Below are 56,968 nucleotides of genomic sequence, written 5' to 3'. Positions count from 1 at the left end.
TCGATCGCCGGGAGGTCGGCCGACTGCGCCTCGGTCGGCGGCATGAGGGTGACGTGGGTGGGAATGCCGAAGGCGGCAGGGTCCCCGAAGCTCGCGCGGCGGTCCTGGAGCAGGCTGCCGTAGGGCTCCGGGACCGCGATCGAAACGCCGAGCGTTACGGTCCCCACGTCGTTCTCCTCCACCGTCGATGGTCGATTTCCGGTCATGCCGCGTGGGCCGGGTTTCCGGCCCACGCGTTCGTCGCCGCAAGTGTGACCCCTGCGGCCATGATCTCGCCAGGGTCCTTGGACTCAGTGCTTCGCGGGCAGGAAGCCCATCCGGTCGTACGTCTGTGCCAGGGTCTCCGCGGCGACGGCCCTGGCCTTCTCCGCTCCCTTGGCCAGGATGGCATCCAGCGTCTCCGGGTCGTCCAGGTACTGCTGGGTGCGGGTCCGGAAAGGAGTGACGAATTCCACCATGGCCTCGGCCAGATCGGTCTTCAGCGCACCGTAGCCCTTGCCCTCGTAACTCCGCTCCAGGTCCTCGACGGGGCTGCCGGAGAGGGTGGAGAGGATCGTGAGCAGGTTGCTGACGCCCGGCTTCTTCTCGGCGTCGAAGCGGATCACCGTGTCGGTGTCGGTGACCGCGCTCTTCACCTTCTTCGCGGTGACCTTCGGGTCGTCGAGCAGGTTGATGAGGCCCTTCGGCGTGGAGGCCGACTTGCTCATCTTCACCGCCGGGTCCTGGAGGTCGTAGATCTTCGCCGTCTCCTTGAGGATGTACGGCGCGGGGACGGTGAACGTCTGTCCGTACCGGCCGTTGAACCGCTCGGCGAGGTCGCGGGTCAACTCGATGTGCTGGCGCTGGTCCTCGCCCACCGGGACCTGGTTCGCTTGGTAGAGCAGGATGTCCGCGACCTGGAGCACCGGGTAGGTGAAGAGGCCGACGGTGGCCCGGTCGGCCCCCTGCTTGGCGGACTTGTCCTTGAACTGCGTCATCCGGGAGGCCTCGCCGAAGCCGGTGAGGCAGTTCATCACCCAGCCGAGCTGGGCGTGCTCGGGCACATGGCTCTGGACGAAGAGCGTGCAGCGCTCGGGGTCCACACCGGCCGCCAGCAGCTGCGCCACGGCGAGCCGGGTGTTGGCCCGCAGCTCGGCGGGGTCCTGCGGGATGGTGATCGCATGCAGGTCCACGACCATGTAGAAGGCGTCGTGGCTCTCCTGCAGCGCCACCCACTGGCGCACCGCGCCCAGGTAGTTGCCGAGGTGGAACGAGCCCGCGGTGGGCTGGATCCCGGAGAGCACGCGCGGACGGGCGGCCGCACCGGTGCGGCCCGTCTGCGGCTGGTCGGTGGGGAGGTCAGAGGCCATGGCTCCATTGTCTCAGGTACGGGGGCGATCTCTGGCAGCCGGTGCGGGGCGGAGAGGGCGCGTACCCGCGGGAGCTCGGAGCACGGGAGCGCACGTCCGAGGAGAACCGCACATTTCGGCTGCCCGGCGTGCGACGGCGGGCGCGCCGGGCGATGGAGGTTTCCCGGCGCGGGTTCCGACCGACGATACAAAGTGGGCACCACCCCCGCCCACGCCGCACGACGAACGGAGATCCCGTGTCGATCACGGAAACTGCCATCGCCTCCGCCGAGGCGCACAGCGCGCACAACTACCACCCGTTGCCGGTCGTCGTGGCCTCGGCGGAGGGCGCCTGGATGACGGATGTCGAGGGCCGCCGGTACCTCGATCTGCTCGCCGGATACTCGGCACTCAATTTCGGCCATGGCAACCGTCGGCTCATCGACGCGGCCAAGGCCCAGCTGGATCGGGTGACGCTGACGTCCCGGGCCTTCCACCACGACCGGTTCGCCGACTTCTGTACGGAGTTGGCGGCACTGTGCGGCATGGAGACGGTGCTGCCGATGAACACCGGTGCGGAGGCCGTGGAGACCGCGGTGAAGACCGCCCGCAAGTGGGGCTACCGGGTCAAGGGCGTGCCGGACGGCATGGCGAAGATCATCGTGGCCTCGGACAACTTCCACGGCCGCACGACCACGATCGTCAGCTTCTCCACCGACCCGGAGGCGCGGGCCGACTTCGGCCCGTACACCCCCGGCTTCGAGATCGTCCCGTACGGGGACCTCACCGCGATGCGGGAGGCGATGACCGAGAACACCGTGGCGGTGCTGATCGAGCCGATCCAGGGCGAGGCCGGGGTGCTGGTGCCGCCGGCCGGCTATCTCCCCGGCGTACGGGAGCTGACCCGTGAGCGGAACGTGCTGTTCATCGCGGACGAGATCCAGTCGGGGCTGGGGCGTACCGGGAAGACGTTCGCGTTGGAGCACGAGGGCGTGGTGCCGGACGTGTACCTGCTGGGGAAGGCGCTCGGCGGCGGGGTGGTCCCGGTGTCGGCGGTCGTCTCGTCGGCGGACGTCCTCGGCGTGTTCCGGCCCGGCGAGCACGGCTCCACGTTCGGCGGGAACCCGCTGGCCTGCGCGGTGGCGCTGGAGGTGATCGCGATGCTGCGGACCGGCGAGTACCAGCAGCGGGCGGCGGAGCTGGGCGACCATCTGCACCGGGAGCTGGGCCTGTTGACGGGCGGCGGCGCGGTGGAGGCGGTGCGCGGCCGGGGTCTGTGGGCGGGCGTCGACGTCGCTCCGGCGCTGGGCACCGGCCGGGAGATCTCGGAGAGGCTGATGAAGCTGGGGGTGCTGGTGAAGGACACCCACGGCTCCACGATCCGGATCGCCCCGCCGCTGGTGATCAGCAAGGAGGACCTCGACTGGGGCCTGGACCGGCTGCGGGCGGCACTGAGCGCCTGAGGGAGCCGGGGGCAGGGCCGGGGCCCGGCCCCGGCTCTCAGAGGATGACGTGGGGCAGGAAGCGGGCGTACTCGTCCGTGACCGGCCCCGCCGACTCCCGGATGCCGAGCCCCGCCGCCTCGTCCTCGACGACCCACGCGCCGAGCACCACCCGGTTGCCGTCGAAGTCGGGCAGTGGGGCTGCCTCCTGGTAGCAGCACGGCTCGTCGCGCGTCACGGGCGGCGAGCCGGGGCCGTACAGCTCGACGCCGGCGCCCTCGCGGCCGAGCAGCGGCTTGGACACGTATCCGGCCCCGCCGGGACCGGCCAGCTCGCGCGGGCCGTCGAGGTAGGCGGGCAGCAGGTTGGGGTGGCCGGGGTACAGCTCCCAGAGGATCGCGAGCAGCGCCTTGTTGGAGAGGAGCATCTTCCAGGCGGGCTCGATCCAGCAGGTGGTGCCGGAGCCGCCGCCGTTGTCGAGGGTGTCCAGCACCTGCGGGCCGAAGCGGTCGGTGGCCAGCCACTCCCAGGGGTAGAGCTTGAAGCAGCTGCGGATGAACCGCAGCCGTTCGTCGACGAACCGGCCCGACAGGCGGTCCCAGCCGATCTCCTCGACGGACAGCGCCTCGGTGTCGAGTCCGGCCTGCCGGGCGGTCTCGCGCAGGTACGCGACCGTCATCAGGTCCTCGCCCAGCTCGTCGCCGTCGGAGTGGACGAAGTGCAGCGGCCCGGGCGGCAGCAGGGGCGCCTGCCGCTTCCAGGCGTCGACCAGCCGCTCGTGCAGGGAGTTCCACTGGTCGGCCCCGGGGAACCGGTCCTCCATCCAGAACCACTGCGCGCTCGCGGCCTCCACCAGCGAGGTCGGGGTGTCGGCGTTGTACTCCAGCATCCTCGCCGGGCCGTCCCCGTCGTAGCGCAGGTCGAACCGCCCGTACACGGAAGGTAGTTCGGCGCGGCGGCGCCAGGACTCGGCGACCAGCGCGGCGAGGCGGGGGTCGGTGATGCCGAGGTCGGCGAAGCGGCCCTGCTCGACGATGTGCGCGGCGGCGGCCAGGCACATCGTGTGCAGTTCCTCGACGATCTCCTCCAGCGCCTCGATCTCGGGCAGCGAGAAGACGTAGTAGGCGCTCTCGTCCCAGTACGGGCGCAGCGAACCGTCCGGGTAGCGGGTGAGCGGGTAGACGACCCCCTGCGCCTCGACGGTCTCCTGCCAGCCGGGGCGCGGCTCGATCGTGCAGCGTTCCACGACGGTCAGCCGCCGCCGGAGCCGGAGCAGCCGAAGCCGCCGCGGTCGACCGCCGACTTGTCGAAGCTGCCGCCCTGCACCTTGCCGCTGTCGCTCTTGCCGCCGTAGTAGTACGAACCGTTGCCGCCGCCGCGGCACTCGGAGCTCGGCAGGGTCCGCTGCGTCGTGCGGTCGGCGCAGCGCTTGTCCGGCTCCGAGCCGCAGGACGTGATCGTCAGGGCGAGCAGCCCCATACCGCCGAGCACGACCGTGCTCGACCTCAGCCTTCGTGTGGACATGTTCGGTTCTCCCCCGTAGTACGCGTTCGGATCCGGCGCCCCTTTTCCGCCACCGGACCTCTTGTCAGATTAGTGGGAGGGGGGTGCTGTTCGGAACCTGGCCCTCACGGGAGCACCCGGCACAGGGCGTCGAGCGCGCCCGCCCAGGCGCTCTCCGACGGCGAGCCGTAGCCGATCACCAGGGCGTCGCGGGCGGCCGGGGCGTCCGGATGCCGGTAGCGGGCGAGACCGTCCAGTGCCAGGCCCTGGAACGCCGCCGCCTGGATCACCGAACGCTCGGCGCCCGGCGGGAGTTCGAGAACCGCGTGCAGCCCGGCCGCGATGCCGCTGACCTCGATGCCCGGCGCGCGCTCCGCGAGCGCCGCGACGAGCTGGTCGCGGCGGCGGCGGTAGCGCATCCGCATGGAGCGCACATGCCGGTCGTACGCCCCCGAAGCGATGAACTCCGCGAGCGTCAGCTGGTCGGGCGAGCCGGACATCCAGTCGGAACCGCCCTTCGCCGCCACCACCTCCCCCACCAGGCCCCGGGGCAGCACCATCCAGCCGAGGCGCAGCCCCGGGGCCAGCGACTTGCTGGCGGTGCCGAGATGGACGACCCGCTCCGGGTCGAGGCCCTGGAGCGCCCCCACCGGCTGCCGGTCGTACCGGAACTCCCCGTCGTAGTCGTCCTCCAGGAGCAGCCCGCCGGTGGACCTGGCCCAGTCGACGGCGGCGGCGCGCCGGTCCGGGTGCAGCGGTACGCCGGTGGGGAACTGGTGCGCCGGGGTCAGCAGGACCGCGCCCGCGCCGCGCAGCGCGGTTGGCTCGCCGGTCCGGGACCCGTGCTCGTCCAGGGGCAGGCACGGGGTGCGCAGCCCGGCGTCGGTGAGGAGGTCCCTGTGGACGTCGAGGCCGTACGACTCGACGGCGACGTCCCGGACCCCGCGCCGCCGCAGCACCCGGCCCAGCAGCGTCAGCCCGTGCGCGAAGCCGGAGCAGATCACGATGCGCTCCGGGTCGGCGTGGACCCCGCGCGCCCGCGCCAGGTACTCGGCCAGCACGGTGCGCAGTTCGACGCGGCCGTGCGGATCGCCGTAGCCGAAGGCCTCGTCGGGCGCGGCGGTGAGCGCCTTGCGGGCGGCCTTGAGCCAGGCGGTGCGCGGAAAGGCGGAGAGATCCGGCGAGCCGGGCTTCAGGTTGTACCCGGCCCCGGGCCGCGTCGGCCGGGGCCGGGCCGCCACGGGGTCGTTCCGGCGCGGCGCGGACCGCTGGGCGACCCGGGTCCCCGAGCCCTGGCGGGCGGTGAGCCACCCCTCGGCGACCAGTTCGGCGTAGGCGTCGGCGACCGTGTTGCGGGCGACGCCCAGGTCGGCGGCGAGCACCCGGGAGGACGGCAGCCGGGTGCCGGGGGCCAGGCGACCGGTGCGCACCGCCTCCCGCAGCGCCTCCATCAGCCCGCTGCGGAGCCCCTGGCCGACCGGTTCCAGATGCAGGTCCGCGCCGAAAGTGGCCCAGGAATCCGTCATGCCAATGGACCATACCGGGGTGCCATCGGCGTCGTAGCGTCGTCCTCATGACCTCCACACACGAGCACCACCACGCCCCGGGCGACCTCTCCCCCGAGGAGCCGCCCCGGATCTCCGTCTCCCAGCTCCTCCCGGACGTCTACAAGGCGATGGTCCGGCTCGACATCGCCGCCCGCAAAGGCCTGGACCCCGTCCTGGTCGAGCTGGTGAAGATCCGGGCCTCGCAGCTCAACCACTGCGCGTTCTGCCTGGACATGCACAGCAAGGACGCGCTCGCGGCGGGCGAGTCGGTCGAGCGGATCGTCCAGCTCAGCGCCTGGGGGGAGTCGCGGCACTTCTACACCCCGAAGGAGCTGGCGGCGCTGGCCCTCACCGAGGCGGTCACCGTCCTGACCGACGGCTTCGTCCCGGACGAGGTGTACGAGGAGGCCGCCAAGCACTTCGAGGAGACCGAGCTGGCCCAGCTGATCGCCTCGATCAGCGTGATCAACGTCTGGAACCGCTTCGGCGTCACCGGCCGTCTGGGGCCCGGCCACTACACGCCCGGCGACCACAGCAGCTGACCAGGGGCTCCGCGGAGCATGCGTGAGCGCCCCCGGCAGCAGGTGCCGGGGGCGCTCGACGTGTCGCGCGGGTGCGGGTCTCAGATGAGGCCGAGCTCGCGGACCGCGTCGCGCTCCTCGGTGAGCTCCTTGACCGACGCGTCGATGCGCGCACGGGAGAACTCGTTGATGTCCAGACCCTGGACGATCTCGTACTTTCCGTCCTTCGTGGTGACCGGGAAGGAGGAGATGATGCCCTCGGGGACGCCGTAGGAGCCGTCCGACGGGATGCCCATTGAGGTCCAGTCGCCGGCGGCCGTGCCGTTGACCCAGGTGTGCACGTGGTCGATGGCGGCGTTGGCGGCCGAGGCGGCCGAGGACGCGCCACGGGCCTCGATGATCGCGGCGCCGCGCTTGGCGACGGTCGGGATGAAGGTGTCGGCCAGCCACGCCTCGTCGTTGACGGTCTCGGCGGCGTTCTTGCCGGCGATCTCCGCGTGGAAGATGTCCGGGTACTGGGTGGCCGAGTGGTTGCCCCAGATCGTCAGCTTCTTGATGTCGGAGACGGCGGCGCCGGTCTTGGCGGCCAGCTGCGAGATCGCGCGGTTGTGGTCCAGACGGGTCATCGCGGTGAAGCACTCCGCCGGTACGTCCGGGGCGGCGGCCTGCGCGATGAGCGCGTTGGTGTTGGCCGGGTTGCCGACGACGAGGACCTTGATGTCGTCCGCGGCGTTGTCGTTGATGGCCTTGCCCTGCGGCTTGAAGATGCCGCCGTTGGCGGCGAGCAGGTCACCGCGCTCCATGCCCTTGGTGCGCGGGCGGGCGCCGACGAGCAGGGCGACGTTCGCACCGGCGAAGCCGACGTTCGGGTCGTCGGTGATCTCGATGCCGCGCAGCAGCGGGAAGGCGCAGTCGTCGAGCTCCATCGCGGTGCCCTCGGCGGCCTTGAGGCCCTGGGGGATCTCCAGGAGGCGCAGGTTGACCGGCACGTCCGGGCCGAGCAGGTGGCCGGAGGCGATGCGGAAGAGCAGCGCGTAGCCGATCTGGCCGGCTGCGCCGGTCACGGTGACATTCACGGGAGTGCGGGTCATGGCGGTCTCCGTTTAGACAGCTGGCGGTGGGGGTCCCGGCCCCTGGTGCCGGACCCTGGTGCTGAACACCCTCCCCGCCCCGACGAATCTTGACGTGAAGAGATATCCAGCGGTCAGGCTATCGGACCCGGCCCGGCCCGGCCGCCCGCCCCCCTGTGGCACCGCACACAACCGGTCACGCATTGCGCCCGTGGGCCACGAGGCTCCTGGCTTCCGCCGCCCCGCGGGCCCGCCGTCACTCGCCCGGGTCGGTGCACCCCTTCGTGCCGGAGGTGAGCGTCGCGCAGGCCTTGGCGTCGGCCGCCTTCTTCACCGCGACCATCGGGGTGTACGCGTCGGAGTCCCCCATGACCTCGCTGTTCTGCGCCCCCTCGCCGACGGTGATCCGCACGGTGTCGCCGATGGCCGCCTCGGAGAGCCGGGCCCAGGAGGCGGAGCAGACCTCGCTGTAGCGGACCTCGATCTTGCTGCCGCCGACCACGGCGCCGGCCACCGTACGGGCGAACTCGCCGCCGCAGCCCATCGCCTCGGGGTCCTTCCCGGCGCACTCCGCGCCGCTGCACTCGACGCCCACGGGCAGCTCCGAGGCGGCCTCGGTGGGAGCCGCCGACGAGGTGGGGGTGGCCTTGGCCGCGTCGTCGCCCGGTGCGAGCAGCACCGCGCCGACCACGACGATCAGGGCGCCGACGGCCCCGACGGCGAGCATGGGGCCGTTCCTGCGACCGCCGGGGGCTTTGCCCGGCCGGGTCCCGCGCGCGTCCCGGCCGGAGCCAGAGCCGCGGCCGGTGCTCCCCGCCGTGTTCCGCTCCGGCCGCGGCCCGCCCTGGTTCGGCCGCGGCCGGTCCTGGTTCGGCCGCTGCCCGTCCTGGTTCGGCCCGCCGTCGTACGGTCGGTCCTGGTGGTGGGCGGGGGGCGGTGCGGTGCCGCGTTGGATGGGGACGAGGAGTTGGCGCGTGTCGTCGTCGCCGGGCTCGTGAGCCCCGCCGCCGTACGGGTCCTTGCCGTAGGCCTCGCGGGGCGGCGCGTCCGTGCCGGCCGGTGCCGCGGCGGCGGGAACCCGCGCGCCGACGCCGGACGCGCTGTGCCGGCCTCCGGCGGAGGACCGGCCGGACCGTGCGGCCGCCGGAGCGTCGGGAGCCGTCGTGCCGAGCTCGCCGAGCGCGGCACGGGCCTGCGTGATTTGGATGGCCTCCATCGTCATGTCGTGGCGCATCTCGGCCCGGCTCCAGGCCCGCTCCGCCAGCTCCCACATGGTCGTGAGGTGGTGCTGAGGGGTGCCCGTCACCTCGGCGAGGGCCACGACGGCTCCGCGCGGGGCGAGCAGCCGCCCGTTGAGATACCGCTCCCAGGACGTCTTGCTGTAACCCGTGCGGTCGGCCACGGCGTTGATGTTCAGCCCGCTGCGGTCGACGAGCTTTCGCAGCTGGCCGGCGAACTCCCTGATCTGCGGATCGAGCTCTTCGGGCAGTGCCTTCCAACGAGGCATCGCGTTCCCCCCTCTTGTCCCCCGGACGTCATTGCTGTGCCCCGCTACGGCCGGTCCCCCGGTCCGCGCGCCCCCGGCCCGTCCGCCGCCGCCCGGTCCGGACCGAACCGTCAGCTGGACTACCCACGAGGATGCGCGGAGCCAGGGTGTCAGTTCCTGACGAGGAGGCGCACGGAAGCGTTCGGGACGGGGTGCGTGTGTTCCCACGCACCCCGAAGTCCGCGCCGGCCACTGCTCCGCCTGCTCCGCGCCGCTCTGTGCGCCGTGCCAGTCTGCCATCGTTGCGCGGCGATCACACCGTGCCGGAATGGTCACTTCCGTGCCACAGGCCACAGTGAGCGCTTGTTCCGGTCCTCCTCGTCCATGACGCTGGAGTCGGGACGGGGCAAGGCCGCCCATCTCGCCGCATACCGGGGCTTCCTGCCCGGTTGCCCTGTTCCGCCGTGGTGTCCGTCCCTCCTCGGGGGTGGGGACGGGCACCACGGACCTGTTTCGGGACGGGGCGCCCGTCGGCGGAATCGGGACAGATGCCTGCAAAATCCTGTCGTCGGACTGCCGTTGTCGCCCGAAGAGCGACGGGCGACGGGCGACAACGGCAGTCGACGACAGGGCCTAGCGGATCGTGAAGCGGACCGCGTCCTCCAGGATCGGGACGTCGAGCCACGGATTGGGTTGTGCGACGAGCGCGAGCAGCACGATCAGCGTGCCCATCAGCCCGTACGTGACCAGGTCGGTGAAGCGGGAACGTACCGCCAGCATCCCGACCGAGGGCACCACCCAGCGCAGCACGGCACCGGCGATCAGCGCGCCGCCGATCAGGATCGTGCCGATGCGGAACGCCTGGTCGAACGGGTCGAGCACCACGATCAGCAGTCCGAGGCCCGCCGCGCAGAGCACGGTGAGCAGCGGCCACTGCCGGGCCGGGGCGGGCGCGTCGCCGGAGGCGGCCCTGCCGCCGCCCTCGGGCCGGGCCGTGTCCCGGGTGAACCGCGGGAACCGCCTCGACCGACGGGGGCGGCTGTCGGCCGCGTCGGCCCCGGCGGCCCCGCCCGGGGCCGTGTCCGTGTCCGGGGCCGTGTCCGTGTCCGTGTCCGTGTCCGTGTCCGTGGACTTGGCAGTGTCCGTGGACGCGGCAGTGTCCGGGCCCTGAGCCGTCGCGTTTGTGACGTCCGCGACCGGGCCCGGGGCCGGGCCCGGCCCGGTGGCCCTGGTGGACCCGGTCCGCTCTTCCCGCTCGTCCGGTTCGCGCGGCTCGTCCGCCGCCCGGCCGGCCGGGGCGGGGTCGGCCGGACTCGTACCAGCACCCATGGGGTTCCCTCCGGATCCGGCCGTCAGCCCGTTGCCGCGGCGTCGGCGGCCTCGGCGGCGGCCCGCTCGGCGGCCTCGACCACGTTGACCAGCAGCTGCGCGCGGGTCATCGGGCCGACGCCCCCGGGATTCGGGGCGACCCAGGCGGCCACCTCACGGACCCCCGGGTGCACATCGCCGACGATCTTGCCGTCCGCGTCCCGGCTGACGCCGACGTCGAGCACGGCCGCGCCCGGCTTCACGTCCTCCGGCTTGATCAGGTGCTGCACCCCCGCGGCGGCGACGATGATGTCGGCCTGCCGCAGGTGGGAGGAGAGGTCCCGGGTGCCGGTGTGGCACTGGGTCACCGTGGCGTTCTCCGACTTGCGGGTCAGCAGCAGCGGGATCGACCGGCCGATGGTGACACCGCGTCCGACGACCACGACGTGCGCCCCGTTGATCTCCACGCCGTGCGCGCGCAGCAGCTGGACGACGCCCTGCGGGGTGCAGGGCAGCGGGCCGGTCTCGTTGAGGACGAGGCGGCCGAGGCTCATCGGGTGCAGCCCGTCGGCGTCCTTCTCCGGGTCCATCAGTTCCAGGATCCGGTTGGTGTCGATGCCCTTGGGCAGCGGCAGCTGGACGATGTAACCGGTGCACTCGGGGTTGGCGTTGAGCTCCCGGACGACGTCCTCGATCTCCTCCTGCGTGGCGGTGTCGGGAAGTTCGCGCTGGATGGAGCCGATGCCGACCTGGGCGCAGTCACGGTGCTTGCCGTTGACGTACCACCGGCTGCCCGGGTCGTCCCCGACGAGCAGGGTTCCGAGGCCGGGAGTGATCCCCTGGGCCTTGAGGGCCGCCACACGGACGGTCAGATCGGATTTGATCGCGGCAGCGGTGGCCTTGCCATCGAGAATCTGGGCAGTCATGCGCCCATCCTCGCGGATGACCCCGCCCGCATACCAATTGCCGGTGCCGCCCCCGTACCGCACATTGCACTTGCACAACATCCGGGACTCCGGACTGGACAAACATATGTTCCGCTTATAACGATGAAGGTCGCGGTTGTACGGGGGGCGGGCCGCTGATCGATGTCCTTCCTCCGTGTGGCCATCTCGTCCCCACACGTCTGTTGAAGGAACACCCCTTATGAGCTTCGGCGACCCGAACAACCCGTACGGGCAGCAGCCCGGCCAGCCGCCCCAGGGCCCGCCGCAGGGACAGCCCGGTTACGGTTACCCGCAGCAGGCTCCGCAGGGTGTCCCGCCGCAGGGCTACGGCTACCCGCAGCAGCAGCCGGGGTACCCCCAGCAGCCCGGCTACCCGCAGCAGCCGGGCCAGCCCTACGGCGGCGGCTACCCGCAGCAGCCCGGCCAGGGCGGCATGCCGGAACTGGCCCACTGGGGGCTGCGGTTCGGCGGACTGATCGTCGACGGGCTCGTCATGATGGTCCCGTACATCCTGGTCATCATCGGCGGCGGAGTCGGCGACTCCTTCGGCATGATCCTCAGCGCCGTCGGCTTCATCGGCCTCCTCGCCGTGGCCATCTGGCAGCTGTACCAGGAGGGCACCACCGGCCAGACGATCGGCAAGAAGGCCGTGGGCATCCGCCTGCTGCGCGAGGCCGACGGCCGCCCGCTGGGCTTCGGCATGGCCTTCGTGCGCCGCCTGGCCCACTTCCTGGACAGCCTCGCCTGCTACATCGGCTGGCTGTGGCCGCTGTGGGACGCGAAGAAGCAGACGTTCGCGGACAAGGTCTGCTCGTCGGTGGTCGTCAAGGCCAACTGATCCACCTGGTCGGGTCGATCCGATCATCTGATCCAGCGCAGCACCTCGCACGTACGAAGGCCGCACCCGGTGAACGGGTGCGGCCTTCGCGCGTAGCCGGCCCGGGGCCGCTGCCCATCGACCCGGGTCGCGGTCAGTCGACCCGGGTCGCGGTCGGTCACCCCGGGTCGGGGTCAGTCCCCCCGGGTCGCGGTCGGTCACCCCGGGTCGCGGTCAGCCGCCCCGGACGCCCGGGATCTCCGCCGGCTCCGGTGACGTGCGCTCCATCACCACGAAGCTGCCGCCCCGGTGCTTGAGCCGGTAGGACGCCTCGGGGTGCAGCTGCTGGGCGTACGCCACCGGGTCCTGGATCGGACGGGACCAGCCGAAGTCCAGATTGATGGCGACGATGTCGGGTGCGGTGCCCGGGGCTCCGCCGACCCAGTAGACGGTGCGGTCCGAGGTGAGGTGGGCCATCAGCGTGATGTCCGTCTCGACCCGCGCCCCGGCCGGGATGGCGTCGAGCGCCGCCCGGGCCGCCTGGCTGCGGGCGTCGTCGGTGCGGTAGGTCTCCGGGCGCAGCAGGTCGCGCAGCGGCAGGTGCTGGGTCATCGCCACGGCGATCGCGGCGGCGACGGGCACGGCGACCTTCGCGTACGAGGCGAGCCAGGGCCGGTGCGAGTCGCGGCTGCGGCGGACGCCGTCGGCCAGTGCGAGGAAGAGCACCGGCATGAGGATCGCGCTGTAGTGCCAGACCATGCCCCAGTGGTTGCTGTCCTGCGAGAGCAGCCGCCAGCCGAGCGTGGGCACGATCAGCAGCGTCAGCGGTGAACGCAGCGCCATGAACGCGGTGATGCCGACCAGGAAGACCAGCATCTCGATCTTGACGGACGAGTTGAGGACGCCGAGGACGGAGTCCAGCATGGAGACGTCCTGCTCACCGTTCTTGTCGATCTTCTTCCAGTAGTCGTAGGTGCCCGCGCTGCTGGCCGCCGGGATGAGGACCATGAGCGTGACGACGAAGGCGGCGACCCCGAAGGCGGCGAGCAGCGCGCCCTGGAGGCGGCGGCCGTACACGAAGAGCAGGAAGCCGACGACCGCAACGGTGGCGCCCAGGTCCTCCTTGACCAGGACCAGGGGGAGCGACCACAGGAGCGCGGCCGTGTACCGCTTCAGAAGCAGGGCCCGGCAGACGAGGGCCAGCAGCGGTACGGCGAACGCGATCTCGTGGAAGTCGGCCTTCACCGCTTCCTGGATGCCCCAGGAAAGCCCGTACGCGACGGTGACGCAGAGCCCCGAGCGCCCGCCGAGGAGCTGCTGGGTGGTGCGGCCGACGATGACCGCTCCCAGCGCGAACAGCGCGGCCTGCGCGAACAGCAGGGACTCGGCCGACGGCCAGAGCCAGTACAGCGGGGCCAGCAGCGCCACGATCGGGGAGAAGTGGTCGCCGAGGATCAGATAGCCGGGACCCTTGATGTCGACGACCGGGGCGTCGAGTCCGGCGTACGCCCGGACCTCCTGCTCGAAGATCCCCAGGTCCCAGGAGGGCGAGCCGAAGCGGCTGTACTGGAAGTACGCGTAGAGGAAGTAGAGCGCGCACAGGATCGCGCCGGCGACGAGGTACGGGCGCAGGGGTACGCGTTCGGCGGCGGCGTCGCCGCCGCTCGTAAGCGGCGCGTCGTCGGCCGGACGGGCGTCCGGCCCCGGGCCCTGGGCGGGCAGGCGTCCCGGTCCCGACCGGTCCGTTCCACTCTTGTTCAGCTCAAGCACGGTGACTGCCCCCGCTAGGGATTTCCACGGCCGTTCATTAGAACAGAGCGGCCAGCCGATTCCGCACGACGGACCGGCCGAGGCCGCACCCGTGTCGGGGTGCGGCCTCGGGACGGGTCGGGTCGGGTCGGGCCGGATCGGCGAACCGGTGGAAGAGGTCCGGGTCCGTGGTCCGGGGCAGCGGTCCCGGCGAGGTGCCCGGGCCAGTGGTCCCGGCCACTTGTCCCTGTCAGTGGTCCCGGCCACTCGTCCCGGTCAGTGGAAGAAGTGGCGCGTGCCCGTGAAGTACATGGTCACGCCGGCCTTCTTCGCGGCCTCGATCACCAGCTCGTCGCGGACGGAACCGCCCGGCTGGGCGACGGCCTTGACGCCGGCGGCCGTGAGGATCTCCAGACCGTCGGGGAACGGGAAGAACGCGTCGGACGCGGCGTACGAACCGGCTGCCCGCTCCGCGCCCGCCCGCTCGACGGCGAGCTTCGCGGAGTCGACCCGGTTGACCTGGCCCATGCCGACGCCGACCGAGGCGCCGCCCTTGGCGAGGAGAATCGCGTTGGACTTGACGGCGCGGCTCGCCCTCCAGGCGAAGGCCAGCTCCTTCAGCTCGGCCTCGGAGAGCGCGTCGCCGGTGGCGAGCGTCCAGTTGGCCGGGTCGTCGCCGTCGGCCTGGAGGCGGTCGGCGACCTGGAGGAGCGCGCCGCCGTCGATGGCCTTGACCTCGAACGCCGCGGCCGGGGCCTCGGGGGCGAGCAGCACGCGGATGTTCTTCTTGCGGGCCAGCACCTCGACGGCGCCGTCCTCGTACGCCGGGGCGACGATGACCTCGGTGAAGATCTCCGCGACCTGCTCGGCCATCTCGACGGTCACGGGGCGGTTGACGGCGATGACGCCGCCGAACGCGGAGAGCGGGTCGCAGGCGTGCGCGTTGCGGTGCGCGGTCGCGACGTCGTCGGCGATGGCGATGCCGCACGGGTTGGCGTGCTTGATGATCGCGACGCACGGCTCGGCGTGGTCGTAGGCGGCTCGGCGGGCGGCGTCGGTGTCCGTGTAGTTGTTGTAGGACATCTCCTTGCCGTGCAGCTGCTCGGCCTCGGCGAGACCGCCGTCGCCGGAGGTGTAGAGCGCGGCGGGCTGGTGCGGGTTCTCGCCGTAGCGCAGGACGTTCTTGCGCGTGAAGGTGTCGCCGAGGAACTCGGGGAGGCCCGAGTCGCCGTCGGCGGCGTAGTCGGCCGCGAACCAGGAGGCGACAGCGACGTCGTAGGCGGCGGTGTGCTGGAAGGCCTCACCGGCCAGCCGCTTGCGGGCGGTGAGGTCGAAGCCGCCGGCCTTCACGGCCGCGAGGACGTCGGCGTACCGCGCGGGGCTGGTGACGACGGCGACGGAGGGGTGGTTCTTGGCGGCGGCGCGGACCATCGAGGGGCCGCCGATGTCGATCTGCTCGACGCACTCGTCGTCGGAGGCGCCCGAGGCGACGGTCTCCTTGAACGGGTAGAGGTTCACCACGACCAGGTCGAACGGCTCGACGCCGAGCTCGGCGAGCTGCTCGCGGTGGGAGTCGAGACGGAGGTCGGCGAGGATGCCGGCGTGGACGCGGGGGTGCAGCGTCTTGACCCGGCCGTCCAGGCACTCGGGGAAGCCGGTGAGCTCCTCGACCTTGGTGACCGGCACCCCGGCGGCGGCGATCCGCCCGGCGGTGGAGCCGGTGGAGACGAGCTCGACGCCCGCCTCGTGCAGACCGCGGGCGAGGTCTTCGAGCCCCGCCTTGTCGTAGACACTGACCAGAGCGCGGCGGATGGGCTTATTCACCGACATGACCGAGATGAACCTTTCGTCCCTCAATGCGATAGCCGTCACGGGCGATCCGCCCCACGGCCTCGACGAGCAGCGAGCGCTCGACTTCCTTGATGCGTTCGTGAAGGGCGGCTTCGCCCTCCGGGGTGTCCTCCTCGGTCACCTCGACCACGCCCTGCGCGATGATCGGACCGGTGTCGACGCCGTCGTCGACGAAGTGGACGGTGCAGCCCGTGACCTTGACGCCGTACGCGAGTGCGTCACGCACTCCGTGGGCGCCGGGGAAATTGGGCAGCAGGGCGGGGTGGGTGTTGACGGTCCGGCCGCCGAACTCGGCGAGGAACGCCGGACCGACGATCTTCATGAAACCGGCGGAGACGACGAGGTCCGGGCGGTGCGCGGCGACCTGCGCGGCGAGCGCCTCGTCCCAGTCGGCGCGGGTCGCGTGGTCCTTGACCTTGCACACGAACGTGGGGATTCCGGCCCGCTCCGCGCGCTCCACGCCACCGGTCCCGTCGCGGTCCGCGCCGACGGCGACGATCCGTGCCCCGTACGCCGCCGGGTCGTCGCCGATGGCGTCGAGCAGTGCCTGGAGATTCGTACCGGATCCGGAGACCAGCACGACCAGCCGGGCAGGAGAGGCGGAGGGGGGCGGGGAGGCCACGTCGGGGCCCTTTCTCACGTGATGACCGCAGGGTGACGCAGGTGCGGCATGCTCTTTGTAGGGTCGTACGAAAGTATCGCTTCGCCCGATACGGGGAACCCTACGAACGGGCCGACCGTCAGCAACGATACCGGCACACCCGACGGCCCCCACGGGACGGGGGCGTGACCGGGAGGTAGCGTCAGGGGACAGCGAGCCGTCCACCGGGCGGACGAACCGTCCTACGGGCGGACATGACGAGATGGGGAAGACGTTCACCACATGCCGGACCGACGCCGTCGCACCGCCTTCCGCTTCCCCCTGCCCGAGCGGTCCGCTCCCCTGATGCGGGAACGCCTGCCCTCTTCGCCGGACCCCTCGTCCCCGGACTCCCCGTCCCCGGGCTCCTCGTCCCCGGACCCTTCGTCTCAGGGGCCCTCCTCGTCCCCGGGTCACTCCTCGCCGGATTCCTCCTCGGGATCCGCACCGGCCTCCGGCACCGGCGCGAAGCCGCAGGAGGACAACCCGTTCGCCGCGCCGCCCGTGGACCGTCCGGACCAGCCGTGGCAGCCGCGCCGCCCCGCCGGGTCCGACGGGTCGAATGGGTCGAACGGTTCGGACGGGAACGGTGGGCCCGAGGGGGACGGCTCCGCCGGGGGTCGCCCGTCGTGGGGCAGCCAGTGGAGCAGCAAACAGCCCGGCCGGGGCAACGGCGGCTTCGGCGGCCGCCCCGGCGGGAACGGCTCCGGCGGCCCGGGAGGCAAGGGCGGATCCGAACGGGGCGGTCCGGGCGGGCTGCGCTGGGACCCCAAGGACCCCGCGCAGCGGCGCGCCCGCTACGCGGTGCTCGGCGGTATGTGGGCCTTCTTCTTCGCCCTCTTCGACCTCTCGGAGCTCGCCCTCCTCCTGGGCGCGCTCTCGACGTACTGGGCGATCAGCGCGCTCCGCACCCCGATGAAGAGCGCCTCCGCGACGGACCGCACGGCGGCGGACGGCACGGGAGCGGCCGGGACCGCAGCGGGGACCGGGACGAGGGCCACGGCGGGCGATGTCTCCGGAGCCTCGCGCACCGCGCCCGCGCCCGCCACGCCGCCGAACGTCAGCAGCAGGCAACAGACCACGGCGGCGGTGAGCGGACTGGTGACCGCCCTGCTGGCGCTGCTCATCGTGGCGACCACGTTCACCGTGCAGCTCGTCTACCGCGACTACTACACCTGCGTGAACGACGCCCTGACCAAGACGGGCGCGCTGTCCTGCAACGACCAGCTGCCGGAGCCGCTGGAGCCGTTCTTCGGCGTCAAGGAGTAGGCCCCGGGCGGTCCGCTTCCGGCGCGGGCCGGCCTGCGGCGAAACCGGCGGCATCAGCGGAATCGGCGGAATCGGCGGGGCCGGCCTGATCAGCGGGGTCGGCGGGACCAGCGGGAAAGTCGGCCATCAGGCCGCCGGACCCCCGCTTCAGGGAGGCCCAACGGGCCTCCCTGAAGTCTTTCTCGTGCTAGTCCTTCTCAGACCGGTCTTTCTCGCGCCGGTCCCTCTCGTGCCGGTCTTTCTCGCGCCGGTCTTTCTCGCGCCGGTCTTTCTCGTGCCGGTCCTTCTCGTGCCACGGGTCGGTCGGCAGGAAGTCGTACGGCTCGAACCCCGCCTCGCCCCTCCCCACCCCCGGCCCGGCCCCGCCGAGCAGAGCACCGGAGGCCGTTTCGGGGCCCGTCCCGGGGGCCGGAACGGCGGACGCGGCGGAACGGTCCTGCACAGCGCCCCCCGCCCTTCCCCGCCCGCGCCACGGTGCCCACCAGCGGCTCGGACACCCGACGGCTGCCTGCGCCCCGGTCCCCGTCTTCTCGTCGGGCGCCGTCGCATTCGCTGTCGCTGTCGCTTTCGTCGGTGTCGGTGTCGGCGTCGGCGCTGTCCCCGAGGGCTCGTCCGCTTCCGGTACGTCCCTGCGCCAGGCCCAGCCCGGGGTGCGCAGGCGCCACAGCCGCAGCAGCAGGACCGCAGGTACGCCGATGCCCGCCGTCCACGCCAGTGCCGCCGGCCCGGCCAGCCACCACACCGGGCCGAACTCCCTCAGCGCCTCGGTGCCGAGCGGTCCGCCGGCCACCGCCATGAGCAGCCCCGTCGCGGCACCGCAGGCCAGGGCGGCGAGCAGCGTCACCAGCACCGTCTCGCGCCGGCTCCACATCTGAGCGCGGGGCGCGTCGGCGGGCGCGGCCCTGCGGGCGGTGAACCAGGCGACCGCCAGCGCGGCCGCCACCGGCACCACCAGGGCCGCCCCGCTCAGCAGGGAACCCGGCCCCTGGTCCGGCACGGCCGCCAGCAGGGGGAAATGGGGCGCCACCGGAGTCCCGTCGAGGCCCAGCGGGGTGGCGGTGGCTCCCGTACCGAGCGAGAAGCCGGGCCCGAGCCCGTACGAAGCTCCCCACAGTGCGGCGTTCGGCACGAGCGAGGCGGCCAGCAGGAGCACGGCGAACCGCCCCGACCAGTCGCCCGCGAGCCCCAGGAACGCCTCCTGCGCCGCCCCCGCGTTCCGCCCGAGCGCCACCGCGACCAGCAGCGCACCACCCCCGAGCAGCACCGCCACGCCCACCGCCGCCGACCGGCACGCCGCCTCCGCCCGGTCCCGGAAGACTGTCCGCACGATCGCCTCCTGAAGCACCAGGGGAGACCAGGACGGCAGGGGCCCGAGTGGCCGGCCGGCCGCCGTCCACACCCCGGCCGCCACGGCACCGGCCACCACCAGCGCCACCGGGAACACCAGCGTGTCCGGGTCCGGGCGCAGCGAACCGCCCCGCGCACCGGCCGCCGCCCCCGCCACGACCAGCAGGTATCCCGCCGTCACCGCGCAGAACGCGCCCGCCTGCGAAGGCCTGGGCCGACCCTCCTCCGCCTCCGCCGCATCGCGCGCCGCGCGGTGCGCCAGCCAGATCGGTCCCACCACGAGCAGCAGCGGCACCAGGGAGACGGGGGCGGGAGCGCCGCTCAGGGTGTCGGGCCGCACGAGCCCCGCGCCGTGCGCGAGCAGCCAGACCCCGGCCGCCGCGCGCAGCGCACCGCCCGGCCCGCTGTCGGGATACGGGGAGCTGATCCACAACACCATGACCAGCACCGTCAGCGACCCGAGGCCGAGCCCGGCGGCGACGGCTCCCCGCACCAAAGCGGAGGCCAGGGCCAGGGTGCGGTTCCGGTCGACCGTCGCCTTCGGGCTGCGGTGCGTCATTTGGGTCACGCGGCCCATGCTGCCAACGACACGCGCTTATTCCGCGTAACACGCGAACAGCCGTTGTGTCGCCCAATATACGTTTATGTACTTTTTCACTCAGTGCGGCGCTGTCGGGGGTCGTCCATGACCCGGAGCGCGACCGACGAGGCCGCCGCACCGCAGCTGCCCTCCCCCAAGGAGCGCCGCAGACTGCGCGAGGCGAAATCGCTGAGCGAGGAGCAGGTAGCGGCGGCGGTCGGCGTCACGCGCGCCACCGTGCGCTCCTGGGAGACGGGCCGCACGAGCCCGCGCGGACGCAAGCGCGCGCTGTACGCGAAGCTCATCGCTCCCGAACCGGACGCACCCACCCCCGAACCGGCGGCTCCCACCCCCGAACCGGACGCACCCACTCCCGAACCGGCGGCTCCCACCTCCGGACCGGACGCACCCACCCCCGAACCGGCGGCTCCCACCTCCGGACCGGACGCGCCGACCACGACGCCACCAGGGGCTGTGCCTGTGGCCGCGGCAGCGCAGGAGCCCACACCCCAAGCCCCTCCCGAAGCCCCTCCGGAGGTACACGAGCCGGTGGTGGCGGCCACGGAGGCGAAGGCTGAGGGCGAGGCTGAGGGCGAGGGCGAGAGGGAGGGCGAGCGGGAGGGAGCGGAGGCGGTCGGCGAGCGGCGTCTCTCCCCCGGCGAGGCGTTCGACGAGCTGTACGCCCGGACCGCCCCCGGCCTCGTCCGGCAGGCCTATCTGCTGACCGGCCGCCGCGCCCTGGCCGCCGAGTCCGTCGAGCGTGCCTTCCAACTCGCCTGGCACCGCTGGCCGGAGGTGGCCGTCGACCGCGACCCGGCCGGCTGGGTGCGCGCGGCGGCGTACGAGTACGCGATGTCCCCCTGGCACCGGCTGCGCCGCGCGCACCGGCATCCCGACGCCGCGCCCACGGAACCGGGGAAGCAGGCGCTGTTCGACGCGCTGCTCGACCTGCCCCCGGCCTACCGGCGCACGCTCCTCCTGTACGACGGGGTCGGCCTGGACCTCCCGGAGACCGCGGCCGAGACGGAGGCCAGCACCCCGGCCGCGGCGGGCCGTCTGATGACCGCCCGCGCCGCCGTCGCCGAGCGACTCCCCGAACTCGCGGCCGTCGGCTCGCCCGCCGAGCAGTCGGCCCTGCTGCACGAACGGCTCGGCGGGCTCGCGCGCGCCGAGCACGTCCCCGTACCGCGGCCGGCCCGTGCCGTGCGCACCGGAAGCGAGGACAAGGCCAGGCTGTGGACCCGGGCCGCCATCGCGGGGGTCGCGCTGCTCATCGCCGTGACCGGACTGACCCTGCACACCGCGCCCACTCACTACGAGCCGCCGATCGCCCCCGCCGAGCGGGTCGGGGGCGTACCGCCGCGCGGTGGTCCACAGAAGCTCACCGCCCAGGATCTGAAGCTCCAGAAGTCGCTGCGCGAACAGCTGTCGCACGGTCCGGAGCGGCTGATTCCGCAGCTCCGGTGAGCTGTCACGCGGACTGAGCTGTCACGCGGACTGAGCCGTCACCCGGACGGCGGGCGCGTACGCGAACGGCGGGCGCGTACGAACGCCAGGCGCGTACGAACGCCAGGCGCGTACGCGTACGCGAACGGCCCGGGCCCGCACCCCCTGTGATGCAGGGAGTGCGGGCCCGGGCCGTTCGCAGCGTGTCTCCGCCGCCTGACCGACTGCGTCAGGCGCCGAGGATCTCGCGCGCCAGCTTGGCGGTCTCGGTCGGCGTCTTGCCGACCTTGACGCCGGCGGCCTCAAGGGCCTCCTTCTTCGCCTGGGCGGTGCCCGAGGAGCCGGAGACGATGGCGCCGGCGTGGCCCATGGTCTTGCCCTCCGGGGCGGTGAAGCCCGCGACGTAACCGACGACCGGCTTGGTGACGTTCTTCGCGATGAAGTCGGCGGCACGCTCCTCGGCGTCGCCGCCGATCTCGCCGATCATCACGATGAGGTCGGTCTCCGGGTCCGCCTCGAACGCCGCGAGGGCGTCGATGTGCGTGGTGCCGATGACCGGGTCGCCACCGATGCCGACGGCGGACGAGAAGCCGATGTCACGGAGCTCGTACATCATCTGGTAGGTCAGCGTGCCGGACTTCGACACGAGACCGATGCGGCCGGGCTTGGTGATGTCGCCCGGGATGATGCCGGCGTTGGACTGGCCGGGGGTGATGAGACCCGGGCAGTTCGGGCCGATGATCCGGGTCTTGTTGCCCTTCGCGCCGGCGTACGCCCAGAAGGCGGCCGAGTCGTGGACGGCGATGCCCTCGGTGATCACGACGGCGAGCGGGATCTCGGCGTCGATCGCCTCGACGACGGCGGCCTTGGAGAAGGCCGGCGGCACGAAGAGGACGGACACGTTCGCGCCGGTCTTCTCCATCGCCTCGGCGACGGAGCCGAAGACCGGTACCTCGGTGCCGTCGAAGTCGACGGAGGTGCCGGCCTTGCGCGGGTTCACGCCGCCGACGATGTTGGTGCCGTCGGCGAGCATGAGCTTGGTGTGCTTCATGCCCGTCGCGCCGGTCATCCCCTGGACGATGACCTTGCTGTCCTTGGTGAGGAAGATAGCCATGGTGGTCTGAGTCCCTCTTCCTTACTTCGCAGCCGCGGCGAGCTCGGCGGCCTTGTCGGCCGCGCCGTCCATGGTGTCCACACGCTGCACGAGCGGGTGGTTGGCGTCGGAAAGGATCTTGCGACCCAGCTCCGCGTTGTTGCCGTCGAGACGCACGACCAGCGGCTTCTCGACCTTCTCGCCCTTGGACTCGAGCAGCGCGAGCGCCTGCACGATGCCGTTGGCGACCTCGTCACAGGCGGTGATGCCACCGAAGACGTTGACGAAGACGGACTTGACGTCCGGGTCGCCGAGGATGATCTCCAGGCCGTTCGCCATGACCTCTGCGGAGGCGCCGCCACCGATGTCGAGGAAGTTGGCGGGCTTCACGTTGCCGTGGTTCTCACCGGCGTACGCGACGACGTCCAGGGTCGACATGACCAGACCGGCGCCGTTGCCGATGATGCCGACCTCGCCGTCGAGCTTGACGTAGTTGAGGTTCTTGGCCTTGGCGGCAGCCTCGAGCGGGTTGGCTGCGGCCTTGTCCTCGAGCGCCTCGTGATCCGGCTGACGGAAGTCGGCGTTCTCGTCGAGAGACACCTTGCCGTCCAGGGCCAGGATCCGGCCGTCCTTGGTCTTGACCAGCGGGTTGACCTCGACGAGGAGCGCGTCCTCGGCGACGAAGGTGTCCCACAGGGTCACCAGGGCCTCGGCGACACCCTCGGCCACGTCGGCCGGGAACTTCGCCAGGGCCACGATCTCGCGGGCCTTGACGATGTCGACCCCGTCGACGGCGTTGACGGGGACCTTCGCGAGGGCCTCGGGGGTCTTCTCCGCGACCTCCTCGATGTCCATGCCGCCCTGCACCGAGGCCATGGCCAGGAAGGTGCGGTTGGTGCGGTCGAGGAGGTACGAGACGTAGTACTCCGCCTCGATCTCCGGGGACAGCTCGGCGATCATCACCTTGTGGACCGTGTGGCCCTTGATGTCCATACCGAGAATGTCGGTCGCCCGGGCGACCGCCTCGTCGGGGTCGGCCGCCAGCTTGACGCCGCCGGCCTTGCCTCGGCCACCGACCTTCACCTGCGCCTTGACGACAGACTTGCCGCCCAGCTTCTCGGTCGCCTCGCGGGCTGCCTCAGGCGTGTCGATCACTTCACCGGCCAGCACCGGTACACCGTGCTTGGCGAAGAGGTCCCTCGCCTGGTACTCGAACAGGTCCACGCGCGTCCGTCCCTTTTAGTGGTATCGCGGTTCGTTCTTCTGCGTGGGCGTGCCGCGATGGGCAACGTGACTGCGCGGTCACAAGGAAGGCGTACACGGTGTCCGAGTACGCGGCATGTCCATCCGGCAGGTTATCCCCGCGCTCCGTGTGACCCTAAATCGCAGATCACACCTGAGCGGTGATAACGGTCACAGGGGGTGGCCCCTCCGGCTCCCGGGCGGGGTCGGCCGGGAGTCGGAAGAGGCTGGTCGGCACCGAAGTGCCCGGCCCGGGCCCCCTGGGCCGGGTACTCCGATGTGGTGATACCGCGCGGCTTCTCAGCCCGCGACGTTCGCCCTCGTCGGACATCTCAGGGCCGACTCCTCAGAGCCGACTCCTCCGAGAGGGCTTCTTGGCGAGGGTTTCTCGGAGAGAGCTTCTCGGAGAGGCTTCTCAGAGCGCGGGCAGCGCGTCCGTCGCGAAGGACGGGGCGACGGAGGTGACGCCCTGGACGTCGGCGCCCGCGTGATCGACGGCGGGACGGGCGTCCTCGCTGACCCTGTCCGCCAGACCGCCCGCGAACGGCCGGGCCTGCGCCCCGACGCCCTCGGCCAGCGGCTGCACCCGGGTGGTGACCCCCTGCGCGAACGGCGCGACCGCGTCACCGGTCAGCCCCTCGGCGAGCGGTGCCACCTCGGAGGCGACGCCCCCGGCGAACGGCAGGGCCGCACCCGTGGCACCGGCCGCCAGCGGCTGGACCTCGGTCGTGACGCCCTGCACGAAGGGTGCGGCGGCGTCGCCGACGACACCCTGGGCGAACGGCGCGACCTTGCCGACGACACCCTGGGCAAGCGTGCCGACGTCGCCGACCGCCTGCCCGACGACCGGGACCGCGACGCCGACCGCACCCGCGGCGAGCGGCGGCAGAACCGAGTCGGACGTCTGCCCGACCACGGGCCCCGCCTCGGCCAGCGCCTCCTGGACGGCGGCCGGCGCCTGGTTCTGCGCGTAGCCGGGGATCTGCTCGATCGGCCCGAAGAGGTAGTCGATCTCGTCGGCCGGCGCGGCGGGAAGCCGCTCGGCCCCGGGCACCTGCTGTACGTCGCCGAGCTCCGGGACCTGCGGCGCACGCACCTGTGACGGGAGGCCGTCCCGTACGTCGGCCGCACCGGCGGCCTTGCTCCCGGCCTCCGTCAGCGTGCCCTTGACTCCGTCGGGGCCGCCAAGGCCGTCGACGGCCCTTGCGTCCGTGAGGACCTTGGCGTCCTTGAGGACCTTGGTGTCGGTGACGTCCTCGACGATCTCCGTCGCGTCGGGGGCCTCGGCCGCCAGGTCCGGGGTGGAGAGCGGTACGGACACGGGCAGCTCGTCCGCGCTCGCCGCGGCGGTGCCGAGCGCCCACATACCGGTGGCGGTGGCGGCGACGGCTATGGATCGGCGCATGTTCTTGTGCATGGGTGTGTCAGATCCTTCGAAGATGTTCGGCGGTCCGGAGAACTCCGGACGCGGGCAGACCTGTTCCGCCCCCGCGCGGCAGGTCGAGGCGGGGAACGGCCTGCCCTAGCCGGGGAATTCGAGGATCTCGCCGGATCTGTCGGGTATCGGGGCGGCGGTCGCCGGGAGGCCCGCTCCCCGGACGGGCGCGGTGAACGGACCACTCGGGGCACGGACCGCGTGCGGGTCGCCGCCGCGCGGCCCCTGGCCGTCGGCCACCGCCGTACGCACGAGGTCGCCGCAGGGACCGAGCGGCGCACGGCCCGGAGCCGGCGTGGGCTCGGGGACCGGCGCACGCCCGCTGTCCGACGCTTCGGATACGTCCGGCACGGCCGGGGCGGAGCTCTGGTCGGCGATGCTCCGGACGTGGCCGGCCGCGGGCTCGGCAGAGGCGTCCGCCGCGGCGTCGGCGGGCGCCGCCGTGCCGCTCCCCGCCCCACGGTCGGTGTCCGGCGCGGAAGGTGACGGAGCACCGGGTATTTCGGGCCCACCACCGGGCACGGGGAGCACGGAGAAGAGCGGGGGAAGCCCCGGCAGGGGCGGCACCAACGGCCGCACCTCCCCGGCGATCCGGTCCACGGTGCCTACCGCGCCCACGACCACGGCGTCACGGAGGCGAGCGGGCGCACGGGCAGTGGAGGCCAGGGAGGCAGTGGCGCCAGGGGAAACGGTGGAGGCAAGGGCCTCGGCGCGGGCAAGGGTGCTGGCGGAGGCAAGGACGTCGGCGGAGGCCGCGGGTTCGGCGGCCGGTTCCCCGGCGGATTCCGCTACAGGTTCCGCAGGGGCCTTCTGTACGGTCCGCTTCTGTACGGTCCGCTGCTGTGCGGCCTGTTGCCGGGCGGCCCGCTCGACCGGCTTGATCAGCGTCCTGACCACCGGCTCGGCCGCCGGTTCGGCTGCCGTACGGGCTGCGGCCTCAGGGACTGCCCCCTCCAGCGCGGCGCCCGGCGCGGCGTCCGCCACGGAGGTGGTGAGCGGGCCCGGGCCCGGACGCTCCCGCGCTTCCGCGTGTCCGCCCGCGAGGAGACCCAGGGCCAGCAGCCCGCCGAGGAACAGCACCGCCTGTACCGCGCGACGCCCCGCCGTACCCCGCGCCGGGCGCGGATCGACGGCTGCGCGAGCAGCGGCGGTTGCGGTCACCTCGGTGGATCCTCTCTGGTGCACGGGTGGCGGAATGCGCCCCTCCGCGAATGACGGGTCGATGCTTGCACGAGCCCATGGGGGGCGCGCAAGTCCCCCGTTACTGTTGGGTCTCCTTGTCCGGTATGGGCAGTGGCCTCTTCTCGATCGCCGCCGCCATGACGTCCGGGAAGAGATCCGGCGTACAGGCGAACGCCGGTGCGCCCAGCGCCCCGAGGGCTGCCGCGTGCTCGTGGTCGTACGCGGGTGCGCCCTCGTCGGAGAGCGCGAGCAGCGTCACGAACTGCACGCCGGAAGCCTTCATCGCGGCGACCCGCTTGAGCATCTCGTCGCGTATGCCGCCCTCGTAGAGGTCGCTGACGAGGACGACGACGGTGTCCGAGGGGCGGGTGATCTTCGACTGGCAGTAGGCGAGCGCCCGGTTGATGTCGGTGCCGCCGCCGAGTTGGGTGCCGAAGAGGACGTCGACCGGGTCGTCGAGCCGGTCCGTGAGGTCGACGACCGCCGTGTCGAAGACGACGAGCCGGGTCGAGAGGGTGCGCATGGAGGCGAGCACCGCACCGAAGACCGAGGCGTAGACGACCGACGCGGCCATCGAGCCCGACTGGTCGATGCACAGGACGATGTCCTTCTTGGCGGACCGGGAGGCGCGCCCGTGGCCGATGAGGCGCTCGGGAACGATCGTGCCCGTCGGCGGCGCGCCGTCGGCCCCCGGGACGGGGAGGTAGTTCTTGAGGTTGGCCCGGATGGTGCGGTTCCAGTCGATGTCCCGGTGGCGGGGCCGGCTGATGCGCGCCGAGCGGTCCAGGGCGCCGGTCAGGGTGGCCCTGGTACGGCTCTCCAGACGCCTCTCCAGGTCCTCGACGACCTTGCGGACCACAGCGCGCGCGGTCTCCTTCGTCGTCTCGGGCATCGCCTTGTTGAGGGAGAGCAGGGTGCCGACGAGGTGGACGTCCGCCTCGACCGCCTCCAGCATCTCCGGTTCGAGGAGCAGGGCCGCCAGGCCGAGCCGGTCGATCGCGTCGCGCTGCATCACCTGGACCACGGAGCTGGGGAAATAGGTCCGGATGTCGCCGAGCCAGCGGGCGACGGAGGGCGCCGACGCGCCGAGACCCGCCGAACGGCCACCGGAGCCCCGGCCGCCGGGCCTCTTCCCCGCGCCCCCGCCGTACAGCGCCTCCAACGCACCGTCCATCGCGGCGTCCTGGCCGGTGAGGGTGCGCGCGGTGCCGTCGGCACTGTCCGCGCCGAGCACCATCCGCCAGCGCCGCAGCCGCTCGGCGTCGGGCACGGCCGGGGCGGGGGGCCATGCCGTCCCGGAGTCCTGCGCCGTCGTCCGTTCCATCGTCTCCCCCGTCAGGTCCGTCGGGTCCGTCTGGCCGTGGCCCCTCGTGCCCTGGTCCGTCGCGCCCTGGCCTGTCGTGCCCGGGTCTATCGCGCCGTGGCCTGTCATGCTCGGGCCCGTCGCGCCGTGGGCGATCGCGCCCGGGCCCGTCGCCCTGCGGTCGGTCGCGCCCGGGTCCGTCGTGGTCGTCGTCATCCCGCTGCCTCCTCGGGCTCCGGGGGGCGGCCGATCAGCAGGCGCAGCACCGGCTCCACCGCATCGGCCCTGGCCCGGTCGAGACCGGGTCCGAAGCCCCCGGGCGCCCGGGCGGCGTCGTCCCGGCGGGTGCCCTCGTGGACGGGCCCGCGCCGGACCAGCTCGCCCAGGGTGCGCCGTACGCCCGGGTCGTACGCGGAGAACGTGCGGCGCAGCAGCGGCAGCACGTCGGTGAACATCTCGGCGGGGACACCGGTCAGCCAGGCGTCGACGAGGCCGAGCAGCCGCTCGTCGTGGACCAGCAGCATGCCGCCGCCCGACGCTCCGCCGACGAACCCCTCGATCCACGCGGCGGCGTCGGCGGGCGGCGTTCCTGGCGAGAGCGCCAGGCCCATCAGCCGGGCCGCCTCGTCCTCGGCCAGCCGTCCCTCGTCCAGGAGCAGCCGGGTGGCCCGGCCCCGGATGACCCCGGCGACCGTGACCCGGGCCGCCAGCTTGCGCAGAACGGCGTCCCAGCGCTCGCGCAGTCCTTGGGCGGGGGCCGTTCCGGCGAGCAGGAGTCCGATCGCACCGTGCACGGCCTCCACCTGACGGCGCAGCGCCTCCGCCCCGTCGCCGTCGAGGCCGGTGCAGGCGGGCGGCAGACCGACGCAGATCCGCTCGGCGAGTCCGGCGGCGACCTCCGCGAGCGCCGCCGTGTCCGTGGAGCGCACGTCGCCGTACCGCAGGGAGCGTGCCAGGGCGGGCAGCGCGTCCGCGAGGTGGCCGACGTCCGCGTCGAGCGCGGCCCGGTCGGCGAGGGCCCGCATCACGACGGGCAGCGCGTCGGGCAGTCTGGCCAGGAGGCAGTGCTCGGCGAGTGCGGTGACGTCCGCCAGCGCGGCCGCCGCCACGGCCCCCGCCTCGGCCTTCGCGGTGGCGGCGGTGAGCACGGTGGTACCCCACACGCCCGCCTCGGCGACCCGGACGTGCAGTTCCGGTTCCCAGCTCAGCCGCCAGCTCTCCCGGAAGGTGCCGGTGCTGCCCCGGCCCTCGACCGGGTCGCCCCAGCCGACGTCGAGGAGGCGCAGCCGGTGCAGGAGGCGGCTACGGGCGGCGTCGGTCTCCTTGCGGAGGTCGAGGTCCAGCTCGCGTTCCGACGCCTCCGGCTTGAGCCGGAGGGTGCGCTGGCTGCGGGTCAGGTCCCGTTGCAGCGGGACGGCAGGGGCGGTATCCGGCACCTCGCCGAGGGTCTCGCCGACGATCAGCCGGTCCCGGACGAGGGCGAGCGGGACGTCGGAGCCCTCGCACATGACGGCCCGCACCGCGTCGGTCGTCTCGCCGAGGCCGGCCAGCGGGCGGCCCCGGAGGGCGGCGAGGGTCTCGGCGAGTCGGACGGCCTCGATGACATGGGCGGTGGAGACGAACCGGTCCTCCTCGCGCAGCAGTCCGGCGACCTTGGTCATCCATCGCTCGATCGGCCGGTCGGCGACGTCGAAGAGGTGCCCGTACCAGCCCGGCGAGTCGATTCCCGCCCCGTATCCGCTGTGCCGGGCGAGCCTGCGGTGGGTCCAGGGCACCCAGGTGAGGTCGGCCTTGACCTTCGGGAGGCCCTTGAGCAGGGCGCGGTCGGCGGCGAGGGTGGTCCGCGCGGCGAGGGCGGGAACGTGCCAGGCGCCGCAGACGACGGCGACGTCGTCCCCGAACTCCTTGCGCGCGGTACGCAACTGGATCCGCATGTACGCCTCGCGCACCGCGTCCCGGGGCTGCCCGCCGTCGCCGTACGCCTCGCGGAGAGCGCTCATGGCCTCCGCCAGGGCGACGAACGGGGCGAGCGCGTCGCCCCCGTCGCTCACCTCGTCCCCGGCGCTCTCGTGCACCGTGGCTCCGGGCGGACCGCCGGTGGGTGTCGCTCCGGTGCGTGTCGCTGCGATGGGCGTCGCTGCGCCGGGCGTCGCTCCGGTGGGTGAGCGGTGCTCGACGACGTCCTCCCACCAGCGTTCGGGATCGTCGTATCCGGCGGTCTCGGCGAGGACCCGGATCGGGTCGACGACCGGCTTGGCTTCTTCCTCGGCCCGCTCCCCCGCCGCCGACTCCTCGCTCCCGATGCCCGGCGCGGGTTCCTTGAGCGCGAGGGAGTGGGCGGCGGGGAGGTCGATGAAGCGGACCGGGACGTCGTGGTCGAGAGCCCAGCGGATGGCCACCCACTCGGGCGAGAACGCGGCCATCGGCCAGAAGGAGGCCCGCCCCGGGTCGTCCACGGCGTGCGCGAGCAACGCGACGGGGGGACGCATCCGCGGGTCGGCGGCGAGGGGCAGCAGCGCGTCGCCCTCGGGCGGCCCCTCGATGAGGACGGCGGCCGGACGGGTCGCCGCGAGCGCGGCGAGGACCGCGCGGGCCGACCCGGGGCCGTGATGCCGCACCCCCAGGAGCCAGGGCCCGGCGGCCACGCGGGGCCCCGGCCCGCCCGCAACGGTGGCGGCCGGGGCCCCGGTCACCGCTGCCGTCCCGGTCGTGGCTGCCGTCCCGGCCGTGGGGGGCGCTCCGGTCGCCGTCCCGTGGGGGCTCGTCATGCGGATACCTCGCGGCAGGCGCGGTAGAAGTCCTTCCAGCCGTCCCGCTCGCGGACCACGGTCTCCAGATACTCCTGCCACACCACCCGGTCCGCCGCCGGGTCCCGGACGACCGCGCCGAGGATGCCGGCCGCGACGTCGCCGGGACGCAGGACGCCGTCGCCGAAGTGGGCGGCGAGTGCGAGACCGTTGGTGACGACGGAGATCGCCTCCGCCGTGGAGAGCGTGCCGGAGGGGGACTTGAGCTTGGTGCGCCCGTCGGTGGTCACTCCGTCGCGCAGTTCGCGGAAGACCGTCACCACGCGGCGGATCTCGGTCAGCCCCTCCGGCGCCGCGGGCAGGTCGAGCGAGCGGCCGATCTGGTCGACGCGCCGGGACACGATGTCGACCTCGGCGTCCGGGGTGGCGGGCAGGGGCAGCACGACGGTGTTGAAACGTCGGCGCAGCGCGCTGGACAGCTCGTTGACGCCGCGGTCCCGGTCGTTGGCCGTGGCGATGAGGTTGAACCCACGGACGGCCTGGACCTCCTGCCCCAGCTCGGGGACGGGGAGCGTCTTCTCGGACAGGATCGTGATGAGCGAGTCCTGCACGTCGGCGGGGATGCGGGTCAGCTCCTCGACCCGGGCGGTCATGCCCTCGGACATCGCCCGCATCAGCGGACTGGGCACCAGGGCGTCGCGGCTGGGGCCGTGGGCGAGCAGTTGGGCGTAGTTCCATCCGTAGCGGACGGCTTCCTCGGGCGTACCCGCCGTGCCCTGCACGAGCAGGGTCGAGTCGCCGCTGACGGCGGCGGCGAGATGCTCGGACACCCAGGTCTTGGCCGTACCGGGGACGCCGAGCAGGAGCAGCGCACGGTCGGTGGCGAGCGTCGTCACGGCCACCTCGACCAGGCGGCGCGGGCCCACGTACTTCGGCGTGATCACCGTGCCGTCCGGCAGGGTCCCGCCCTGCAGATAGGTGGCGACGGCCCAGGGCGACAGCCGCCAACGGGCGGGCCTCGTGCGGTCGTCGGCGGCTGCGAGCGCCTTCAGCTCGTCGGCGAACGCGTCCTCGGCGTGCGGGCGGAGCACCTCGGCGCCCGCCTCCGGCTCGACGGCCGCGGTGGTTTCGGACACGGTCATGGATCCCCCTCCAGATCGTTCGACCTGATCTGGTTCCCACCGTGCACCATGCCACTGACAACGGGCCCTGACCGCAGGTCAGGACCCGTTGGGAGGTGCGCGGGACCAACCCCGCCGCCCCCGCCGGTCCCGCGCTCGACCAGTCACTCAGGCGCTCGACCGGCCAGCCGCTCGGCCAGTCAGCGGTCAGCCGGTCAGCCGGTCAGCCGGTCAGCCGGTCAGCCCACGATCGGGGACACGGCGACACAGCCACCCGCGGAGAGCATGCCCTCCCCCTTCGCCTCCTTGATGACCTTGCCCTTGTACGTGATGGTGCAGGTGATGTCGGCGCCGCCCGCGTCCAGGGCCATCGGCATGACGGCGGGCGGCATGATGCCGCGCAGCTCGACGGTCTTCTTCCACGGCAGGGTCGGCGAGGTGACGGTCTCCAGCTTCGGCTCCATGGCCTCCCCGCCGCCCCCGTGGTAGGTGATCTCGTCGACGCTCTTGCCGGTGACCTCGTACGTGACCTCGTACTTCTCGTCCACGGTCGTGTCGACCGCCTTGCCGACCGCCTCGTCCACCGACTCGGCCGAGCAGGCGCCGAGGCCGAGCACGAGACCGGCGATCGCGAGGGCGTGGGCAGCGGCGCGTACCGGGCGGGTGGTTCTTGCGGTACGTGCGGTGCGGATGGTGCGGTTCATTGCGGGATCCCCCCTGGATCGGACCGGGCACGGATTTTTCCGTACGCGGAGATCGCAGAGAAACGCAAGGGATGGGCAAAGTCAAATCCCGCTCGGATCGGCTGCTTCGCAGGTGGGAGGGGTTTGTCAGTGGTGCCCCCTACCGTCGGAGGCATGCTGCTATCTCACGGGGGAGAACCCTCGCCCACCGGTGGACCGGTGGCGCGCTGGTCGGTGGAACAGGTGCTGGCACTGGCTCCTGACGAAGCATCACGCAAGGCGAGCACGCGGCTCGGCGCGGCCGGCCCGTGGACGGCCACGGGCCGTGACGCGGCGGGCGCGGTGTGGGGCCTGTGCAAGGGGAGCGGGAGCACGCCGTACCGCACGGTGGTCGACACCACCGGCCCGGCCTACTCCTGCAGTTGCCCGAGCCGGAAGTTCCCGTGCAAGCACGCGCTGGGGCTGCTGCTGTTCCGGGCGTCCGACGACGCCGCGTTCCGGCCCGGTGAGCCGGCCGACTGGGCCGCGGCGTGGGTCGAGGCCCGGCGCGGACGCGCGGCGGAGAAGGGCGGGCCGGCCGCGGGCGGTGACGCGCGGGGCCACGCCGACCCCGTCGCCGCCAGGAAGCGGGCGGAGCGCCGTGCCGAGCGCGTCACGGACGGGGCCCAGGAGCTGGAACAGCGCCTGGCCGACCTGCTGCGCGGCGGACTCGCCGCGACCGACCGCTCGGGGTACGGCCTGTGGGAGGAGACCGCGGCCCGCATGGTCGACGCCCAGGCCCCGGGGCTCGCGGCCCGGGTGAGGGAGCTGGGCGCGATCACCGGGTCCGGTCCGGGCTGGCCGGTCCGCCTGCTGGAGGAGTGCGGCCTGCTCCATCTGCTGGACACCGCCTGGCTCGGCCGGGAGCGGCTGCCGGGCCCGCTGGCCGCGACCGTGCGGACGCGAGTGGGACTGCCCGTGTCCGTCGAGGGCGCCCCGGTCCGTGACCACTGGCAGGTCCTCGCGCAGTACGACACCCCGGACGGCAGGATCGTCGCCCGGCGGATCTGGCTGTACGGGCGGGAGTCGGGCCGTACGGCTCTGCTGCTCTCGTTCGGCGCAGCGGGCCGGCCCCCGGCTCAGGCGCTGCCGGTGGGCGCGACGGTCGACGCCGAGCTGACGCCGTACCCGGGCGGCGGGCAGCTCCGTGCGGAGCTGGGCGAGCAGTTCGGGGCTCTGGCCCCGGCCGGGCCCCCGCCGGGGGTCGCCGCGGCGGCCGCGCCGGCCGTCTACGGGGACGCCCTGCGGGAGGACCCCTGGCTGGACGCCTGGCCGGTCACCCTGCGCGATGTCATACCCGTGCCGGCCAAGGACGGCTGGCAGGTGGCGGACGCGGGCGCCGACTCCGCGCTGCCGATCGCCCCGGCCGCGCTGTCCCGGCCGGGGCTGTGGAAGCTCGTCGCCCTGTCCGGCGGTGGCCCGGTCACCGTGTTCGGCGAGATCGGCCACCGCGGCTTCGACCCGTTCGCGGCCTGGGACCCGGGCGAGGCTGAGGAGGACGGGCGCACCACGGGCGGCTCGATCGTCCAACTGGTCTGATCCGCGCGCCCGGGCGCCCCGGCTCGCAGCCCTTCCCCCGCCACCAGTCCGCCGCCCCAGTCCGACATCCGCGCATTTCTGCCGCTGGAGGGGAAAGATGCCTCGCTCGACCAGCCCCACCACCACTACCGCCACCACCGTTACCGCCGCCTCTGCCACCGATACGGCCGTTACCGCCGTCACCGCCGCCGCTTGCGCCTCCGTCGACTCCCTCCCCTGGGAGGAGCTCGTCACCTCGGCGCTCCTGGGCACCGACCGCCGCCCCCCGACACCACACGGCGGCCCCGCACCGGCCGATGCGCCCACCGCCCTGCTGGACGCCGCCGCACTGCACACCGTGCGGCAGCGGGCCGGGCTGCTGCCGGCCGTGGCGGAGAACCGGCCCGGGCCCGCCGCACCGGATCCCCGCCCGGCGCTCCCCGAGGCCGCCCGGCACCGGCTCGCCCACCTACTGGCCGACCGTGCCGCGCCGCCGGGCAGCGGTCGCCGCGGGTCCGCCCCCGACCTCACCGAGCTGATTCCGCAGTGGCTGGCCACCGCCAACCGGAAGGGTTTCCGCGCCCCGGCGGCCCTGTTGCCGCAGTTGCTGGACGCCGCCCGCGCGCGTACGGACCTGCGCCCGCAGGCGCTCGCGTTCGCCGGGCCGCGCGGCCTGTGGCTGGCCGCGCTGAATCCCGACTGGAAGTTCGCCCTGCGGGGCGCGGCGAGCGGTGCGCTCCACTATGACGTGACGGATCCGGAAGCGGTGGGCCGGCTGTGGGAGGAGGGGCTGTTCGCGGAGCGGGTCGCGCTGCTCGACGCCGTACGGGCGCAAGATCCGCCCGCGGCGCTCGCCCTGCTCGCCACCACCTGGCCGGCCGAACGGGCCGAGGACCGGCTGATGTTCCTGGACTCCCTGCGGTCCGGTCTCGGGGGCGACGACGAGCCGTTCCTGGAGCAGGCCCTCTCCGACCGCAGCCGCAATGTCCGCGCCACCGCCGCCGAACTGCTGTCCGCCCTGCCCGAGTCGGCGCTCGCCGGACGGATGGCGGCCCGCGCGATGTCCTGCGTGAACCCGGACCGTACCGGGGGCACCGCCTCCATAGCCGTGGAGGCGCCGCACGAGTGCGACGCGGCGATGCAGCGCGACGGCGTCGCCGCGGTCCCGCCGCCCGGTCGGGGCGAACGGTCCTGGTGGCTCGTCCAGTTGGTGGAGGCCACCCCGCTGGGCAGCTGGGAGGAGCGGTTCGGCGGACGTCCCGCCGAGGAGGTCGTGGCCCTGCCCGTCGCCGACGACTGGGCGGACGAGCTGCACGCCGCCTGGTGCCGGGCGGCCGTGCGGCAGCGCAATCCGCAGTGGGCCCGGGCTCTGCTCGGGCGCCCTCGGCGCCCCGGCGAGCGGCCCCGGGGCGGCCTCGATCGCCGAGCGCTCGAAGCTCCTCGCGATCCTGGAGCAGGCCGAACGCGCCTCCTGGGTCGCCGAGTTCATCGCCGCGCACGGCCTCTCGGAGGCGTTCCAGCTGCTCGGGGTGTGCACGGTCCCCTGGGCCGGGCCGCTCGGGCGCGCGGTGGTCGACGCTCTCGACATCGCGCGCGACGGCGGGAGCTACCCCTGGAGTTTCAGCGGAGTGATGGGCCTCGCGGAACGCTGTCTGGATCCGGCCGAGGCCGACCGGCTGGAGGTCCTGACGGCCGCACAGGACGAGCAGGAGGGGGCATCGCCGGGGGCGGGCGGATACTGGTCGGAAGCCTTCCAGCGCCTGGTCTCCACCCTGCGGCTGCGCGCCGCGATGGAGGCGGAGCTGATGTCGTGATGCGCGGGGGGAGCGGCGCGGATCTGCCTGCCGCCGCAAGGGAACGGAGCCGACCCGCCCACCGCCGTGACCAGCGACGACGAAGACGCGGGCACAGCGCGGGCGACCGCGAGCGCGCGAGCACGCACCCGGGCGGCGGGGACCGCGAGCACACACGCACGCCGGCGACCGCGACCGCGAGCGCACACGTCGGCGAGGGCGGCGGCGACGGCCCGGGACGGCGACGGAACCGCCGTCGCCCGCGCGGGCCCCGTATGCAGCGGGCCCGCTCCGGGGCCGGTGGTCAGGCCTGCGCGGCCTGGCGGACGTTGGCGTTGACCCACGTGACGATCTCGGTCGTCGTCGCCCCCGGGGTGAACAGCTCCGCGACGCCCAGCTCCTTCAGCGGCGCGATGTCGTCCTCCGGGATGATCCCGCCGCCGAACACCTTGATGTCCTCCGCCTCCCGGGCCTTCAGCAACTCGATCACCTTGGCGAACAGCGTGTTGTGCGCCCCGGAGAGGATCGAGAGGCCGATGGCGTCGGCGTCCTCCTGGATCGCCGTGTCGACGATCTGCTCGGGCGTCTGGTGGAGCCCGGTGTAGATCACCTCCATACCGGCGTCCCGCAACGCCCGCGCGATGACTTTGGCCCCGCGGTCGTGGCCGTCGAGTCCCGGCTTGGCCACCACCACACGGATCGGACCGGTCACACCCATCACTGCCTCCACCTGGTCTCCCGCGCCTGAAGGGCCGGGGATGTGAACGAACGTTATCCACAGCATCCCGCAAGGCGCCGTTTCGCGGCAGGCGGGGAGGGGGAAATCACATGTGGGACAAGTTCGCCGGGTGCCATCGACCCGTACGCGACCGATCGGACACCCCCTCGGGAGCCGCCACGAGGTTGTCGTACCACCGCGCCGCCAGCCGCACGGCACGGTGGTGCGGCCCACGTGGCCCGCAGGTCCGCGACCCTCGCGGAGACAGAGATACCCCGGAGACAGAGACACCCCATGAGGGCATACGGAGGACATACGGGGACGGGAGCCGTCTCTCCCCCGTACGCCAGTCCAGGAGGCCGGCCGTGAAGCTCCTCCCTCTCCTCCCCCTGCTGCCCCGCCTGCCGGGCCCCCGCCTGTCGTCCGCGCTCCTCGGCGCCACCGCTCTGGAGCTGGCCGTCCTCGCCGGGCACCTGATCGCCTACCCCTTCGGTCTCACCCCGGAGCGCCGCCGGTCCCCGCGCCCGCCGACCCGCCCCCTGAGCACCGGGGCCGACGGCCCGGACCACGGCGGGACCACCCCGCCCGAGGCCACCACCCCGCCCGAGGCCACCGCCCTGCCGGTCGCGGCCGCCGGAGCGCCGCCCGTCGTCCTGCTGCACGGCTTCATCGACAACCGCTCCGTGTTCGTCGTCCTGCGGCGCGCGCTGACCCGGCACGGCCACCGTCACCTGGAAGCCCTCAACTACTCGCCGCTGACGCGCGACATCCCCACCGCCGCCGAACTGCTCGGGCGGCACGTGGAGGACATCTGCGAGCGCACCGGGCACAGCCGGGTCGACGTCGTCGGGCACAGCCTCGGCGGCCTGATCGCCCGGTACTACGTACAGCGACTCGGCGGTGACCGGCGGGTGCGCACTCTGGTGACGCTCGGAACCCCGCACGGGGGCACCGCCGTCGCCCCGGGGGCGGGCGTTCACCCCATCGTGCGTCAGATGCGCGGCGGTTCCTCCGTGATCGAGGAGCTGCGCGCCCCCGCTCCCGGCTGCCGGACCCGGTTCGTGAGCTTCTGGAGCGAGTGGGACCAAGTGATGGTTCCGGTCGAGACGGCGTGCGTCGACCATCCCGATCTCGACGCGGTGAACGTACGCGTCACCGGCATCGGACACCTCGCACTGCCCGTGCACCCGACGGTGGCCGCCGCGATCCGGGAGGCTCTTGAGGCACCGGAGGCCGGAGAGGACACCGCCACCGCCACCGAATCCTCCGCCGGGACGACTTCCGCGGCCTGAAATAGAACATCAGTCGAACGTAGGGCCAAGGCTGCGCCTGCCGTCCACCGAAAGACGGCCGATTGCCCGTTTCCTACGAACGCAAAACCTGTCGAAGATTGTCGTCCTCACATACCGCCGGGTACAGTCGCGGCCACTGCTTCCCCCTGGGACTCCCCTGACCGGGAGCCAGAACAGTCCTGCTGCCGAGGCGAGAGAGAAGTTGGTGAACGACCAGCACCCCCACGCCGGGCATGTCGGGTACGACGACCGATCGACCGGCAGCTTCGCCACCGACCCGCTCTTCGGCTCCCTTTTGGGCGGCCACGACACCGGCTACGACGCGGGTCACCCCGCCGCCGGACACGGCGACACCACCTACGGCGTCGGCTACGACACGCCGTACGCGACCGGACAGCCGGACCACAGCGGCCAGTACGACTCCTCCGCGTGGAACACCGACACCGGCGCACAGCAGACACCCGCCTACGACGGTTACGCCGCCCAGGACCAGGCCCCGCAGCAGTGGGACGCCTCCGGGGCCTGGCAACAGGTCGCCGATCAGAACCTGACCGGCCAGTGGGCGGCGGCCGACACCGGCGCGTTCCCCACCACGGGCTTCCCGGCCGCCCCGTACGGCGCGGAGACCACGCACGCCACGGAGGCGTACGGCACCGGCGTGTACGGGACGGACGCCTACGACACCGGTACGTACCCGGCCGGTGCCGCGTACGGAGCCGACGCCTACGAGACCGGGTCGTACCCGACCGGCGCGTACGGCACGGCGGCCGTCGCCGCCGACACCGGGACGTACGCCACCACCGCCTTCACCACCGGCACGTTCGACGCGGGCACCCATGACACCGGTGCGCAGGGCACGGGCGCGCACGGCACGGGTGGTGCGCATGACACCGGGGCGTACGACTTCGGCGCCTACGAAACCGGCGCTTACGGCACCGTTTCCTACGGCACGGGTACGTACGACACGGGCGCCTACGACGCGACCGCGTGGAACTCCGGCGCCACGCCCGGGGACACCGCGTACGAACCCGAACAGACGTCGCACCCGCTGTACGAACAGCAGCCGGCCGACGCGACGGCGCCCGGGGCGGCGGCCGAACCGGACGGTACGGCCGAAGCGCCGGGGACCGGCCACCACTCCACCGCCGAGTTCGCCGCCCTCGCACCGGACGCCGTGCCGGAGCCGGCAGCCGGGGACGACTTCCCCGCCGCGCACTCCGTGAACCGCACCGCCGTCCGCCCCCCCGCCCCCCGCAACCGGGCCCGTCGGCGTACTCCCGCCAAGCGTTCCGCCCTGCTGACCATCGCGGTGCCCTCCGCCTGCGTGATGAGCGTCGCGGGCATCGCCGCCGCCTCGGTCGGCGGGATGCCCGGCGGCGAGGAGAAGCCGGAGGAGACGACCACCTCGCTGGCGGTGGCCGACCCCAGCACCGTCAAGCCGGTCGCCGCGAACAACCGGCTGGACAGCCAGCTGGAGCAGCTCTCCGAGGGCAGCGACGACTTCCGTGCGCGCGCGAGCCGCACCCAGGAGCGCATCGACCTGCGGGAGCGGCAGGCGGCGGAGAAGCAGAAGCGCGAGGAGGAGGCCGCACGCCGCGAGGCGCTGCGACCCAAGTTCGTCCTGCCGGTCAAGCAGCACGGGCTCAGCGCCTACTACGGCCAGGCGGGCGTCAACTGGATGTCCGTGCACTCGGGCATCGACTTCCCCGTCTCGTACGGCACTCCGGTGATGGCCGCGACCGACGGCACCGTACGCACCCAGCTGAACAGCGCCTACGGGGTCATGGCGATCGTGACCGCCGCCGACGGCACCGAGACCTGGTACTGCCACCTCAGCAGCACCAAGATCCGCTCCGGCCCGGTGAAGGCCGGCGACGTCATCGCGTACGCGGGGAACTCGGGCAACTCCACCGGTCCGCACCTGCACTTCGAGGTCCGGCCCGGCGGCGGCTCGGCCATCGACCCGCTGGCGTGGCTGCGCAGCAAGGGCATCGACCCGAGCTGAGAGACCATCACGAGCACGAACAGACGGAAGCGGGAGAGAGCGCCGAGGCGCTCTCTCCCGCTTCCGTCGGTCCGGCCCTGTCCCGGCCGTCTACAGCTTCTCGACCGGCGCGTACCGCAGCAGCAGCTTCTTCGGGCGTTCGTCGCCGAAGTCGACCGTCGCCTTGGCCTGGTCGCCGAAGCCCTCGACGGCCGTCACCGTGCCGAGCCCGAACTGGTCGTGCGTGACCCGGTCCCCGGCCACCAGGGTGACCGTCGGCTTCTCCGCGCCGCCGCGCCGGGTCGCGAAACCCGAGGGTCCGGAGCGGGAGCGGGAGGAGGACAGTGAGGACGTGATGCCGGAGGTGGGCCCCGCGGGGGCGGCCATCGGGCCCTTGCGGCGCCAGTCCAGGTGCGCGTCCGGGATCTCCTCCAGGAATCGCGAGGGCGGGTTGTACGAGGGCTGGCCCCAGGCGCTGCGCATCGCGGCGCGGGTCAGGTAGAGCCGTTCGCGGGCGCGGGTGATGCCGACGTACGCGAGGCGCCGCTCCTCCTCCAGCTCCTTGGTCTGGCCGAGGGCCCGCATGTGCGGGAAGACGCCGTCCTCCATGCCGGTGAGGAAGACGACCGGGAACTCCAGCCCCTTCGCCGTGTGCAGGGTCATCAGCGTGATGACGCCGGAGCCGTCCTCGTCCTCGTCGGGGATCTGGTCGGAGTCGGCGACGAGCGCGACCTTCTCCAGGAACTCCGCGAGGGTGCCCGCGCCTTCCTCGTCGCCGCGCTCCTGCTCGAATTCGAGGGCGACGGCGGCGAGTTCCTGGAGGTTCTCGATGCGGGTCTCGTCCTGCGGGTCGGTGGAGGCCTGGAGCTCGGCGAGATAGCCCGTGCGCTCCAGGACGGCTTCCAGCACGACGGCGGGGCCGGCGCCGGATTCGACGATCGTGCGCAGCTCCTCCATCAGCGTGTTGAAGCGCTTGACGGCGTTGGACGAGCGGGCGGCCATGCCGTACGCCTCGTCGACACGGCGCAGTGCCTGCGGGAAGGAGATCTTCTCGCGCATCGACAGGGCGTCGATCATCGCTTCGGCGCGGTCGCCGATGCCGCGCTTGGGGACGTTGAGGATGCGGCGCAGCGGGACGGTGTCCTCGGGGTTGGCGAGGACCCGGAGGTAGGCCAGGACGTCCCGGACCTCCTTGCGCTCGTAGAAGCGCACACCTCCGACGACCTTGTAGGGCAGGCCGACGCGGATGAAGATCTCTTCGAAGACACGGGACTGGGCGTTGGTCCGGTAGAAGACGGCGACGTCGCCCGCCTTGGCGTCTCCCGCGTCGGTGAGCCGGTCGATCTCGTCGGCGACGAACTGCGCCTCGTCGTGCTCGGTGTCGGCGACGTAGCCGGTGATGCGGGCGCCGCTGCCGGCGTTGGTCCAGAGGTTCTTGGGGCGGCGGCTCTCGTTGCGCTCGATCACGGCGTTGGCGGCGGAGAGGATCGTCTGCGTGGAGCGGTAGTTCTGCTCCAGCAGGATCGTCGTCGCGCTCGGGTAGTCCTCCTCGAACTGGAGGATGTTGCGGATGGTCGCACCCCGGAAGGCGTAGATCGACTGGTCCGCGTCGCCCACCACGCACAGCTCGGCGGGTGCGTCGGCCTCCCCGGCCGGGCCGACCAGCTCCCGTACCAGCGTGTACTGGGCGTGGTTGGTGTCCTGGTACTCGTCGACGAGGACGTGGCGGAAGCGGCGGCGGTAGTGCTCGGCCACGTCCGGGAAGGCCTGGAGGAGGTGGACCGTCGTCATGATGATGTCGTCGAAGTCCAGGGCGTTGGCCTCGCGCAGGCGGGCCTGGTAGAGCGCGTACGCCTGGGCCAGGGTCTTCTCGAAGCCGTCCGTCGCCTGCCCGGCGAAGGTCTCCTCGTCGATGAGCTCGTTCTTGAGGTTGGAGACCTTGGCGGTGAAGGACTTCGGCGGGAACTGCTTCGGGTCCAGGTCGAGGTCGCGGCAGACCAGGGCCATCAGGCGCTTGGAGTCGGCGGCGTCGTAGATCGAGAACGACGAGGTGAAGCCGAGCTTCTTCGACTCGCGGCGCAGGATGCGGACGCACGCGCTGTGGAAGGTCATGACCCACATGGCGTTGGCGCGGGGGCCGACGAGCTGCTCGACGCGCTCCTTCATCTCGCCCGCGGCCTTGTTGGTGAAGGTGATCGCGAGGATCTGCCCGGGGTGCGTCCCGCGCTCGGCCAGCAGGTGGGCGATGCGGTGGGTGAGGACGCGGGTCTTGCCGGAGCCGGCTCCGGCGACGATGAGCAGCGGGGACCCGGCGTGCACGACGGCGGCGCGCTGCTCGGTGTTCAGCCCGTCGAGCAGGGAGGCGGAGTCGATCACCGGGCGCGCGTGACCGTCCCGGTAGTACCCGTCCCGGGGCGGCGGGGGCGCGTCGTAGACGCCCCCGAAGAGTCCCTCCGGCACCGCTTCGGGTGCGTGGTCCTCGGGGGGCGGCGGGGGGCCGTCCTCCACGGGCTGGAGGCCGGTCAGGAAACTGTCGTCAAAGAGGCTGCTCATCGCCTCCCGAGTCTAGGCGGCCGGACTGACAACGTTCCGCAGAAGCAGGGAAAGGCCGCTCGCACCACGCCCCCGCCCGTACGCACGGAGACCGGACGTCGACGTTCCGTGAAGGAGCGCCCCGGTCGGAGGGGTGCCCAGCCCCCGATCCGGAAAGGTCACGAAAATGTATCGGGCATATCGCTCATCGTCCTTCCCAGTGGCGGGGCCGGTTGGCTAGCGTGCTCGGTCAGGTGGCCCGTACCTCCCTGAGGCGAACCACGCCTGACGGGCGCCTCTGCCGAATCCGTCCTGCCGGCCCGGCAGCTCGGAACCGGGGACCCACACGCGACACCGGGGTGAATCGGTCCGTGCCCTCGCAGCCGGACCGTAGGACAGCCTTCCGTTCCGTCCGAACCCGACAGCTAACCCGGTAGGCGGTCCACGGAAGGAGATGCCGGTCTTGGCATCGCATCGCAAGCCGCGCACGAAGGTGCGCACCACCACCCCCGCCGTCGGACTGACGACGGCCGCGCTGGCCTCCGTGACGCTGCTCTCCACGCAGAGCGCCACGGCCGTGCCGGCGGAGCCGAAGCCCGCCATCGAGGAAGTGCAGAAGAAGGTCGACGCCCTGTACCGGCAGGCGGGCGCCGCGACCCAGGAGTACAACCGGGCCAAGGCCGCCTCCGCGTCCCAGCGGACGAAGGTCGACACGCTGCTCTCCGACGTGGCGAAGCGGGCCGAGAAGATCAACGAGGCGCGCCGGGCGCTGGGCTCCTACGCGGCGGCCCAGTACCGCGACGGGGGCATCGCGCCCGCGGCGACGTTCTTCCTGGCGGACAACCCGCAGGGGTACTTCGACCAGAGCCGGCTGATGGACCGGGCGACGGAGCGGCAGCAGAAGGCCGTCGACGAGGTCCGTACGCAGCAGGCCTCGGCGGCGAAGAAGCGCGCCGAGGCGGTGAAGAGCCTGGAGACCCTCACCGAGTCGCAGGCCACGCTCGCCTCCAGCAAGAAGGACGTGCAGACCAAACTCACCGAGGCCCGGGGCCTGCTGTCGAGGCTGACCGCCGAGGAGAAGGCGCGGCTGGCGGAGCTGGAGCGCAGGCAGGAGGCCGAGGCGAAGGAGAAGGCGGCGAAGCTGGCCGCCCGGCAGGCCGCGGAGGCGAAGGAGAAGGCCGAGGCCGAGGAGAAGGCCCGCGAGGAGGCGGCGAAGGAGTCCGGCGGCGGTTCGGGCACGGGCTCCGGTTCCGGTACGGGAACGGGAACGGGAACGGGAACGGATCCGGGCTCCGGCACCGGCACCGGTACGGACAGTGGTTACGCCGCCAAGGCGGAGAAGGTCCTGGCCTTCGCCCGCGCCCAGATCGGGAAGCCGTACGTGTGGGGCGCGTCGGGCCCCTCCAGTTACGACTGCTCGGGGCTGACGCAGGCGGCGTGGCGGGAGGCGGGGGTGACCCTGCCCCGGACGACCTGGGACCAGGTGGAGGTCGGGACGCGGGTCGCCACGTCCGATCTGACCCCCGGAGACCTGGTCTTCTTCTACGACGACATCAGCCACGTCGGCATCTACAAGGGCGACGGGATGATGATCCACGCCCCGAAGCCGGGTGCGAACGTGCGCGAGGAGTCGATCTACTCCATGCCGATCTACGGAAGCGTGCGCCCGGCGTAGTGCGTGTTCGGGGGCGGCTTCTCAGCGACCGCCCCCGAACGCCTCAGGTCCAGACCGTGGCGATGAAGATGTTGACGGCCGTCAGTCCGCCGACCGCGGCGAACGCGCCCTTGTCCACCGTCTCGTCGTCCCGCTTGACGTAGACGAGGGCGAGGATCACGACCAGCAGCGCGAGCTTGATGCCGATCTTGACGTTGTTCACGGCCTGGTCGTCGGCCTGATTGAGCCCGACCAGGGCGATGCCGGTGACGAGCATGGTCAGCGCGCCGTGCAGCATGGCGGGGGTGAAGCGGGCGGTGCCCGCTCCCATGGCCTTCATCTGCGTCAGGAAGCCGCCCAGCAGGGAGGCGATGCCGATGATGTGCAGGGCGACGAAGACATTGATGAGTACGTCCATGGCTCCGGAGCCTAGCCAGGGCCAGGGATATGCCTTGCAGTGAGGCACACCTTCCTTGCGCGCTTCCTCCGCTATTGAACGCATTGCCCCGATATATGGGCGCATCGGTGATCAACCAAGACCGCCGAAACGTCATATCAGGGCAATAGCGGTCACGGCGACTCTTTTCCCGGCCCTGGGATTAGCGTCCTTCACGGACCCGCCGGTATCCCCCGGCGGACAGCCGACAGGAAGGATGCCGCCCTCGTGGCAGCCCACCGCAGGTCAGCTCACCGAAAACCCAAGCAGCGCCCGCTCACCGGCTCTGCTGCCCGCACCGCCGCCACCCTGGCGCTCGCCGGGGCCGCCACCGCGGGATCGGTCACCGGGGCGGGCGCGGCCCCCGCCGAACCGGCCCCCACCGCCGCGCAGGTCAAGTCGAAGGTCGACCGGCTCTACCACGACGCCGAGGCCGCCACCGAGAAGTACAACGGGGCGAAGGAGGAGGCGGCCACCGCCACCCGCGCCGTCGACGCCCTGGCCGACGAGGCCGCCCGTCGCACCGCCCGGCTCAACGCCGCCCGGCACGCCCTCGGTTCGCTGGCCACCGCGCAGTACCGCAGCGGAACCCTGGACCCGGCCCTGCAACTGGCGCTCTCCTCCGACCCCGACACCTTTCTGCAACGCGCCTCCCACCTCGACCGGGCGGGCGACCGGCAGAGCGGCCTCCTGCGCGGCATCCAGCGACAGGTCTCCCGGATCACCCGCGTCAAGGCCCGCGCCGACCAGGAGACCGAACGCCTCGCCGCCCGCCGCGCCGAGCTGCGCGAACACCGCACCGCGATCCGCGCCAAGCTGGCCGACGCCCGCAGGCTGCTGGACACCCTGACCGCCGACGAGCGCGCCGCCTACGAGCGCGCCGCCGACGCCCGGGGCGCCGGCGGCCCGGCCCACGCCGACCGCTCGGCCGTCCGCGGCGGTCCGGTCGCGGCCCCCGGCTCCCGCGCCGCCCAGGCCATCGATTTCGCGTACGGCGCGATCGGCAAGCCGTACGTCTGGGGCGCGACGGGCCCGAACGCCTTCGACTGCTCGGGCCTGACCCAGGCGGCCTGGAAGGCGGCGGGCGTGAGCCTGCCGCGCACCACCTACACCCAGATCAACGCCGGACCCAGGGTCCCCCGCGCCGAACTGGCCCCCGGTGACCTGGTCTTCTTCTACTCCGGGATCAGCCATGTCGGCCTCTACATCGGCGGCGGCCAGATGATCCACGCCCCGCGCCCCGGAGCGCCGGTCCGCATCGCGCCCGTCGACCAGATGCCTTTCGCCGGAGCGACCCGGGTGGCATAGTCCGCCGCGCAGGTCCCGATCTCCCGGTGAAGGAATCCCCGTATGACGTCGATGGCGCACGCCGTCCAGGACTACGCCCGGGCGCTCGCGCTGCGCTCCCCGAACCACTACCGGGTGGGCCCGTTCACCGTCCGGCACAACCCGGGCTGGGAGCTGAAGTACGCCAACTACGCCATCCCCGACCGGGACGCGGAACCCACGGCGGACGAGGTGGCGGCCCTGGTCGACGCGTTCGGGAAGCACGAGCGGCTGCCCCGTCTGGAGTTCCTGCCCGCCTGGGCCCCGGCCGTCGAACCGGCCCTGCTGGCCGCCGGTTTCACCGTGGAGAACCGCGCCCCGCTGCTCGTCTGCGGTCGCGAGGACCTCCGGCCGCCGCAACCGGTCGACGGCCTCCGTATCGGCACACCGGTCACCGAGGCCGAGTTCACCGAGGCCGCCCGCGTCCAGCACCACGGCTTCGGCGGCGAGGGCGAGCCCGAGCCGGGAACGATCGACTGGCTGCGCACGGCGGCCACCGGCGACGGGGTCGCCGCACTGGCGGTCCTCGACGGCACCCCGGCCGGGGCCGGCGGCTGCTCGGCCGCGATCGACGGCCTGAGCGAGCTGGCCGGGCTCGCCGTCGCCGCCCGCCACCGCCGCCGGGGCGTGGGCGCCGCGCTCTCCGCCTGGCTGACGGAACGAGCCTTCGACCGGGGCTGCCGGATGGTCTGGCTGGAGCCGGGCGACCCCGACGTCGAGCGGGTCTACGCGGGCATCGGCTACCGCCGGATCGGCGAGAAGGTCAACATCTCGCTGGAGCCGGCCGACCGGTGAGCAGCGGTCTCAGACCAGCCGTCGAGCCGTCGCCCACCGGGTCAGCTCGTGCCGGTTGGAGAGCTGGAGCTTCCTGAGGACCGCCGAGACGTGCGACTCGACCGTCTTCACCGAGATGAACAGCTGCTTGGCGATCTCCTTGTAGGCGTAACCGCGGGCGATCAGCCGCAGCACCTCGCGCTCGCGCTGGGTGAGGCGGTCCAGGTCCTCGTCGACCGGCGGGGCGTCCGTGGAGGCGAAGGCGTCCAAGACGAAGCCGGCCAGACGCGGCGAGAAGACCGCGTCACCCTCCTGGACCCGGAAGACCGAGTTCACCAGGTCGGTGCCGGTGATCGTCTTGGTGACATAGCCGCGCGCACCGCCCCGGATGACGCCGATGACGTCCTCCGCGGCGTCCGAGACGGACAGCGCGAGGAAGCGGACCGGGTTCTCGGCCGTGCCCATCATGGGGGCGCAGCGGCGGAGCACCTCGACGCCGCCGCCACCCGGGAGGTGGACGTCGAGGAGGACGACCTCGGGGCGGGTCGCCGTGATGACGGTGACCGCCTGGTCGACGTCGGCGGCCTCGCCGACCACCTCGACGCCGGTCTCCTCGGTGCGGCCGATCTCGGCCTGCACCCCGGTGCGGAACATCCGGTGGTCGTCGACGAGCACGACCCGTACCCGTCGCTCCGGGCCCCCGGTGGCTTCGGTGTTCTCGGTCATTCGCTCGCCCTCTCCATCTCCAGCTCGACCTCGGTGCCCCCGCCGGGCACCGAACGCAGCCGGGCGCTGCCGCCGTTGCGCTGCATCCGGCCGATGATTGATTCTCGTACGCCCATCCTGTCCCCGGGAACCTCGTCGAGGTCGAACCCCGGGCCCCGGTCTCGTACGGAGACGAAGACCGTGCGGCCCTCTACCTCCGCGAAGACCTGGACGGCGCCGCCCTCGCCACCGTACTTGGCGGCGTTGACCATCGCCTCGCGCGCGGCCTGCATCTGTGCGGTCAGCCGGTCGTCGAGGGGGCAGTCGCCGACCACGACGACCTCCAGCGGGACGCCGTGCTTGTCCTCGACCTCGGCGGCGGCCCGTTTGACCGCCTCCGCCAGGGTCTCCGGCTCGTCGTCCTCGTCCTTGCCGGTGCCCTCGGGGTTGTAGAGCCAGTTGCGCAGCTCGCGTTCCTGGGCGCGGGCGAGGCGTCTGACCTCGCCGCCGTCGTCGGCGTTGCGCTGGATCAGGGTGAGGGTGTGCAGCACGGAGTCGTGGACGTGGGCGGCGACCTCGGCCCGCTCCTGGGCGCGGATGCGCATCAGGCGCTCCTCGGAGAGGTCCTGGGTCATCCGCACCAGGTAGGGGCCGGCGAGCAGGGCGATGCCGGTGAGCACGGCGATGGCCGCGGTGAGCACGTTGCCGAGCTGGGCGGCCGAGCCGCGCACCACCATGAACACGGCGAGCCCGAGGCCGACGAGGGCCACCCCGGCGAGGCCGCGGGCCACGTGCAGCAGCTTGCGGTTGCGGCCGGTCTCCATCCAGCGGGCGCGGCGGGCGTTGTCCGCCTGCCGCCAGACCAGGACGGAGCCCGCGCCGATCAGGAGGGTGGGCCAGATGTAGCGGCCGGCCTCGCTGCCCATGTCGGCGTTGACGACGAACGCGACGGCCCCGATGGTCAGGGCAACCAGCGCGAAGACCTGGCCCCTGTCCGGTTTACGGAGCTTGCGGCGGCCCTCCGCCGACGTCTCGAACACGGAACGCGGGGCGTCGACGCCGCCGACGCCGAGCGGCACGACGATCCAGAACACCGCGTAGAGCACCGCGCCGAGGCCGTCGGTGAAGAACAGCCCGAGGAAGAGGAACCGCACCCAGGCGATCGGCAGCCCGAGGTGTCCGGCGAGCCCGCGCGCGACACCGCCGAGCAGCCGTCCGTCGGCGCTGCGGTAGAGCTTGCGCGGTGCGGGCTCCTCCGGGTCGGCGGTGACGGAGCTGGCGGCTCGGGCGGTGGCGGCTGGCATACCCCGATCGTCACACGTGCGGGCGCGGCGCAACATCAGGGTCGGCCCCCGAAGTGACCCTGATGCTGTCCCCAGCGCACACCTGATGACAGCTCCCGGCCCGGCGCGTGCGCCCCGGCCCCTCAGGGGCGCACGCGGGCAATATCAGGGACCGGCCAGGGTCGGCGCGGGTCCCGGCGGGGGGTCCGGACCGTCACCATGGAGGCATGACCGCTCCCTCGGACGCCGCTCCCGGCGTCGCGCCCCCCGAAGCGCCGAAGCCGACGCTGCGGCGCACCCCGCGACAGAAGGTCGTCGCTGGGGTGTGCGGCGGACTCGGCCGGTACTGCGACGTGGATCCGGTGATCTTCCGGATCGTGCTCGGTGTGCTGTCGGCGACCGGAGGCATCGGTCTGATCTTCTACGGCTTCGCCTGGCTGCTGCTCCCCGCGGACGGCGACGACGAGAACGAGGCGCGCAAGCTGCTGTCGGGGCGGGTCGACGGGGCGTCCCTGGTGGCGCTGCTGCTGGCGCTGATCGGCTGCGGGCTGTTCCTGTCGATGCTGCACAACCGGGACATGCTGGCGTTCGCCGCGCTGCTGACGCTGGCCGTCGTCGGCTTCTCCGTGTGGACGCAGTCCCGGCGGACGGCGGGGGCCCCGGAGGACCCGGCGGCCCCGCCCGGCGCACCGGCGGCCCCGCCCGGCCCCGTACACACGGGCGGGCTCGGCACGCCGCCGCCGGAGGTGAAGGCCCCGCCGACACCGGGCAGTCCGTCGTGGTGGCGGGACCCGATCGTCAAGGACGGCACCACGGGGCCGGCCGGCCCCGGCTATCTGTGGGGTCCGCCGGACACGGACGTCGGCACGGCGCACGCCGGGGCGAAGTCCGGGCGGCCCACTCCGGACGCCCCGTTCCTGAGGCCGCAGCCGTCGCCCGTGGAGCGCGGGCCGCGCTCCATCGGCGGTCCCGTCTTCCTGACGGCGCTGGTGGCGGGCGGTCTGGGCACCGGACTGAGCTGGGAGCAGCAGCCGCTGGGCACCGCCCTCCAGATCGGCCTGGTCGCCGCTCTCGCCGTCTTCGGGCTCGGTCTGCTGATCGCCTCGTCGCTGGGGCGGACCGGTTTCGGCACGGTCCTGATGGCGATGATCACTGCGGGTCTGCTGGCGGGCGCGGCGGCGCTGCCGAAGGACATCGACACCTCGTGGGCGCGCCAGGAGTGGCGGCCGGTCTCGGTGTCGGCCGTCGCACCGCACTATGAGCTGCGCACGGGCGACGCCCGGCTGGACCTGTCCGGACTGAAGGTGGCCAAGGACGCGACCGTGCGCACGGGGCTCGACGTGGCGGCGGGGCGGGCGGCCGTCGTCGTCCCGGCGGACGTGACGGTGAAGGTGCGCGCCGAGGCGGGTCTCGGGGAGATCCGGCTGGAGGAGGGGCAGCGGGTCCAGGTCCGGATCAACAGCGACGAGGCGAAGCGGCGGACGCTGCCGCCGCCCGCGGGCACGAAGCCCGCCGGAACGATCGAACTGGTGCTGGAAGTCGGCATCGGACAGGTGGAGGTCACCCGTGCTGCGTCATGAATTCCGGCCCGGCCGCGCGGTGGCGGGCCTGGCGATGCTGGGCCTGGCCGGCGGGTACGCGGCCGACGCCGCCGGGGCCTGGGAGGTCCCGTGGACGTTCTTCCTGCCGCTGTTCCTCGGCGGGCTGTGGCTGGCCGCGACGGTGACGTGGGCCGCCTACATGCTGCGGCGCCGGCGCGAGGCGAGGAAGGCGTCGGCGGAGAACACGGTGGCGCCCGCGAGCACCAGCGGCAGCCACGCCATCAGATAGGGCAGGTCGTTGCCGTAGTAGTACGGGGTGGCCTGCCAGCTCACGGTCAGCCAGAGGCTCAGCGAGATCAGCGCGCCGCCGAGCGCCGCGAGCCGGGCCCAGAGCCCGACGAGGGTGCCGAGGCCGACGAGGAGTTCCCCGATCGCGATGGCGTAACCGAAGCCCTCGGGGCTCTTCAGCGCCAGGTCGACGAGGGCGGGGATCGCGGAGGAGTCGCGCACCCCGCGCATCATCTCGCCGATGGAGCCGGTGCCGGTCGCGGACAGGAACGCGCTGTCCGTGAGCTTGTCGAGGCCCGCGTACACGAAGGTGACGCCGAGGAAGATACGCAGCGGCAGCAGGGCGTACGTGCCCGCCTGCTCCCTCAGTGTCCTGCGCTCGCCCAGACCGTACGATCCGCCGCCGTAACCGTTCATCACCGCTGCCCTGCTTCCCGAGATCCCGTCACCTCGACCATACGTACGCCCTCGGGGCGCTGCTCACCAGGGCTGGGACGCGATCGGCGGCAGAAATCCGCCCGGCTGTCGGGTGCCGGTCAGTCCGTGACGTCGATCGGGCAGCGGTTGGTCTCCACCCCGGCGGCGGTGACGACCTGGACGTCCACGGTCCCCGGCTCGACCTCGACCGGGACGGGCACGGTGAGAACGGTGTCGGTCGGGTTGGCGAAGCCCCCGGCGACCGGGATGAGCGGTACGTGGACATGGACCGTGCCGATCCGTACGACGAGCCGGGCCAGCCGGTCGGGGCCGCCCGCGCCGGGCGGTACGAAGCCCGCGCCCCGGATCTCGATGTCGTCGCCGGTCCGGATGGGAGCGTCCAGGTCCCCGGCCTCCCGGGCCCGCACGACGGACAGCACGACGGGCCGGCCGCCCTCCGCGTACTTCCCGGCGAAGTAGGTCGCCGCCGAGACCGCCACCAGCAACGCGAGTCCCCACGGCAGATCGGGCAGCTGCTCGGGGCGGCGGGCCAGTCGCACCGCGGCGAACACCACGGCGACGGTGCTGACCAGCACGTACTGCACATCGGTGAAGGAGCCGCGCCCCGAGTCGTCGGTGAGCAGGTCGGCGGCGCGCGGCCGGTCGGCGCGCAGCTTCTGGAGCCGTCGGCCCAGCACCCTTACGGTCACCACGCCCCGCACGACGACGGCGACCGCGCACACGAGCGCCAGCACGGCCACGACCCCGGCGGAGCGCACGAGGTCGAGCCCCTCGATCAGCGCGTCCCTCTTCTCCGGGTCGGAGGCCCCGGCCAGTTGCAGCGCGAGCACGAGAACGGCGAAGACGGCCAGCAGCACCCAGAGCCCGGCGACCGTCCGGGAGGTGGAGAGCCGGTTGTCCTCCCCGATCAGCGGGGCGAGGAGGCCGCCCCGCGCGCGGTGGAAGCGGGCGGCGGCGGTGAGCAGCCCCGCCGTGAGGAGGGCGGCGATCAGCCCGGCGGTACGGGCGGTGGACCAGCCGGCCCCGATCGCGGTGAGGCTCGCACCGACCAGGAGGGCCCCGGCCCCGCCCCAGACGGCGAACAACGTCCCCCGCCAGACCTGGTGGAGCCAGGCGTCACCGGCTTCCCGAGCCCGTTCGGCGACGGTGCGGGCGGAGCCGGTCAGCTCGTCGGACACCCACTGCCGGGACGCGGACGGAGACTGGGCGACCCCGGCGGGGAGCCCCTTGCCCGCCGCCAGTTCGTCCCGTTTGGCCAGGAACGCGGCGACGGCGCGCCGGTGTCCGCGACGGGCTCCGTGCGGGCAGTCGCCACACGTACAGCCGCCGCTGTGCGTGCCGCTCGTCCTGGATTCGTCCAACGCCACGGAGGTTTACGCCCTTTCCCGCCCCGGTACAGCCAACTCACTCGCGATATCCGCGAATTGTGCCGTACCGGACGGCCGTGTGCCGCATCGGGGCGGGCCGGGGGCGCGTGTCGTCGATACGTTCGAGCGATCCGCTGCCACAGGGGCTGGTAGTTGATCCAGGCCACCAGGTCGCCGCCGAGGTGGTCGCGGGCGGTGGAGGCGTCCCGGTGCGAGATGAGGACGGGTTTCCCGGCGGCCCGCGCCGGCAACTGCACCTGGCAGGCGCGCCCCATCGTGAGGAACCACCAGGCCGCCGCGTCCACCGAGCCGCCGACGGTCAGCAGCCCGTGGTTGCGCAGGATCACCGCCTTGTGAGGCCCGAGCGCGGCGGCGATGCGCCGGCCCTCGTCCTCGTCCACCACGACTCAGGCACGGCTACCGGCTCGGACACGGCGGCTCCTCGGGGTCCCTGGGCGTACGGGACCGGAAGTCACCGCCGGGTGGGTCAGGTGGCCAGAGGCGCGACGCCCCCGGGCGTCAGGCGCTGAGCACCAGATAGGCGAGCGTGAGATACGAGCGGTAGCCGCCGTAGTAGCCGGCGCGGCGGGCGTCGATCTCGGCCGTCACCTCGGCGTGCAGCGGATGGTCCGGGTGTTCCAGTGCCCAGCGCTGCCCGCGGCCGATCGGCCCCTCGGACTCGAAGAGGTCCCATTCGCGCTCGTCTGCGACGGTGACCTGGAGCGCGCGCAGCCCGACGGACTCCGCCAGCCGGATCAGCTCAAGCAGCGACCCGAAGTCGCCGTGCTCGGCCCCGATGCCCTCCAGTGCGGCGGGGGTCGGTTCCTTCAGCCAGATCCCCTCGCCGAACAGGACCCGTCCGCCGGGGCGCACGGTGGCGGCGAGGGCGGTGAGGGCCTCACGGGTCGTGCCGGGCCAGGCGTGCGAGGAGCCGATGGAGACGGCGAGGTCGTACCCGCTCTCGGTCCACTCGGCGGCGGGCACCTCGTGGAACCGCACCCGGTTCGCGAGCCCTCGCGCCTCCGCGAGTCTCCGCCCGCGCGCCACTGCGGCCGGATCGGTTTCGACGCCGTCCCCGGTGGAGCCGGGCGCGGCTTCGACGAGCCGCATCAGCAACTCGCCCCAGCCGGAGCCGAGGTCGGTGATCCGCGATCCGGGAGCGGGGTCGCAGGCGGCGATCAGCCGGGCCGCGTGTTCCTCGGAGAGCGGGGTGTTCCAGGTGAGGCGGTCATTGCCGGCGGCGGACACGATGGCGCGGACTTCTTCGGCGGACATGGGGAGGGAGCCTGGCACGGGGGGCGGGGCCCGTGCCAGCGGTTTCCAGGCCCTGTCGTCGAACTCCCGTCGTCGCCCGGAGGGCGGGGCAGACGGGAGTTTGACGACAGGGCCTAGGGGCGGCCTCGGTGGTAGATCTGCGTGAGGTCGATGTCGACCGGGAACGGGACTTCGAGGTTCATCTTCTTGCGGTGGATTCCGGTGGGCGTGTACGTGTCCGTCGCCGGGTCGAGTTCGTAGACGTAGACGACGGGCAGGTCATCCGGTCCCTGCTCGACCCGCCAGAAATGCCTCACCCCCGCCTCGGCGTACTTGCGCGGTTTGACACCTCGGTCCCGGTCCTCGGAGTCGGGCGACACGACCTCGACGGCCAGGACGACGTCCTCCGGCGCATACCAGGTCTGGTCGGCTCCGGTGTCCGCCTCGGCGCGGTACACCAGCAGATCGGTCTCCGGGCGATTTCTGCGGTCCAGCCTGATCGTCATCTCCCGGTCCACGTCCAGATCCGCGGGCACGTGCGTGAGCAGTGCCGTCTCCAGCAACCACATGGCTCGCGTGTGGAACTTACGCTGCGGACTCATGAAGACGAGACTCCCGTCGATCAGCTCGGTGTGGGGCGGGAGGCCCGGAATCCGGTCGAGGTCGTCCGCCGTCCAGCCGCCTGCCGGCGGGACAGGCCACCGGTACGGCTCCTGCTCCTCAACCCCTGGCTCGGGTGCGGCGCTCATAATTACTCCCATACGCCGAAGTCTCGTCTCTTCACTCAGCGTACCCACCCGATACGACAATGCCGCCGCCCAAACGAATGAGCGACGGCATCGACGTTGACCTGAGGGCTCTCAGGAGGCGGGAGGGGTCACTCCCACTCGATCGTCCCCGGCGGCTTGCTCGTCACGTCGAGGACGACGCGGTTGACGTCGGCGACCTCGTTGGTGATCCGGGTGGAGATCTTCGCCAGCGTCTCGTACGGCAGACGCGACCAGTCGGCCGTCATGGCGTCCTCGGAGGAGACCGGGCGCAGCACGATCGGGTGGCCGTAGGTGCGGCCGTCGCCCTGGACGCCCACCGAGCGGACGTCGGCGAGGAGGACCACCGGGCACTGCCAGATGTCGCGGTCCAGGCCCGCCGCCGTCAGCTCCTCGCGGGCGATGGCGTCGGCGTCGCGCAGCAGGTCCAGGCGCTGCTTGGTGACCTCGCCGACGATGCGGATACCGAGGCCGGGGCCGGGGAACGGCTGGCGCTGGACGATCTCCTCGGGGAGGCCCAGCTCCTGGCCGACCATGCGGACCTCGTCCTTGAACAGCTGGCGCAGCGGCTCGACGAGCTGGAACTCGATGTCGTCGGGGAGTCCGCCGACGTTGTGGTGGGACTTGATGTTGGCGGTGCCGGTGCCGCCGCCGGACTCGACGACGTCCGGGTAGAGCGTGCCCTGGACGAGGAAGGCGACCTCCGGACCGTCCTCCTGGAGGATCTCCAGCTGGGCCTGCTCGAAGACACGGATGAACTCGCGGCCGATGATCTTCCGCTTCTGCTCGGGGTCGGAGACCCCGGCCAGCGCGTCGAGGAAGCGCTTCTGCGCGTCGACCACCTTGAGCTTCGCGCCGGTCGCGGCCACGAAGTCCTTCTCGACCTGCTCGGTCTCGCCCTTGCGCATCAGGCCGTGGTCGACGTACACGCAGGTGAGCTGGGAGCCGATGGCCTTCTGGACGAGGGCCGCGGCGACCGCGGAGTCCACGCCGCCGGAGAGGCCGCAGATGGCGCGCTTGTCGCCGACCTGCTCGCGGATGAGGGCGATCTGCTCCTCGACCACGTTGGTCGTGGTCCAGTTCGGCTCGATGCCCGCGCCGCGGTAGAGGAAGTGCTCCAGGACCTGCTGGCCGTGGGTCGAGTGCATGACCTCCGGGTGGTACTGGACGCCGTAGAGCTTCTTCTCGTCGTTCTCGAAGGCGGCGACCGGTACGACGTCGGTGGACGCGGTGACGGTGAAGCCCTCGGGGGCCGCCGAGCAGGCGTCGCCGTGCGACATCCACACCGGCTGCTCGGTGGGGGTGCCCTCGAAGAGCGTGGAGCCCGCCTTGCTGACGTGCAGCGGGGTACGGCCGTACTCACGGGCCCCGTTGTCGTCGACCGTGCCGCCGAGCGTGGTGGCCATCAGCTGGAAGCCGTAGCACATGCCGAAGACGGGCACCCCGGCCTCGAAGAGCGCGCGGTCCAGGGACGGCGCGCCCTCCGCGTACACCGACGAGGGGCCGCCGGAGAGGATGATCGCGCGCGGGTTCTTCGCCAGCATCTCGGCCACCGGCATGGTGGACGGGACGATCTCGCTGTAGACCCGGGCCTCACGGACACGGCGGGCGATGAGCTGGGCGTACTGCGCGCCGAAGTCGACGACGAGGACCACGTCGGCCGTGGCGTCGGGGGCGGCGGGGGGTGCTGCTGGCACGGGAGCGGCCTTCCGGCGGTGGTGAAGGGGGTCGGTTCTTCCGATTCTACCGGCCGTGCGCGGACCCTCCGCCGGGCCGCGGGACGGGGCCGGCGCCCGGGGCCGGTGCCCGTCGCGTCTCAGGATCCGGGCCCCGTTTTGTGGGGGCCGTCGGGCCGGGGCCATACTGTCCCCATGCGTCAGCACACGACCTTCGTCTTTACCTATGGCATCCGGCCCGCCGGCTGCCATGGTCGTGCTGCTTGAGCTACTGACAAGCAACGTTCCAGGCGCCCCGGGCCAGCAGGCCCGGGGCGTCTCGCGTGTCCGGGCCTTCTCGCCCCGGGGGCCGTCACCCCACCGGGAGTCACCACCATGAGCAGCACCACGGACACCATCGCCGGCACCCCCGCCGCCACCCCCGCCGTCACCCCCGCCGAGCTGACCGGCGCCCGCACCGACGAGGCCGCCGTCCTGATCGGCGGCGCCCGGGAGCGCATCGACGCCCTCGACGACCGGATCATCGGCCTCGTCCAGGAACGGATGGCCGTCTCGGCGGTGATCCAGCAGGCCCGCATCGCCTCGGGCGGCCGACGGGTCAACCTCTCCCGGGAGACGGCCGTGCTCGGCCACTACAGGGACGCGCTGGGCAAGCCGGGCACCGCGCTGGCGATGACGCTCCTGGAGCTGTGCCGCGGCCGGGTGTGAGGCTGGTGGGCGGAGCCCGGACGGAACGGTTCTCCGTATGCCGGACGTGGGCCGCATCTGCGTTCGGGACCCGTCTCACCCGTACGGCGCGTGACCGGGGGCGCGGTGCCTTCGTTGAGCCTGATGTCCGTGCCAACCAGGGGCGGCGCCGGTAGGAAACCACGCGTGGCTCCGCCGGGACGTGTGACGTATCTCAGGTACGTCGTGGGACCACATCCCGGCGTAAGTGACCGGTCCGCAGGGGACAGCAGCCCGGTCACCCCATATGCGGCCGTACCCGGGGACGCCCGGGTCGGCCGCATCGGAAGTGTCCCGGCGGAGGCCTGCTCCCCTCCTCCGTCCTTCTCCGCCGCCGGTCAGGCGTGCCGCCCGGCCCGTCGCCGTGCCGCCGCGAACAGCACCAGGCCCCCCGCCAGCGCCGCGGCCGCCGTGCCCGAGGCGAGCAGGGCTGTCGATCCTGTCGAGGCGAGGCCGCCCCCGCCGCCCGCTCCCCCGGTCGTACCCGCCGTGCCGCCGCCGGACGTGGTGGAGGCCGAGGGGCCAGGGGTGCCGGACGGGCTCTCCTCCGGGTCCGGGGCCGAGGTCGGCGGGGTGGACGGTTCGCCGGAGCCGCCGCCGGGGCCGCCCGTCGAGCCGCCGGATTCAGAGCCGCCGCCCTCACCGTTGAGGATCAGGTGCGCGGTGTTGTTGGCGGGCTCGGGGTCGAACGGCAGCGCCGGGTTCTGGGTCCACGTGCTGCGGACGGTCACCTCTCCGCTCGCGCCGATCAGGGCCCTGTCGATCCTCAGCTCGAAGGGCAGTCCGAGGTCGGCCCCGTCCCGCACGGTCATCGAGGTGTCGCATACGTAACGCGGTGCGGGGCTGTTCTGGTCCTCGCGGTACTTCCCGTCGGCGGTCACCGCACGGCAGCGGTCCGGCTTCGCGGTGACCGACGCGCCCTGCGGGACGGTGAAGTCGAGCGTGGCGACCGGCTCGCCGGAGCGGAGGTGGCCGATCCAGGCGGGGCCCTCGTTGCGGAAGCCGATGTCGGCCTTCACCGTGGTCCCGGCGGCTCCGGACGCCTCGTCGCCGTACGCGACGAAGTCGGCCGTGTTCTTCGACAATGAAGCGGCGCACGAAAAACGCGAAAGCGTTTCACGATAAATGCGAAAACGACTACTTTCTGCCTTTGCGAGGTTAATATCGGCTGGCGACTGAACGAAGTAGATGTACACAACA

The 56,968-nt window shown here is 72.8% G+C and carries 45 protein-coding genes, 3 pseudogenes and 1 riboswitch (1 of these 49 cut by a window edge); of the genes and pseudogenes, 15 read left to right on the top strand and 33 right to left on the bottom strand.

The window, feature by feature from the left end:
* Both AC3CH1_RS15975 and trpS read right to left on the bottom strand, forming a co-directional pair.
* Window positions 1-167, bottom strand: the 5' end (the start) of a protein-coding gene (locus AC3CH1_RS15975; RefSeq protein ID WP_488463558.1) for a 2'-5' RNA ligase family protein. The gene continues 433 nt to the left of window position 1, outside the view; only the first 167 of its 600 coding nucleotides appear in the window; it begins with the start codon at window positions 165-167; its stop codon lies off the left edge, out of view.
* A gap of 123 nt (window positions 168-290) precedes the next feature.
* Window positions 291-1,283, bottom strand: coding sequence for a tryptophan--tRNA ligase (gene trpS, locus AC3CH1_RS15970; RefSeq protein ID WP_488464409.1), 993 nt, complete (start codon window positions 1,281-1,283; stop codon window positions 291-293).
* Between the two features lie 302 nt (window positions 1,284-1,585).
* On the opposite strand from trpS, the gene rocD reads away from it, so the two are divergent.
* A complete protein-coding gene (gene rocD / locus AC3CH1_RS15965) occupies window positions 1,586-2,791 on the top strand; it encodes an ornithine--oxo-acid transaminase (protein WP_488463557.1) in 1,206 nt (401 codons plus the stop codon).
* A gap of 37 nt (window positions 2,792-2,828) precedes the next feature.
* On the opposite strand, the gene AC3CH1_RS15960 is transcribed toward rocD, so the two are convergent.
* The 3 genes from AC3CH1_RS15960 to pdxR form a co-directional block, all read right to left on the bottom strand.
* Window positions 2,829-4,016: a glutathionylspermidine synthase family protein gene (locus AC3CH1_RS15960; protein WP_488463556.1), complete on the bottom strand. Its 1,188-nt coding sequence runs from the start codon at window positions 4,014-4,016 to the stop codon at window positions 2,829-2,831.
* A 5-nt stretch (window positions 4,017-4,021) separates the two neighbouring features.
* Window positions 4,022-4,294: a hypothetical protein gene (locus AC3CH1_RS15955; RefSeq protein ID WP_488463555.1), complete on the bottom strand. Its 273-nt coding sequence runs from the start codon at window positions 4,292-4,294 to the stop codon at window positions 4,022-4,024.
* 104 nt (window positions 4,295-4,398) lie between these two features.
* Window positions 4,399-5,799 (bottom strand): MocR-like pyridoxine biosynthesis transcription factor PdxR, encoded by a 1,401-nt coding sequence (gene pdxR, locus AC3CH1_RS15950; RefSeq protein WP_488463554.1) that lies wholly within the window; start codon window positions 5,797-5,799, stop codon window positions 4,399-4,401.
* 47 nt (window positions 5,800-5,846) lie between these two features.
* Between pdxR and AC3CH1_RS15945 the strand changes: the two genes are divergently transcribed.
* The gene (locus AC3CH1_RS15945) at window positions 5,847-6,362 is read left to right on the top strand and encodes a carboxymuconolactone decarboxylase family protein (RefSeq protein WP_488463553.1); all 516 of its coding nucleotides are present in this window, start codon (window positions 5,847-5,849) and stop codon (window positions 6,360-6,362) included.
* An 80-nt stretch (window positions 6,363-6,442) separates the two neighbouring features.
* Here AC3CH1_RS15945 and AC3CH1_RS15940 read toward each other — a convergent pair whose 3' ends face one another.
* The 4 genes from AC3CH1_RS15940 to AC3CH1_RS15925 form a co-directional block, all read right to left on the bottom strand.
* Entirely contained in the window at window positions 6,443-7,432 is a 990-nt protein-coding gene (locus AC3CH1_RS15940) for a malate dehydrogenase (protein ID WP_488463552.1), read from the bottom strand.
* Between the two features lie 235 nt (window positions 7,433-7,667).
* A complete protein-coding gene (locus tag AC3CH1_RS15935) occupies window positions 7,668-8,918 on the bottom strand; it encodes a helix-turn-helix domain-containing protein (protein WP_488463551.1) in 1,251 nt (416 codons plus the stop codon).
* A 612-nt stretch (window positions 8,919-9,530) separates the two neighbouring features.
* Window positions 9,531-10,226, bottom strand: a complete 696-nt coding sequence (locus AC3CH1_RS15930) for a DUF3017 domain-containing protein (RefSeq protein ID WP_488463550.1) — start codon at window positions 10,224-10,226, stop codon at window positions 9,531-9,533.
* Between the two features lie 23 nt (window positions 10,227-10,249).
* Window positions 10,250-11,131 carry a bifunctional methylenetetrahydrofolate dehydrogenase/methenyltetrahydrofolate cyclohydrolase gene (locus AC3CH1_RS15925; RefSeq protein ID WP_215107657.1) on the bottom strand — a complete coding sequence of 294 codons (882 nt, stop codon included), beginning with the start codon at window positions 11,129-11,131 and terminating at the stop codon, window positions 10,250-10,252.
* 220 nt (window positions 11,132-11,351) lie between these two features.
* On the opposite strand from AC3CH1_RS15925, the gene AC3CH1_RS15920 reads away from it, so the two are divergent.
* On the top strand, window positions 11,352-11,990 hold the full coding sequence (locus tag AC3CH1_RS15920; protein ID WP_488463549.1) for an RDD family protein: 639 nt from the start codon (window positions 11,352-11,354) through the stop codon (window positions 11,988-11,990).
* Between the two features lie 213 nt (window positions 11,991-12,203).
* On the opposite strand, the gene AC3CH1_RS15915 is transcribed toward AC3CH1_RS15920, so the two are convergent.
* The 3 genes from AC3CH1_RS15915 to purN form a co-directional block, all read right to left on the bottom strand.
* The gene (locus tag AC3CH1_RS15915; RefSeq protein ID WP_488463548.1) at window positions 12,204-13,739 is read right to left on the bottom strand and encodes a DUF2079 domain-containing protein; all 1,536 of its coding nucleotides are present in this window, start codon (window positions 13,737-13,739) and stop codon (window positions 12,204-12,206) included.
* A 255-nt stretch (window positions 13,740-13,994) separates the two neighbouring features.
* Window positions 13,995-15,548: a bifunctional phosphoribosylaminoimidazolecarboxamide formyltransferase/IMP cyclohydrolase gene (gene purH / locus AC3CH1_RS15910; RefSeq protein ID WP_488463547.1), complete on the bottom strand. Its 1,554-nt coding sequence runs from the start codon at window positions 15,546-15,548 to the stop codon at window positions 13,995-13,997.
* Complete coding sequence (purN, locus tag AC3CH1_RS15905; protein WP_488463546.1) at window positions 15,535-16,191, bottom strand: phosphoribosylglycinamide formyltransferase; 657 nt, start codon at window positions 16,189-16,191, stop codon at window positions 15,535-15,537. The genes purH and purN overlap by 14 nt, the downstream gene beginning before the upstream one ends.
* A 261-nt stretch (window positions 16,192-16,452) precedes the next feature.
* Between purN and AC3CH1_RS15900 the strand changes: the two genes are divergently transcribed.
* Complete coding sequence (locus AC3CH1_RS15900) at window positions 16,453-17,478, top strand: hypothetical protein (protein ID WP_488463545.1); 1,026 nt, start codon at window positions 16,453-16,455, stop codon at window positions 17,476-17,478.
* A gap of 187 nt (window positions 17,479-17,665) precedes the next feature.
* Here AC3CH1_RS15900 and AC3CH1_RS15895 read toward each other — a convergent pair whose 3' ends face one another.
* Entirely contained in the window at window positions 17,666-19,384 is a 1,719-nt protein-coding gene (locus tag AC3CH1_RS15895) for a cell division protein PerM (RefSeq protein ID WP_488464408.1), read from the bottom strand.
* Window positions 19,385-19,510: 126 nt separating this feature from the next.
* Between AC3CH1_RS15895 and AC3CH1_RS15890 the strand changes: the two genes are divergently transcribed.
* Window positions 19,511-20,872, top strand: a complete 1,362-nt coding sequence (locus AC3CH1_RS15890; protein ID WP_488463544.1) for a helix-turn-helix domain-containing protein — start codon at window positions 19,511-19,513, stop codon at window positions 20,870-20,872.
* Window positions 20,873-21,080: 208 nt separating this feature from the next.
* Here the strand turns inward: AC3CH1_RS15890 and sucD are convergent, their stop codons facing one another.
* The 8 genes from sucD to AC3CH1_RS15850 form a co-directional block, all read right to left on the bottom strand.
* Window positions 21,081-21,965, bottom strand: a complete 885-nt coding sequence (sucD, locus tag AC3CH1_RS15885) for a succinate--CoA ligase subunit alpha (protein ID WP_018955930.1) — start codon at window positions 21,963-21,965, stop codon at window positions 21,081-21,083.
* Between the two features lie 21 nt (window positions 21,966-21,986).
* Complete coding sequence (sucC, locus tag AC3CH1_RS15880; protein WP_488463543.1) at window positions 21,987-23,168, bottom strand: ADP-forming succinate--CoA ligase subunit beta; 1,182 nt, start codon at window positions 23,166-23,168, stop codon at window positions 21,987-21,989.
* Between the two features lie 433 nt (window positions 23,169-23,601).
* The gene (locus AC3CH1_RS15875; protein ID WP_488463542.1) at window positions 23,602-24,603 is read right to left on the bottom strand and encodes a hypothetical protein; all 1,002 of its coding nucleotides are present in this window, start codon (window positions 24,601-24,603) and stop codon (window positions 23,602-23,604) included.
* A gap of 105 nt (window positions 24,604-24,708) precedes the next feature.
* The gene (locus AC3CH1_RS15870) at window positions 24,709-25,782 is read right to left on the bottom strand and encodes a hypothetical protein (protein WP_488463541.1); all 1,074 of its coding nucleotides are present in this window, start codon (window positions 25,780-25,782) and stop codon (window positions 24,709-24,711) included.
* Between the two features lie 100 nt (window positions 25,783-25,882).
* A complete protein-coding gene (locus tag AC3CH1_RS15865; RefSeq protein ID WP_488463540.1) occupies window positions 25,883-27,322 on the bottom strand; it encodes a VWA domain-containing protein in 1,440 nt (479 codons plus the stop codon).
* Window positions 27,319-29,874 carry a DUF5682 family protein gene (locus AC3CH1_RS15860; RefSeq protein ID WP_488463539.1) on the bottom strand — a complete coding sequence of 852 codons (2,556 nt, stop codon included), beginning with the start codon at window positions 29,872-29,874 and terminating at the stop codon, window positions 27,319-27,321. The genes AC3CH1_RS15865 and AC3CH1_RS15860 overlap by 4 nt, the downstream gene beginning before the upstream one ends.
* Entirely contained in the window at window positions 29,871-30,995 is a 1,125-nt protein-coding gene (locus AC3CH1_RS15855) for an ATP-binding protein (protein ID WP_488463538.1), read from the bottom strand. The genes AC3CH1_RS15860 and AC3CH1_RS15855 overlap by 4 nt, the downstream gene beginning before the upstream one ends.
* Before the next feature lie 218 nt (window positions 30,996-31,213).
* Complete coding sequence (locus AC3CH1_RS15850) at window positions 31,214-31,678, bottom strand: MmpS family transport accessory protein (protein ID WP_488463537.1); 465 nt, start codon at window positions 31,676-31,678, stop codon at window positions 31,214-31,216.
* A gap of 153 nt (window positions 31,679-31,831) precedes the next feature.
* Here AC3CH1_RS15850 and AC3CH1_RS15845 point away from each other — a divergent pair, with 153 nt between their 5' ends.
* Window positions 31,832-33,235 carry an SWIM zinc finger family protein gene (locus AC3CH1_RS15845; RefSeq protein ID WP_488463536.1) on the top strand — a complete coding sequence of 468 codons (1,404 nt, stop codon included), beginning with the start codon at window positions 31,832-31,834 and terminating at the stop codon, window positions 33,233-33,235.
* Between the two features lie 97 nt (window positions 33,236-33,332).
* Window positions 33,333-35,028, top strand: a pseudogene (locus tag AC3CH1_RS15840) (DUF5691 domain-containing protein).
* 283 nt (window positions 35,029-35,311) lie between these two features.
* On the opposite strand, the gene icmB reads toward AC3CH1_RS15840, so the two are convergent.
* Window positions 35,312-35,725, bottom strand: coding sequence for a coenzyme B12-dependent isobutyryl CoA mutase small subunit (icmB, locus tag AC3CH1_RS15835; RefSeq protein ID WP_003966859.1), 414 nt, complete (start codon window positions 35,723-35,725; stop codon window positions 35,312-35,314).
* 365 nt (window positions 35,726-36,090) lie between these two features.
* Here icmB and AC3CH1_RS15830 point away from each other — a divergent pair, with 365 nt between their 5' ends.
* Together AC3CH1_RS15830 and AC3CH1_RS15825 are read left to right on the top strand one after the other, a co-directional pair.
* Window positions 36,091-37,017: an esterase/lipase family protein gene (locus AC3CH1_RS15830; protein ID WP_488463535.1), complete on the top strand. Its 927-nt coding sequence runs from the start codon at window positions 36,091-36,093 to the stop codon at window positions 37,015-37,017.
* A gap of 205 nt (window positions 37,018-37,222) precedes the next feature.
* The gene (locus tag AC3CH1_RS15825) at window positions 37,223-39,022 is read left to right on the top strand and encodes a M23 family metallopeptidase (RefSeq protein WP_488463534.1); all 1,800 of its coding nucleotides are present in this window, start codon (window positions 37,223-37,225) and stop codon (window positions 39,020-39,022) included.
* A 90-nt stretch (window positions 39,023-39,112) separates the two neighbouring features.
* Here AC3CH1_RS15825 and pcrA read toward each other — a convergent pair whose 3' ends face one another.
* Window positions 39,113-41,554 (bottom strand): DNA helicase PcrA, encoded by a 2,442-nt coding sequence (gene pcrA / locus AC3CH1_RS15820; RefSeq protein WP_488463533.1) that lies wholly within the window; start codon window positions 41,552-41,554, stop codon window positions 39,113-39,115.
* Between the two features lie 268 nt (window positions 41,555-41,822).
* A riboswitch (cyclic di-AMP (ydaO/yuaA leader) is annotated at window positions 41,823-41,989 on the top strand.
* Between pcrA and AC3CH1_RS15815 the strand changes: the two genes are divergently transcribed.
* Window positions 41,988-43,208, top strand: coding sequence for a C40 family peptidase (locus AC3CH1_RS15815; RefSeq protein WP_488463532.1), 1,221 nt, complete (start codon window positions 41,988-41,990; stop codon window positions 43,206-43,208). (Overlaps the previous riboswitch by 2 nt.)
* Window positions 43,209-43,251: 43 nt before the next feature.
* On the opposite strand, the gene AC3CH1_RS15810 is transcribed toward AC3CH1_RS15815, so the two are convergent.
* On the bottom strand, window positions 43,252-43,605 hold the full coding sequence (locus AC3CH1_RS15810) for a hypothetical protein (RefSeq protein ID WP_488463531.1): 354 nt from the start codon (window positions 43,603-43,605) through the stop codon (window positions 43,252-43,254).
* A 246-nt stretch (window positions 43,606-43,851) separates the two neighbouring features.
* Between AC3CH1_RS15810 and AC3CH1_RS15805 the strand changes: the two genes are divergently transcribed.
* Window positions 43,852-44,931: a C40 family peptidase gene (locus tag AC3CH1_RS15805; RefSeq protein WP_488463530.1), complete on the top strand. Its 1,080-nt coding sequence runs from the start codon at window positions 43,852-43,854 to the stop codon at window positions 44,929-44,931.
* Window positions 44,932-44,973: 42 nt separating this feature from the next.
* Window positions 44,974-45,744, top strand: coding sequence for a GNAT family N-acetyltransferase (locus tag AC3CH1_RS15800; RefSeq protein WP_488463529.1), 771 nt, complete (start codon window positions 44,974-44,976; stop codon window positions 45,742-45,744).
* A gap of 9 nt (window positions 45,745-45,753) precedes the next feature.
* Here AC3CH1_RS15800 and AC3CH1_RS15795 read toward each other — a convergent pair whose 3' ends face one another.
* Both AC3CH1_RS15795 and AC3CH1_RS15790 read right to left on the bottom strand, forming a co-directional pair.
* A complete protein-coding gene (locus tag AC3CH1_RS15795; protein ID WP_007450924.1) occupies window positions 45,754-46,449 on the bottom strand; it encodes a LuxR C-terminal-related transcriptional regulator in 696 nt (231 codons plus the stop codon).
* Complete coding sequence (locus tag AC3CH1_RS15790) at window positions 46,446-47,732, bottom strand: PspC domain-containing protein (protein WP_488463528.1); 1,287 nt, start codon at window positions 47,730-47,732, stop codon at window positions 46,446-46,448. The genes AC3CH1_RS15795 and AC3CH1_RS15790 overlap by 4 nt, the downstream gene beginning before the upstream one ends.
* Before the next feature lie 206 nt (window positions 47,733-47,938).
* Here AC3CH1_RS15790 and AC3CH1_RS15785 point away from each other — a divergent pair, with 206 nt between their 5' ends.
* Window positions 47,939-49,291, top strand: a complete 1,353-nt coding sequence (locus tag AC3CH1_RS15785) for a PspC domain-containing protein (protein WP_488463527.1) — start codon at window positions 47,939-47,941, stop codon at window positions 49,289-49,291.
* On the top strand, window positions 49,278-49,541 hold the full coding sequence (locus tag AC3CH1_RS15780) for a hypothetical protein (protein ID WP_030628728.1): 264 nt from the start codon (window positions 49,278-49,280) through the stop codon (window positions 49,539-49,541). Before AC3CH1_RS15785 ends, AC3CH1_RS15780 begins: the two co-directional genes overlap by 14 nt.
* On the opposite strand, the gene AC3CH1_RS15775 is transcribed toward AC3CH1_RS15780, so the two are convergent.
* The 6 genes and pseudogenes from AC3CH1_RS15775 to guaA form a co-directional block, all read right to left on the bottom strand.
* On the bottom strand, window positions 49,448-49,957 hold the full coding sequence (locus AC3CH1_RS15775) for a DoxX family protein (protein WP_217222332.1): 510 nt from the start codon (window positions 49,955-49,957) through the stop codon (window positions 49,448-49,450). The two genes, AC3CH1_RS15780 and AC3CH1_RS15775, sit on opposite strands and share 94 nt — an antisense overlap.
* A 119-nt stretch (window positions 49,958-50,076) precedes the next feature.
* Complete coding sequence (locus AC3CH1_RS15770; protein WP_488463526.1) at window positions 50,077-51,345, bottom strand: hypothetical protein; 1,269 nt, start codon at window positions 51,343-51,345, stop codon at window positions 50,077-50,079.
* A gap of 116 nt (window positions 51,346-51,461) precedes the next feature.
* Window positions 51,462-51,752: pseudogene (locus tag AC3CH1_RS15765) on the bottom strand (class II aldolase/adducin family protein); the annotation flags it as partial.
* 112 nt (window positions 51,753-51,864) lie between these two features.
* Window positions 51,865-52,620 (bottom strand): SAM-dependent methyltransferase, encoded by a 756-nt coding sequence (locus AC3CH1_RS15760; RefSeq protein ID WP_488463525.1) that lies wholly within the window; start codon window positions 52,618-52,620, stop codon window positions 51,865-51,867.
* Between the two features lie 113 nt (window positions 52,621-52,733).
* Entirely contained in the window at window positions 52,734-53,348 is a 615-nt protein-coding gene (locus tag AC3CH1_RS15755; protein WP_488463524.1) for a Uma2 family endonuclease, read from the bottom strand.
* A 128-nt stretch (window positions 53,349-53,476) separates the two neighbouring features.
* A complete protein-coding gene (guaA, locus tag AC3CH1_RS15750) occupies window positions 53,477-55,063 on the bottom strand; it encodes a glutamine-hydrolyzing GMP synthase (RefSeq protein ID WP_488463523.1) in 1,587 nt (528 codons plus the stop codon).
* A gap of 354 nt (window positions 55,064-55,417) precedes the next feature.
* Here guaA and AC3CH1_RS15745 point away from each other — a divergent pair, with 354 nt between their 5' ends.
* Window positions 55,418-55,750 carry a chorismate mutase gene (locus tag AC3CH1_RS15745; protein ID WP_488463522.1) on the top strand — a complete coding sequence of 111 codons (333 nt, stop codon included), beginning with the start codon at window positions 55,418-55,420 and terminating at the stop codon, window positions 55,748-55,750.
* Between the two features lie 356 nt (window positions 55,751-56,106).
* Here the strand turns inward: AC3CH1_RS15745 and AC3CH1_RS15740 are convergent.
* A pseudogene (locus AC3CH1_RS15740) lies at window positions 56,107-56,850 on the bottom strand (peptidase); the annotation flags it as partial.
* Window positions 56,851-56,968: the final 118 nt, after the last annotated feature.

This window comes from Streptomyces sp. MGP-P1 (assembly GCF_057766565.1).
This window is presented reverse-complemented; position numbering and strand designations above follow the sequence as displayed.

Excerpts from the sequence above, each read along its gene's own strand:
- AC3CH1_RS15955 (WP_488463555.1), bottom strand. The coding sequence starts at position 4,294 with ATGTCCACACGAAGGCTGAGGTCGAGCACGGTCGTGCTCGGCGGTATG.
- pdxR (WP_488463554.1), bottom strand. The coding sequence starts at position 5,799 with ATGACGGATTCCTGGGCCACTTTCGGCGCGGACCTGCATCTGGAACCG.
- AC3CH1_RS15945 (WP_488463553.1), top strand. The coding sequence starts at position 5,847 with ATGACCTCCACACACGAGCACCACCACGCCCCGGGCGACCTCTCCCCC.
- AC3CH1_RS15940 (WP_488463552.1), bottom strand. The coding sequence starts at position 7,432 with ATGACCCGCACTCCCGTGAATGTCACCGTGACCGGCGCAGCCGGCCAG.
- AC3CH1_RS15935 (WP_488463551.1), bottom strand. The coding sequence starts at position 8,918 with ATGCCTCGTTGGAAGGCACTGCCCGAAGAGCTCGATCCGCAGATCAGG.
- AC3CH1_RS15930 (WP_488463550.1), bottom strand. The coding sequence starts at position 10,226 with ATGGGTGCTGGTACGAGTCCGGCCGACCCCGCCCCGGCCGGCCGGGCG.
- AC3CH1_RS15925 (WP_215107657.1), bottom strand. The coding sequence starts at position 11,131 with ATGACTGCCCAGATTCTCGATGGCAAGGCCACCGCTGCCGCGATCAAA.
- AC3CH1_RS15920 (WP_488463549.1), top strand. The coding sequence starts at position 11,352 with ATGAGCTTCGGCGACCCGAACAACCCGTACGGGCAGCAGCCCGGCCAG.
- purH (WP_488463547.1), bottom strand. The coding sequence starts at position 15,548 with ATGTCGGTGAATAAGCCCATCCGCCGCGCTCTGGTCAGTGTCTACGAC.
- AC3CH1_RS15900 (WP_488463545.1), top strand. The coding sequence starts at position 16,453 with ATGCCGGACCGACGCCGTCGCACCGCCTTCCGCTTCCCCCTGCCCGAG.
- AC3CH1_RS15895 (WP_488464408.1), bottom strand. The coding sequence starts at position 19,384 with ATGACGCACCGCAGCCCGAAGGCGACGGTCGACCGGAACCGCACCCTG.
- AC3CH1_RS15890 (WP_488463544.1), top strand. The coding sequence starts at position 19,511 with ATGACCCGGAGCGCGACCGACGAGGCCGCCGCACCGCAGCTGCCCTCC.
- sucD (WP_018955930.1), bottom strand. The coding sequence starts at position 21,965 with ATGGCTATCTTCCTCACCAAGGACAGCAAGGTCATCGTCCAGGGGATG.
- AC3CH1_RS15875 (WP_488463542.1), bottom strand. The coding sequence starts at position 24,603 with ATGCACAAGAACATGCGCCGATCCATAGCCGTCGCCGCCACCGCCACC.
- AC3CH1_RS15865 (WP_488463540.1), bottom strand. The coding sequence starts at position 27,322 with ATGACGACGACCACGACGGACCCGGGCGCGACCGACCGCAGGGCGACG.
- AC3CH1_RS15860 (WP_488463539.1), bottom strand. The coding sequence starts at position 29,874 with ATGACGAGCCCCCACGGGACGGCGACCGGAGCGCCCCCCACGGCCGGG.
- AC3CH1_RS15855 (WP_488463538.1), bottom strand. The coding sequence starts at position 30,995 with ATGACCGTGTCCGAAACCACCGCGGCCGTCGAGCCGGAGGCGGGCGCC.
- AC3CH1_RS15850 (WP_488463537.1), bottom strand. The coding sequence starts at position 31,678 with ATGAACCGCACCATCCGCACCGCACGTACCGCAAGAACCACCCGCCCG.
- AC3CH1_RS15845 (WP_488463536.1), top strand. The coding sequence starts at position 31,832 with ATGCTGCTATCTCACGGGGGAGAACCCTCGCCCACCGGTGGACCGGTG.
- icmB (WP_003966859.1), bottom strand. The coding sequence starts at position 35,725 with ATGGGTGTGACCGGTCCGATCCGTGTGGTGGTGGCCAAGCCGGGACTC.
- pcrA (WP_488463533.1), bottom strand. The coding sequence starts at position 41,554 with ATGAGCAGCCTCTTTGACGACAGTTTCCTGACCGGCCTCCAGCCCGTG.
- AC3CH1_RS15815 (WP_488463532.1), top strand. The coding sequence starts at position 41,988 with ATGCCGGTCTTGGCATCGCATCGCAAGCCGCGCACGAAGGTGCGCACC.
- AC3CH1_RS15810 (WP_488463531.1), bottom strand. The coding sequence starts at position 43,605 with ATGGACGTACTCATCAATGTCTTCGTCGCCCTGCACATCATCGGCATC.
- AC3CH1_RS15800 (WP_488463529.1), top strand. The coding sequence starts at position 44,974 with ATGACGTCGATGGCGCACGCCGTCCAGGACTACGCCCGGGCGCTCGCG.
- AC3CH1_RS15795 (WP_007450924.1), bottom strand. The coding sequence starts at position 46,449 with ATGACCGAGAACACCGAAGCCACCGGGGGCCCGGAGCGACGGGTACGG.
- AC3CH1_RS15790 (WP_488463528.1), bottom strand. The coding sequence starts at position 47,732 with ATGCCAGCCGCCACCGCCCGAGCCGCCAGCTCCGTCACCGCCGACCCG.
- AC3CH1_RS15785 (WP_488463527.1), top strand. The coding sequence starts at position 47,939 with ATGACCGCTCCCTCGGACGCCGCTCCCGGCGTCGCGCCCCCCGAAGCG.
- AC3CH1_RS15775 (WP_217222332.1), bottom strand. The coding sequence starts at position 49,957 with ATGAACGGTTACGGCGGCGGATCGTACGGTCTGGGCGAGCGCAGGACA.
- AC3CH1_RS15760 (WP_488463525.1), bottom strand. The coding sequence starts at position 52,620 with ATGTCCGCCGAAGAAGTCCGCGCCATCGTGTCCGCCGCCGGCAATGAC.
- AC3CH1_RS15755 (WP_488463524.1), bottom strand. The coding sequence starts at position 53,348 with ATGAGCGCCGCACCCGAGCCAGGGGTTGAGGAGCAGGAGCCGTACCGG.
- AC3CH1_RS15745 (WP_488463522.1), top strand. The coding sequence starts at position 55,418 with ATGAGCAGCACCACGGACACCATCGCCGGCACCCCCGCCGCCACCCCC.